Raw genomic sequence first — 55,733 nt, 5'->3', positions numbered from 1 at the left:
TCTCGACCGCAATGTCGGTGACGGTGCGGCCAGGCACATTGTAGAGCACGATCGGCAAATCGCAGGCTGCAACCACCGCCTCGAAATGGCGGAAGATGCCCTCCTGATTGGGGCGGTTGTAATATGGCGGCACCATCAGCGCGGCATCCGCGCCCGCCGCCTTGGCCGCCTTGATATTGTGGATCGCGACGCGCGTGTCGTTGGAGCCCGCCCCCGCGATCACCGGCACGCGTCCCCTGGTCTGATCGGCGCAGATTCCGACGATATGAAAATGCTCCTCCGCGCTCAGCGTCGCGGCCTCGCCGGTGGTGCCGCACGGAACAATCGCAGTCGAACCTTCGCTGATCTGCCACTCAACCAAGTCACGATACGCCGACTCATCAAACGCACCGTCGGTGGAAAACGGCGTGACGAGCGCCGGGATCGATCCCGAAAACATGCTAAAATTGCTCCTGAGAGACGGAATTCCGTCGTATTTCTTGATTTGTCGCGCGACAAATACGGAGGAAAAGCATATTCTGTCCACATGATTGCTTCGCTCCTTAAATCAGCCCTGTTGCTGGCAGGGGTTTCCACCATCGCGGTGGCGGCGGGCGACGCGCAGGATCCGCTTGGCTGGGGCCGGGCAACACAGGTGCTGACCGGCACCACCGCGAACAACGCCGCGCTCGCCGCGTCGATCGCCGAGTGGAAGGCACTTCAGCAGCCGGGCGGTTACAACTTCGAACGCTATGCCCGTTTTCTGCTCGCCCATCCCGGTTGGCCTGGTGAAATGGGCCTGCGCCGCGCGGCGGAGCGATCGCTCGATCTGGGCGGCTGGTCGCCCTCCACCGTCGTCTCGTTTTTCCACCGTTTCCCAGCGTTGACGGGTTCGGGCCGGACACGCTTTACCGAGGCGCTGGCGGCTACCGGGTTGCGGGATGAAGCCAATGCCGCCGCGCGCGCCGCCTGGGTTGCGGGATCGCTCTCCACCGCCGATGAAACGCGGATCATCACCGCTTTCTCCAACGCACTCACCCCGTCCGATCATAATGCGCGGATGGACATGCTGCTGTGGCAGGGCGCACTTGCCGCGGCGCAACGGCAAATGCCGCTGGTCAGTCCCTCTTGGCAGCCGGTGTTCGCCGCCCGCCTTGCCTTCCGCACCAACGCCCCCGATGCGGCAGAGCGTGCGGCGGCGACGCAACAATATGGCGCGGGCGATCCCGGTTGGCTGGCGGATCGCGCCAATTGGTTGCGCAACACCGGTGCCTCCGCCAGCGCGCGCGCCTTGCTGGCACAACGCCCGGCGCTGGCAATAACGCCGGCCAGCGCGGAACAATGGTTCGAGGTGCTGCTCACCAACGCCAAGGCAGCCGCCGCCGATGGTCAGGCGACGCTTGCGTATGACATCGCGCGCAAGGTCAGCGATGCCTATCCTGCGGCCACCGACATCAGCACGCGCCCCTATGGCGAGCGCGATGCCTATACCAGCCTCACCTGGCTCGCCGGGCAGACCGCGCTGAAGCAACTCGCCCGCCCCGCCGATGCCGTTCCGTTATTCCTGCTCTACGCCAGCGCATCGCGCACGCCGACGACGCAATCCAAGGGCCTGTATTGGGCCGGACGCGCAGCAGAGGCAGCCGGGCACCGTGACGAGGCCAATGGCTATTATGCGCGCGCGGCGGGCTTTCGTGACCTGTTCTACGGCCAATTGGCGAGCGAACGCATCGGCCAGCCGCTCAATCCGCCGGGCGACCCGATGCTCCGCCCAGTCGAGCCGGACGTCCGCGCGGCGTTCTACGCACGCGAGACGGTGCGCGCCGCGCAATATCTCGGCACGACGGCGGCGTGGGTCGATCAGACCGCCTTCGTCCGCCAAATCGCGATCGACGCCAAGAGCGATAGCGATCATGTCCTCTCCACCGAATTGTCGCGCACGCTTGGCCGCCCCGATCTCGGCGTGATGGTGGGGCGCAGCGCCCTGCAAAACGGCCTGAGCGAATATTCCACCGTCGGCTTCCCCAATGTCCGCGTGCCGGTGGCGAGCCAGGATGACTGGACAATGATCCACGCGATCGCGCGCCAGGAAAGCCAGTTCGACCGTGCCGCGATCAGCCATGCCGGCGCGCGCGGCCTGATGCAGTTGATGCCGGGCACCGCGCGCGACACCGCGACCAAGCTCGGGCTCAGCTACGATCCGTCGGCGCTGACCACCGATACCGATTACAACATCATGGTCGGATCGAGCTATTTCCGGCACATTTACGGGATTTACGGCAGCTACCCGCTCGCCGTCGCCGCCTATAATGCCGGTCCCGGCAACGTGAACAAATGGCTGCGCGCCAATGGTGATCCGCGCCAGCCCGGTGTGGACATGGTCGACTGGATTGAAGCGATCCCGATCTACGAAACCAAGAATTACGTGCAGCGCGTGCTCGAAAATGCCGTGGTCTATGATTTGATGAACCCAAGCCGGTCGCGCTCGTCCGGTGCGAACCGCATCAGTTGGTATCTTGGGAAGAGCAGCCCGGGCTGAGACGGGCCATCTGGGGGATGACAGCGCACCGGCAGATGTGGTGTAGCATTCGCGATGGACGATCGCCCCAATTACATGACCCCGGCGGGCTATGCCGCACTGAGTGCCGAATATCAGCACTTGCTCGGCGAGGAGCGCCCCAAGCTGGTCGATGTCATCTCCTGGGCGGCGGGCAATGGCGACCGCTCGGAGAATGGCGACTATATCTACGGTCGCAAACGCCTGCGCGAGATCGATCGACGGCTGGGGTTTCTCGCACGGCGGATGAAGGCGGCAAAGGTGATCGATCCCGCGGCGCAGCCTGACCGGGGGCGCGTATGGTTCGGGGCGACAGTGACGATCGCTGACCCTGAAGACTTTAGCGACACCGCCGAGCGCACGCTGACGCTGGTTGGGGACGACGAGACCGACGCCGCCGCCGGGCGGATCGGCTGGAACGCGCCGATCGCGCGGGCGCTACGCGGGGCCGCAATCGGCGACGTGCGCCGCGTTACACTCCCGGCAGGCGAGCGCCATTATGAGGTGCTCGCGATCTCCTATCCGTGAAGAAGCGCCAACACGCGACGGGAACTGCAGGATTTACGACGGATTCGTGACGAACCACGATGACTTCGCGCACTTGGTGCTACAGCACAGGGATCGCGCGCAAGGCGATGCGCCGAGTAAAAGGTTGATGACAATGGCAGTGGTGCAGCGGGTGTTCGTCACCGGCAAGGTTCAAAATACGGGATTTCGCGACTGGGCGGTGCGCCGCGCGCAGGAATTTGGCGTGACCGGGTGGGTGCGCAATTTGAAGGACGGGCGGATCGAGATGCTCGTCGCAGGCGAGGATGACGCCGTCACGGCAATGACCGAAGCATGCCGACAAGGGCCTCCCCTCGCACGGGTCGATCATCTGGAAGCCAATGCCGATGGCGAGCGCGTCCCCAAGGGGTTCACCAAGCGGTTCACGGCGTAAGCAGCAGGCGGAACGGCGTGGTCCTGCCACGCCGTTCCGCCTGGCGCTTATCGCGTCAGTTTCTTGTAGGCGAGCCGCGTCGGGCGGTCCGCCGCGTCGCCCAGGCGGCGACGCTTGTCTTCCTCATAGCTCTCGAAATTGCCCTCGAACCACTCGACATGGCTATCGCCTTCGAACGCGAGGATGTGCGTGGCGAGGCGATCGAGGAAGAAGCGATCGTGGCTGATGACCACGGCGCAACCCGCGAAGGATTCCAGCGCCTCTTCCAGTGCGCGCAGCGTCTCGACGTCAAGATCGTTGGTCGGTTCGTCGAGCAGCAGGACGTTGCCGCCCTCCTTGAGCATCTTGGCGAGGTGAACGCGGTTGCGCTCACCGCCCGAAAGCTGGCCGACCTTCTTCTGCTGGTCCTGCCCCTTGAAGTTGAACGCCCCGACATAGGCGCGCGTGCCGAGCTCCTGCTTGCCGAAGCGGAAAATCTCGAGCTTGTCGGAGATTTCCTCCCAGACATTGTTGTTCGGGTCGAGATCATCGCGCGACTGATCGACATAGCCGAGCTTCACCGTCTGGCCGATTTCGATCGTGCCTTCGTCGGGGGTTTCCTGGCCGGTGATGAGCTTGAACAGCGTCGACTTGCCCGCACCGTTCGGCCCGATGACGCCGACGATGCCGCCCGGCGGCAGCGTGAAATCGAGATTTTCGAATAGCAATTTGTCGCCATAGGATTTGGTCAGGCCCTTGGCCTCGATCACCTTGCCGCCGAGGCGTTCGGGCAACTGGATCAGGATCTGCGCCTTGCCGACCGCGCGGTTTTCCTGCTTCTCCATCAGCTCGTCAAACGCACGGATACGCGCCTTGGACTTGGTCTGGCGTGCCTTGGGGGTCTGCCGCATCCACGCCAGCTCGTCGGCAATCGCCTTGGCCTTGCCCTGCTCCTCGCGCTCTTCCTGCTCGAGCCGCTTCACCTTCTTTTCAAGATAGCCCGAATAGTTGGATTCATAGGTGTAATACCGCCCGCGATCGAGCTCGAGCACCCAGTTGACGACATTGTCGAGGAAGTAGCGATCGTGGGTGACGAGGATGACGTTGCCAACATAGTCGCGCAGGTAATTTTCGAGCCAGGCGACACTTTCCGCGTCGAGATGGTTGGTCGGTTCGTCGAGCAGCAGGATATTGGGCTTTTCGAGCAGCAGCTTGCACAGCGCGACGCGACGCTTCTCACCACCCGACAGGTTGGTGACGGCGCTGTCGCCTGGCGGGCAGCGCAAGGCTTCCATCGCGATTTCAAGCTGGTTGTCGAGGCTCCAGCCATCGGCGGCGTCGATCTTTTCCTGCAGCTCGCCCATTTCGCCGAGCAGTGCATCATAATCGCAATCCTCGGGCGGATCGCCCATGATCGCGACGATTTCGTTATAGCGTTCGACCATCTGCGCGATCGGCCCGGCGCCCATCTTGACGTTTTCGAGCACGGTCTTGGTCGGGTCGAGCTGCGGCTCCTGCGGCAGATAGCCAACCTTGATGCCATCAGCCGCCCACGCTTCGCCCGTGAAATCAGGGTCAATGCCGCCCATGATCTTCATCAGCGTCGACTTGCCCGACCCGTTCGGCCCAATGATCGCGATCTTGGCGTCGGGCAGGAACTGCAGGTGGATGTTGTTGAGCACCGGCTTGGCGGCACCGGGGAAGGTCTTGGTCAGGCCCTTCATTACATAGCTGTACTGCACGGCCATCGGCTGCGGGCTCCGGGATCGAGAAGGATGGATTTGAGTGGCGGCAGATAGCGACCGCCAACGCGCTTGGCAACGCGCCGACGATATGGTTGCGCTCCGTTGCGAAGACATCCCCATCGCTAGGAGGACGTCATCGGGAGCACAACGGACAGGAACGCGGTGGTTGGGTTCCGATTTCGATTGCCGAACGCGATTCCCGTTGCAACCGCGCCACGTCCTGGTCTTATTCTGCTGGAGACCGACCTTCCGCCCAACGCCGTGCGGCAACGATGCTCGGCACCTTTAACATCAACCTTTTGCCAATGAATCGGAACCGCCCTTGATCACGCTTCGCACCCTCGCCCCTGCCACGATGCTTCTCGCCACCACCACGCTGGCCACGCCCGCATTGGCGCAGCGTACCGCGCCGCCGGCAGTCGTGGTCGCACCGGCGGTAACGACACTGCGCGAGGCGGCGCTGAAGGACGATGTCGCGTATGACATCGTATCGGGCCTCACCACCGAGGTTGGCCCGCGCCCGGATGGCTCTCCTGCCGAGGAGCGCGCGCGGCAATGGGCGGTGGTGAAACTGAAGGCGCTGGGTTTCAAGAATGTGCGGATCGAACCGTATGAACTCCAGAACGTATGGGTGCGCGGTGTCGAGACGGCAGAGGTGGTCGGTCCCTTTGCCCAGCCGCTACGCCTGACCGCGCTCGGCAATTCGGGCGCCACCCCGGCGGAGGGGCTGACCTTGCCCGTCGCCTATTTCGCCAGCTTCAACGATTTGCTGCTCGCCCCTGCGGGCAGCCTCACGGGTAAAATAGCCTTCGTCTCCAACGCGATGCAGCCGACCCAGGACGGATCGAGCTATGGCAGCCAGGGCCTTGCCCGCTTCGTCGGGCCGAATGTGGCGGCAAGCAAGGGCGCAAGCGCGATCGTGATCCGCTCGATCGGTACCGATCATGGCCGCGGTCCACACGCCGGCACCACCAATTTCGCACCCGGTGTAACGCCGATTCCCGCCGCCGCGCTATCGGTTGCGGACGCCGAGAACCTCGAGCGCATCCTCAAGCTCGACAAGCAGGTGAAGCTGCACCTCACGCTGACACCAACGGTGGTGCCCAGCCGCATGTCGGGCAATGTCGTCGCCGAGGTGCCGGGCACCGACCCTGCGGCGGGCACGATCCTGATTGGCGGGCATCTCGACAGTTGGGATCTCGGCACCGGAGCGATCGACGATGGCGCGGGCATTGCGATTACGGCGGCGGCGGCCAAGCATTTGCTGGATGCAGGCAAGCATCGCCGGACGATCCGCGTCGTGTGGTTTGGTGATGAAGAAACCGGCGGTTTCGGCGGCATCGCCTATGCCAAGGCGCATGCCGGGGAAACCCATGCGCTCGCCTCCGAATCCGATTTCGGGGCGGATCGCGTGTGGCGGTTCGAAACCAATTTGCCGGAGAGCGCCAAGGCGGTTGGTGATCGCCTCGCGGTTGCGCTTGCCCCGCTCGGCATCGTGCGCGGCACCGCTGTGGGCGGCGAAGGAACCGATGTCGGCCCGACGCTCAAGACCGGGGTTCCGGCGGTCGACCTCAACCAGTCAGGGCTGCGCTATTTCGATTATCATCATACGCCCGAAGACACGCTCGACCGCATTGACCCTGAGCAACTGCGCCAAAACGTCGCGGCATGGACAACGATGTTGGCAATCGTCGCGGACGCCCCAGAAGCGATGGGCCCAGTCGTGCCACGAAAGTAACGCACGCTCGTCCCGCCGCAAATGTGGCCGAAACACGGCAATTATAACCACTTATGGCGGATTTAAGATTGACGCACCACAATGGGACGTTATGCCACCAACCTTCGCGACGGCGTTGGGCCGTTTGCAAAACTGCTGATGTGCTTGGGAGCAATTGCATGAAGAAGATCGCCCTTGTTCTCGTAGCCGTCGGCGCCCTTTCGCTTGGTGCGTGCCACAAAAACCCCGAAGCAGCCGCCATTGAGAACAACGCCGAAGTCGCCACCGACGCCATCGACAACAATGCTTCGATCCTTGACGACATTGCGTCGAACACTTCGAACACGGCGGCTGCCGACATGATGGCAAACTCGGCTGACGCGCTGCACGACCAGGCGGACAATGTCCGCGACGCGGGCGCAGCCAAGGCCGACAACGTCACCAAGTAAGACTCTCGGGCACTCTCGCCCAAGTCTGACAAAATGGGCGCGTCCTTGACGGGAGGCTCCCATTTTCGTTGGGTGTCAACCGCCGCGCTGGGCGATGAAAAGGTCGAGCGCGTAGAGCCGCAACGCAATGTCGCGCCGATAGGATATGCCAGGCGGAGACAAGGCCAGCGCCCGCGCCCAATAGCCGCGCGCGACCCGGAAATTGCCCGCCTCGATATAAGCCAAACCTTCAAAGAAGGGCGGTGCGGGATGATCGGGCGCGAGGCGGGTTGCCTGAGCAAAGGCCAGCTTGGCGGCGGGAAACACCGTCCCGTCATGCTGGGCGAGCGCGGTGCCCAACCCGACCCACAAGGTCAGGCTGCGCGGATAATGGTTCACGCCCATCATGACGACCTGTGTACCGCTATCGCGGCTACCACGCCGCATCAGCGCGTCCGACGCGATCAGATAGGCCCCATCCCCCGAAAAGCGCCCGAGCAGCGCCCCGCGCAAATCCACCATTGCCGGATCGACCGCAACGATCGCAGCTTCTGCCTTGGCCGGGCTACCCGCCAGCGTCGGCTGCCCCTGCGACGCATAGCCGGCCCCGCCCAACACCAGCACCGGCGCAGCAAGCCCCCATAAGCGCGGCGAAACGCCAACACGCCACAGGACGAGCGCAACCGATCCTCCGATCAGCGCGAGCGCAATCCAGCCGTTCATCGCAATCCCATCGGGCTTGTCATCGCTCCTCTTTACGGCATTTTCCACCGGCGTCGACGCGCAACCCCGTCCGCGCCCGCGCGTTGCCCCCAAACACCGCAAGGAATGCCGCTCGTGAAACAGTTGATCGCCTTCGACCTCGACGGGACGCTCGCCGAGAGCAAGCAGAAGATTGGAGACGAGATGGCGGCGCTGCTCGACCAATTGCTCGCGCGCGTGTCGGTCGCGGTCATCTCAGGCGGGGACTGGCCGCAATTCGAGAAACAGGTGGTCGCCGCCTTGCCCGCCGCTGCGGCGATCGCGCATCTGTTCATCATGCCGACCACGGGCACCAAGCTGTATCGCTTCACCGAAGGCGCCTGGGCCCCGGTCTATGCCGAAATCTTCGCGCCTGCCGAGCGTGACCATATCCTCGCCGCGCTGACCGAGGCGACCCAGGAAGCCGGCTTTGCCGACGAGAAAATCTGGGGTGATCGCGTCGAGGATCGCGGCAGCCAGATCACCTTTTCCGGGCTGGGGCAGGAAGCTCCGCTCGACGCGAAGAAAGCCTGGGACCCCGATTTCGCCAAGCGCAAGGCGATGCAGGCGCTGTTGCGCAAGGCCCTGCCCGATCTCTCGGTCAATATCGGTGGCGCAACGTCGCTCGACATCACCCATGCGGGAATCGACAAGGCTTATGCGATGCGGCGGCTCGCCGAGCATTCAGGCATCACAACCACAGACATGCTGTTCTTCGGCGACGCAATCTACCCCGGCGGCAATGACGATGCGGTGCGTGCGGCGGGCATGGACACGATTGCGGTACGCGATGTCGCCGAGACAGCGACCGCCGTACGCGCGATGATCGCCTGCCTGCCCGAGCGTTAACTGCGGTAGATCAGGCTCGACCGATCAGCCGCCGCGCGATGCTGTCCGCCACGTCGGCGGCGGGCGCGCCGGTGCGATCGCTTTCGTCCCACACTTCGATCAGGCGATCGGGGATGCGGGCGATGCGGGCGTTCACCTCGGCTTGGTCGCCCTGCCCGAGATATTCCAGGCCGACATTGATGATGCCGCCCGCGTTGATGACGTAATCGGGTGCATAAAGGATACCGCGCGCCTGCAGCGCAGCGCCCTCGGCCTTGGTCGCCAATTGGTTGTTCGCACCACCCGCCACAACCGTGGTCTGCAACGCCGCAATCGATTCGGGCGTCAGGATCGCACCCAGCGCATTAGGGCTGACGATGTCGGCCTTGATGCCGAGAATCGCGTCTGCCGCGACCGTCTCGGCACCGAGTTCTTCGGCCAGCGCCTTCGCACGCTCGGCATTGACGTCCGCCAGCGTCAGCCGTGCGCCATCCCTGGCGAGCAAACGCGCGAGACCGCCGCCGACGCTGCCGACGCCCTGAACCGCGACATGCACGTCCTTCATCGCGTCCGCGCCAAGACCACGCTTGGCGGCGGCCTTGACGCCGAGATAGACCCCCATCGCGGTATAGGGTCCGGGATCACCGCCCGCGCTGCCCGCCGCAACCGGCAGGCCGGACACGTGCTTGGTCATCGTCGCGATCGTCTTCATGCTCGCTTCGGACATGCCGACGTCTTCCGCGGTGACATAGCGCCCGCCGAGCGACTCGACCACGCGACCGAATACCTCAAGCTGCGCCTGGCTGATCGAATCACCGGGCTTGGCCGCGAGCACGACGCCCTTGCCCCCGCCCATCGGCAAGCCCGCCATCGCGTTCTTGAAGCTCATGCCGCGCGACAGGCGCAGCGCGTCGGTGATCGCGCCGTCGCTGTCGGCATAATGCCAGAAGCGCACGCCCCCCGCCGCCGGGCCGAGCTTGGTCGAGTGAATCGCAATGACCGCACGAAGCCCCGAGGCCGGATCGGTGAAGAGGTGAACGCCCTCATGATCGTCGAAATCGGGAAAGCCCCAGCCGCTGGTCACGCTAGAATTCCTGGCTGATTGAAGAAGTGGGGCGACCGACGGGACTTGAACCCGCAACATCCGGCATCACAAGCCGACGCTCTAACCAATTGAACTACGATCGCCGCAGAGCAAGCGCCCCTAGCGGGCGGCAGGGGCCAGCGTCAAGAATGCACGCTCAAAATTTCCCCTCAACCGCGAGAAGATATCCGTTGGGCATCCGTTGAAACCCGCCACGTTCCAGATTTTGCGCAGCGGCAGCGTCGCTTGGTTTCACCAGAAACTCGGCGCGAAAACGCCCCGAATCCCACAACCGCACCGTCATCTGCTCGGTTCCCGCCTGGCTGACCAACGGCAAGAGCAATGCCCCGGCCTCGCACCGCGCCGCTCCAGTGAGGCCCTGGCCCAGCGTAATTCCGCCAATGTCGCCGCCAAGCGTAGCCTTGACCCGGCCCTCGGCACGATCGCAATGGCCATCGACGAAGCGCACGCTGACCGCGTCAAGATCGACCCCGCTGATCGGCAGAGGTGCGAAGGCATCGCCAACCGGCAAAGTGCCTGTCATGTCGTCAATCCCGATGCTGTGGCGTGAAACGCTGATTGCGCCCTGTAGTGCGCGCGTAGCCCCCGTCATATGCCCGACAATGTCGAGTCGCGCACGGCCGACGAACAACGGCCAGGGTGAAAGGCCTGCATCGACATCGCCCAGCGCGATGCTGCCCAATTGCGCCTCGTGCAGCGACCCGGACCAGATGGTGCCAGTCGCCGCGCGTGCGGCGAAGCCAGTCCGGTCAAGATCGAGCCACCCCAGCACCAGCCGCATCGGCAACAAAGCGATCAACGCCAGCACGAACACCGCGCCGAACATGGCGACCGGGCCGGTTTTGAGCCGAAAGCGAATCATTGCATATTCTTCACTGGCCCTGCGCCTTCAGGGTCATCTGGACGGCGACGGTACGATCGCCATTGTCGGTCATACCCAATCGATCGACCAAAATGCCCGAGGCTTCAAGGTCGGCAACCCAACCTGTCAACGCGCCGGGCCGCGCGGAGGCGATCGTGATTTGCACACGGTCCGCGCCTTGCGGCGTAACATTGGCCAGCGCAAAGCCCGCATCGTTGGCGCGCGTCCGCACCAGCGATTCAAGCGGAGCGGCGAGCGGCGCCGCGCGCTCCGTCTGCGCGGCTTTGACGGCGTCGACGCGTGCCTGGGTTTCACCCAGACGGATCACCGCATCCGCGTGGCGCGCCTTGGCCGATGCCAGCGCATCCCCCAGCGGCACCACCAGGAAATAGCCGAGCGCCAAGATCACAAAGACACCACCCGCCAGCAGGATATATTGCTCCCGTTGCGAACGCGCACGATACCATTGCAGCAGGCGCTCGGTCATCGCGGTTTCACCATGATATCCCCCGTCACGCGCCCGCCGACCGACTCGAACTGCCCCATCGGTGTGGCGCCGAGCCCACTCGCCTCGATCCGGCGCTGCAGGTCGAGGATCTGCCCTTCATTCTGGACACCGAGGGTCACGCGCATCGCGCCGTTCGGATCGAAGGATAGAGTGCGGATTTCGGCACCGGGCGTCGCGCGCATCGCCGCAAACACCGCAGCGGCAGTGCGACTGAAGCCGAGTCCCCCGCCCCGCAAGCGCTCCAGCCGCGCGCTGAGCTGGCGATCCGCATCATTCACCGCCTCACCACGCGCAAGGCCGCTGCGCGCAAGCCGATCGGCACGGCGTTCGAGATCGTCGGCGGCGAGCGAATAGGTCAGCAGTTGCACGCACGTGATGAGCAAGCTCACCGCCACCACTGCCCCTGCCAGCCAGCCGAGCCGCCGGATCAATGCCCAATCGACCGCCGTCGCCACCACTTTCGCGAACGGCCCTTGCCGCAAGTTGAGCACAGGCGTGTGAACCGCCGCAACGATCGCCACCTCCACCCGGTCGCGCGGCAAGGTCTCGGGCGTGACGCCACCCGTGATGAGATCGGTCAGCCCGGCCTCATCGGCAAAACCGCTGGTCGGCCCGCGCACCACGCCCGCCCCGCCCAGATCAGCGCGGACATAACCCGTCTCGGGTCGCGGCAACAGCAACGGCGCGGGCAGCAATACATCGGGATCGATGCCATGTTCCGCGAGTAAATGGAGCCAGTCGCGCATCTGGGTCGCAGCCACGACGGCGATCGGCCGTTCGACCAGCGCATCCTCACGGCCCACCGCAACATGGGCTTCGCCGATCGGGGTTGCGCTGGCATCAGCCGCAAGCAGCCGCGCCGCCGCCACCGCCTGCGCGAACGAACGATCGGGCAGTTCGGCCCAATGCAGCGTTACCGAATCGGCTGGCACCACCGCGACCAATCGCTCCTCGCTGTCCGCAGCCAATACGGGCAGCCCCTCGCCCCGGCCCGCCACGCCATCGCCCGCAACCCGCAGCCAGCGCCACGCACTGCCATGCGTCGGAAGAAAGAGGACGAGCGTATCGGTCATGGTCGCTCACCCCATTGCCGCGATACCAGCCGCGCGGGAAGAGCCGTTGCGTCGATCAGCCCGCTTTGTTCCAAGCGAGTGCCGCCCAGCGCGACATCCACCCGCAGCGCAAACCATGTCGTCTTGACGTCGGTCTGCCCCGCACCGCTCTCACCCGCCCCACCAGCAAGCGCCGCTTGCGACCAGAAGGCACCCGCATTGGCGAATCCTTTTGGCGGGCGCTGCAACAGCGCCTGACGCACCGCTTCGACCGACAAAGTCTGGCCGAGCATTGCGATCAACGGTGCTTGCTCGGGCAGCACTGTGTTGACGTTGATTTTTGAGGGGGTGGCAACGGGCAGCGTGCAAATCCACGGTCGAAGCCGGTCATAATCGAGGCGTGTCACGCCCGCGACCGCGCGCAATTCACTGGGATCGCTCATCAACGTGTTGGCGGTGCGATATGCAAGCTTGCCGCCGCCATAGGCATTGTCCTCGGCACCACCGTCGAGCGGGCTATTGTCGCTGTCGATCCAGTCCGCCGCCGCCGCCGCCATCGCATCGGGCGAGCGCGCGGTGGGATCGACGAGCGCAATCAGGCGCGCAAACTGCGTGCGCGCCGGGGTATAAGCGGCATAGACGCCCGGCGACACTTCAACGGCAAGGCTGTTGAGATTGAAGCAATTGCCGCCATCGGTGACGGTCGCGGTGGCGGCGCCGTTGGGAATCGGCAGCGCGAACGGCTGGCCACTCCAGCCGCCCTCCAGCGTCACCTTGTCCGGGCTTTTCGACAAAAGATCGCTGATCTTGAACACCGCCAGCGTTTCCGCCGCGAACGAAAAGGCGCGCGCCTGGTCGAGCGCTACCGCATTCCCGCCCAACCGCGTCGCCAACCGCAGTTTCTCGAGCGCGACCCCGGCCAATACCGCAATCACCGCCACCAGCAGCAGCACCGTCAGCAGCGCCGCACCGCGCTCGGATGGAGGGGCCTCAGCGCGCATCGGGCAACCGCTTGCCATATCCCGCGCCGACAACGAACAATTCGCGCGTCTCGACGCCCGGATCACGCACGATCCTGAGTTCCAGTGCGTCGGGCAGCGGGTTCTGGTCATTGCTGACCCAGCGGTCGCTCCACGCACCCTTCAGGCGATAGCGCAGCGCGACCGTGCGGATGTGCGACAGGAGCGGCGTCGGCGGCAGCGGCGTCGCCCCGTCGAGCATCGCATACGCGACGCGAACGAGTGCGCCATCGTCGATGCGATATTCAACCTTCTGTTCGGACGGACGCGGCGCGCCATCAAGGTTGCTCCAGCCGCCACGTACCACGCGCAGCAGCACCGCGCCATTGGTGCCCGATTCGCCGATAAACGCCGGCAGCATCTCGCCTCCCTCGCCGCGCGTCGGGCGCACCACCGCCTGGGCGAGGTCTGCGGTCAGGATCGAGGACAAGCGATTGCGTGCCGACACCGCTTCCAGCTTCGCCCCGGTCAGCCCCTGCGCCCGCACCGAGAAGGACAGCAAAGCCACCCCCGCCGCCGCCAGCAGACCGAAAATCAACAGCGAGATCATCACCTCTATCAGGGTGAAGCCGTGTTCGGCGCGTCCGCTCATGGCTTGGTCGCCCCGTCGCGCACCATCGTGATATGTCCGGTGCTGCGACCAGCCGGATCGAGCACGGTCACGTCGATACGCAATATGCGGGCGTCACCGGTCGGTTCCACCACGCGCGTCCACGCCCAATCACGCCCGCCATTCGCCTCGGTGCCGGTGGCCGTACCGATGGTGGGCGGGCGGGCATCGGTCATCGCCTCGATCGCAATGTTGCGCGCCACCATTTGCGCCATCAGCGTGGTATCGAGCGTCGCCGCGCCGCGGATCGTCGCGCCCTCCAGCCGGATCAGGGCGAGCGCGGCCAGGCTGAACACGGCGAGCGCGACCATCATCTCGATCAGCGTGAAGCCGCGCGTTGCGGCGCGCACCCTAGCCACCGATCCGCACCGAACCGTCGGCCCCGACATGCACCACCACACTCTCTCGCGCGCGCGTGAGCGTCACGTCGAGTGGGCGATCGGCGATACCGGTCGAATCGAACAGGATACGGTCGCGCGGTGTCGCGCCACTTGGCACCGCACGCGTGCCGCTGCTCCAACGCGTCACCCGCAGCGGCTTTTCCGCCATCGCCACCCATGCGCCGTCCAGACGTTCGTCAAAACCATAGCCGCCCTCGGACACCCACACGCTGATCGGCCGCGTGCCGACCACGGCAAGATCATGCGCCGCACGCGTCCGCGCCGCGAAGCGCGCAGCTTCGTCGGTCAGCCGCCCGCGTGGATCGGGCAACGCCAGCACGACAACGGCGCTGGCGAGGCCGATAATCGCGATCACGATCATCAGCTCGATCAGCGTGAAGCCGCGCTCGCGCGTGTTATTGCCAGCTACCGATATCGGCATTGGCCCCCTCGCCGCCTTCTTTGCGGTCCGCGCCCAGCGTCCACACATCGGCCTCGCCATGCGTGCCGGGCGAGGCATAAAGATACGGCTTGCCCCACGGGTCGAGTGGCAATTTCTTGATATAGCCGCCACGCTGATATTTCGACGCGTCGGCGTCGGCGGGGGGTGAGACCAGCGCCTGCAAACCATCGGTGGTCGAGGGATAGACATCATTTTGTAGTTTGTAGAGATCGAGCGCGCCTTCGATCTGCGCGATATCGGCCTTGGCCTTGGTGATCTTGCCCCGATCCCCCAGCGGCAGCACATTGTAGGTCACGATCGCGGCGAGCAAGCCGAGGATGACGACAACCACCATCAGCTCGATCAGCGTAAAGCCTTGTTCGCTCGGGCGAACACGGCGGCGGGTGCGGGGAACAGACATTTCAGACCTCATTGTCCGGCAAGCGTGTTGAGTTGCAGGATCGGCAGCAGGATCGATAGCACGATCGTCGCGACAATGCCCCCCATTACGACGATGATGAGCGGTTCGAGCAGTGACAGCGCGGTGGTGGTGAAGCGATCGAATTCGCGCTCCAGATAGTCTGCCGCGCGTTCGAGCATGTCGTCGAGTTGCCCCGCCGCCTCGCCCGATGCCGCCAGATAGGTCAGCAAGGGCGGGAACACACCGGTGCGCCGCATCGCCGCCGACAGGCTGCCGCCACCCCGGATCGATTCGATAATGTCGTCGGACGCGCGTTTGAGGCGGAGGTTGTGGATCGTGCCACCGGTCAGCGTCAGCCCTTCGAGCAGCGGCAAGCGGCTCGCCACCATCGTCGCCAGCGTGCGCGCCATCCGCGCGGCGTGGAGATCGCGTAGCAACCGACCGAGCAAGGGGAGCTTCAGGAGCCACGTATCGAAGGCGAGTTTCGCGCGCGGGTCTTTCAGCACCCGCCAAACGCCAACGCCAATCAGCACGGCTCCCGTCAGCAGCGCCCACCAATAGCCGACCAGGAAGGCCGACAGCCCCATCACCGCGCGCGTGAGGAAGGGCAATTGCTGCCCGACCGTGTCGAATTGCTCGACCACTTGCGGGACGACGAACACCATCAGCGCCGTTACCACCGCCATCGCCACCACCGCCAGCACCATAGGGTAAGCCAGCGTAGTGATAATCTTGCCGTTAATCTCGGCTTGCCGCTCCAGCAGCAGCGACAGGCGTTCGAGAATGATCGGCAGCGCGCCCGACGTCTCGCCCGCAGATACCATCGCGCGGTACAGCGCGGGGAAGCTCCTGGCCTCGCGCGCCATCGCCTCGTGTAGCCGCCGCCCTTCGACCACACCGGCATGGACCGATTCGACGATCGCACGGACATGGTCCTGCTCGGTCTGGCGCGCGATCGTGCGCAGCGATTCTTCGAGCGGCGACACGCGGTTGAGCGTGGCGAGCTGGCGCGTGAACAGCGTCAATTGCTTGGTGCTCATCCGGCGGCGGCCAAGGCGCAGGTCAGCCAGCAGCGGCTTGCCCTTGGCCGGGCGGCCCGAACCCGGCTCGACCTTGACGACATACAGCCGCCGCCGATCGAGCAACACGCGCGCATCATCGATCGACGGCGCCGCGATATGCCCGCGCGCCTCGCGCCCCTTGGTGTCGATCGCGAGATAATCGAAATCAGGCATGGAAGGTTCTCCCCTCCCTGGAAGGGAGAGGGTGAAAGTCAGCCGCGCCTTCTCCCCTCCCTGGAAGGGAGGGGCCGGGGGTGGGTTGGCCTAGGGAGGGGACAGCCGCAGCCACGGGCCGACCCACCCCTAGCCCCTCCCTTCCAGGGAGGGGAGAAGGGAACAACTCACTCACTCACCACCATCGGCGCTTCCGCATCGGCCATGTCGCGCCGCGACACCCGCACAGCTTCCTCCGCCGTGGTCACCCCGTCGCGCACCAATTGCCGCGCCGCGCTCCCAAGCGTCGGCGCATGGAGGAAAGCGTGGCGCGCAATCAGCGCTTCATCGCCGCCATCGTTGATGAGACGGCGCACGGTCTCATCAACGCGAACGGCCTCATACACGCCCACGCGCCCCTTGAAGCCGCTGCCCTGGCACTGCTCGCAGCCGACCGCTTCATAGACGATCGTGCCGGGTTCAAAGCCGAGCAACGCCGCCACCGGCCCCTCCGCCGCGACCGGGCGGCGGCAGTGCTCGCATAAACGGCGCACCAGCCGCTGCGCAATCACCGCACGCAGCGTCGATGCCAGCAGGAACGGCTCGACCTTCATGTCGCGCATCCGCGTAATCGCACCGACCGCATCATTAGTGTGGACGGTCGACAGCACGAGATGCCCGGTGAGCGAGGCCTGCACCGCGATTTCGGCGGTCTCGCGGTCACGGATTTCGCCGACCATCACCACATCGGGGTCCTGCCGCAGAATCGCGCGCAGGCCTGCCGCAAAGGTCAGCCCGACCTTGGGGTTGACCTGCGTCTGCCCGACGCCTTCCATCGCATATTCGACCGGGTCCTCGACCGTCAGGATGTTGCGGCTGCCATCGTTGAGCAGTCGCATCGATGCGTACAACGTCGTCGTCTTGCCCGATCCCGTCGGCCCGGTGACGAGGATGATGCCGTTGGGCTCGGTCACCGCATCCTTCAGCAATTGATGGATGGCGGGCGTCATGCCCAGCGCATCGAGCGTGATTCCGGCATTTTCCTTATCCAGAATACGCAGCACCACGCGCTCGCCCGCGCGGCTCGGCAAGGTCGATACGCGCACGTCGAGCAACTTGCCGCCCAGCGTCAGCCCGATGCGCCCGTCCTGCGGCACGCGCCGTTCGGCAATGTCGAGCCGCGCCATCACCTTGATACGGCTGACCACCACCGGCGCGACATGCGGCGGCATCCGCAGCGTTTCGCGCAACACCCCGTCGATCCGCATCCGCACCACCAACCCGGTTTCATAGGGCTCGACATGAATGTCGGACACGCCGTTGCGCGCGGCATCGGCGATGATGCCGTTGATGAGGCGGATCGCGGGGGCATCGTCGGCGGTGTCGAGCAAATCGTCGGCTGTCGGCAGATGGTCGGCCAGCATGTCGAGCTCATCGCCCAGCCCCAGCGCGCCCGCCGCCATCGCCGCCGCTTGCCCGTCCATCGCATAGACTTCGGAGAGCAGCCGGTCGAACTCGCTCGCCGTGACCGCCGTCACCTGGAAAGGCCGGGCGAGATGGCGGCGCAGCTCGATCAAAGCCTTGGGGTCGGCACCCTCGCGCATCGCGACGGTGCATTGCCCTTCATGGTTAGGCGCGACCACCACCCCGAAGCGACGCGCAAAGGCGTAGGGGACGCTCACTTGCGGCAAGGCATCAAAATCTCCCCTCCCGCTTGCGGGAGGGGTTGGGGGAGGGCTGTCGCTGGACAAGGCGGCGGCGAGACTGCCCTCCCCTAGCCCCTCCCGCAAGCGGGAGGGGAAAGTTCCAGGATCACCGTCCGTCCCCATCACCGCCCCCGCTTGGTGTGGATCACCGTGCTCGAACTGCGCTGCACCGGCACCGCGATGCGTGGGTCTTCGATATTGCCGGGAACGGGCGCACTCGGAATCGGTGGCGCCGCCCCCAGATAATCGCGCACCAATTGGTCGATCGACGGCTCGTCATTGGGCGCGGCGAGGCCCTGTTGCAGGCGCAGATAGCCGTAACGCTGCTCGGTCAGGCGGCGACTGTCTTCGGCGGTGCGCAGGATCGTCGGGCGGATGAAGATCATCAAATTGGTCTTGGTCCGCGATTTCGCCTTGGAGCGGAACAGATTGCCCAGCCCCGGAAGATCACCCAGCAGCGGAATTTTCTGGATCGTCCGCCGCTCATTGTCGTCGAGCAAGCCGCTGATGACGGCGATGTCGCCATCATCGACGGTCCGCACCGTCTCGACTTCGCGCTTGTTGAGGATCAGGTCGCTATTGTCGCTCGACACCGGCCCCGCGATTGAACTCACCCCCAGCCGCAGATTGAGTTTCACCGTGCCCGAGGAATTGACCTGCGGGCGTACCGTCAGTTCGATCCCGACATTTTCGCGCTGCGTGGTGCGGAAGGTGTTGTTGAAATTGTTCGACAGCGCCTGCCCCGTGGTGATCGGGATTTCCTGGCCGACCAGGCTGTGCGCCTCCTGATTGTCGAGCATCACCAGATGCGGGACTTGCAACAGGTTGGAGGTGGTGTCGCTCTTCAGGGCGTTGATGATCGATCCGAACACCGTATCGCCGATCTTGCCCGCCCAGCCGCCAAACCCGCCGCTCGCCCCCAAAATCGAGCTGATCGCCGATTGCCCGAGCGAATCGCTGGCGCTGCTGTTGGTGCTGGTGGTCACGGTGGTGCCGTTGACCACCGTTGTCGTGGTATTGAGCTGACGCGCGCCAATCGCCCCGGCGATGGTCAGCAGGCTGGGCGCGGTGTTCTGGAAGCTGGAGGCGGCGAACACGCCGCCCTTGATGTTGGCGATGGCGAATTGCGCGCCAAGTTGGCTGGCGGTCTGGTCCGAAACCTCGGCGACGATCGCCTCGACCAGCACTTGCTCGCGCCGCGTGTCGAGTTGGTGGACTACATCGGCCAATTGGCGCTGCACTTCGGCTGGCGCGGCGATGACGATCGCGTTCGCGCCGACGAAGCGCGTGACGACCGCCGCCGTCCGGCCGGCCGAACTGATCGCCGCTTGCCCGGTGGCAGTGCCACCGCCTGTGGGGACATCCTGTTGGACGGCAGGTGCGGTGGCCTGGCGCGCGTTCACCTGAAACCCGCTGCCGTTGCTGCCATTCGATTGGCCATTATTGCCGCCAAAGGTCGAGGCGGAAAGCTGCTGGTTCGAGATCGGCGACGGGGCCTGACCCACAAGCTGCTGGAGCACCGGCAAAAGCTGCTCGGCATCGGCATTTTCAAGGAAAATGACCTTGATTTCGGTGCCGTTCTTGGCGCGCCGATCCAGATCCTCCGCCACCGCGGCGAGCCGCGCGACCGATGCCGCATCACCGCGGATCGCAACCGAATTGGAACTGGCCACCGCCACCACGCTCGCGCCGGAGCCGGTTGCGGTGCCACCGGCCCCCGCGCCCTGCCCGGTCAAGGCCTGCAGCGCCGTCGCGATTTCGCGGGCGCCGGCATTCTTCAAAGCGACGATCCGCGTCGCGGCAGTGTCGGTATCGATTTGGCGCAGCACCTCGCGCACGCGCCGGACATTGTCGGCGAAATCGACAATCACCAGGCTATTGCCGCCGCGATTGGCGGTGACCGAGCCCTGCGGCGAAATCAACCCGCGCACGGTATCGACCGCCGCCGCAGCGTCGATCGACCGAAGCCGGACGATTTCGGTAACATAGCTGTTGCTCGCCGCGCCGCGTGCGCCGACGCGGCTCGGCTGCGAGGCGGCGCTATCGGTTGGCTGAATGCGAAACGCACCGTTGCTGGTCGGCACCGCGACGAGGCCATTGGCGCGCAGCGTCGAGAGGAAAATCTCGAAAAATTGCGACTTGCTCACCGGATGATCGGTAACCACGGTCACCTTCCCCGCCACGCGCGCATCGATGATGAAAGTACGCCCGGTCACGCGCGCGGCATCGGCGATGAAGGCGCGAATGTCGGCATCGCGCACATTCATCGTGGTCTGCGCGGCGGCGGTGCCGGCAAGCGCAAGCGCCAGCAAAGGTGCCAGAGTAAGTGTCTTCATTGCCCCGCAATCGTGATGACGAGTGGAATTGTGTCGCTGCCGCGTTCGACCGCGACGGAAAGCAGTCCGCCCTTGGCATATTGCGCGGCCAGCCGCTCGATGTCGCCGGGACCAGCGACCGGTTTGCCGCCAATCTGCGTCACGACATCGCCATCCCGCAGGCCTGCCGCGCGAAAGCCCGCCCCGCTCCCCTGCGGCCTAACCGTCAGCCCCGTCACGCGCCCTTTATCGATCCGCGGAATAAGGCCGACGTCCGAACGGAGCTGTGCAAAAGTAAGGCCCTGGCTGCCCGGCGGTATCGGCGACCGACCGTCTCCACCGCCGACGAGCGGCGCTGCCGCTGGTGCAGGCGCGACAATAGCGGGTTGGTCGGGCTGGACGAGAAACAAATCTTCGGAAGCACCGCCGCGATCGATCGTCACATGGTCGAACGCCACTGCCTTAAGCCGCACGCCGGGCAGGATTTCCTGCCCTACCCCCACGCTCTGCTGGACGCCGTCTGGCCCCGCGACGATCGCCGAGCCACCACCCTGCGCCGCATCGATCCGTGTGCCGTACAAGGTGAGTTGCAGGCTCGTCACCACCGCCGGGCCAGGCGCATCGCCGCCACTGATACGAAAGAAGGGATCGAACCCCTGCAGCAGCGCCTGCGGCGAACCCGCCACGCTGCCCCGTTCCGGGTGCCACATGCCCACCGCATCAACCGGCGTCACCAATGCCAACACCAGACGCGCGCCCTGAACCGCGAGCAGCGCGATCAGCACCAGCTCCAGCCCGCTATAAACCTTCGTCACGGGTACGCGTCGCAGAAGGCCCCGCGCTCGCGCATCCAACACCAACCGCATCTGGCATTCATCCTCAATCGCGCCTCTGCCCGTATCGGGGTGTTACAGGCACCGGGCGACGCTGTGAACCTCGCACGATCGGCGGGGCTGGAAAAGCCGATCGGGCTTTGGCAAAGACAAGTCGATGACGTTGCACGCACATTTCGGATCGGGCAATCCAGCAGACGCCATGATCGAGCATGTCATGGCACAAGCCGGGGTGCAACGCGTACCCAGCAGCAAACTCACCCTGTTCCAGCGTCGCAACTTCCTCGATGCGGCGACCTGTGCCGCGCTGTGCGACCATGTCGATGCCACGCGCCGCCCTTCGACCATCTCCGATTCCAACGGTGACCCCACCTTCCGCACCAGCGAAACCGGCGATCTCAATCCGTTTGATCCGCTCGTAATCGATCTCAACGCACGTATCGCGGCCTTTACCGGGCTCGACCCGGCGCATGGCGAACCGATTCAGGGGCAGCGTTACGCCGTGGGGCAGGAATTCAAGGCCCATACCGACTATTTCGAGCCCGATGGGATCGACTATCATCGCTATTGCGGGATTGCGGGCAACCGCACCTGGACGGTGATGATCTATCTCAACGAGCCTGGCGCGGGAGGCGCAACGCGCTTCAAGGCGATCGACAAGATCATCCAGCCCGAGACGGGAAAGCTGCTGGCGTGGAACAATCGTATGCCCGATGGCAGGCTCAATCCGGCGACACTGCACCACGGGATGAAAGTCCGCGCAGGCACCAAATATGTCATCACCAAATGGTTTCGGGAACTGCCCTGGCGCTGACGCCCGAGGGCACCCCGACATGAAACGACCCGCCGGTCGCGATCGACCGACGGGCCCTGGAAATGGTGGGCGCGGCAGGGATTGAACCTGCGACCCCACCCGTGTGAAGGGTGTGCTCTACCACTGAGCTACGCGCCCGTTGCCGTCCTGCATCGTCGATGTGGGAGGGCGAAACGGATGAGGGCGGCGTTACCGCCGCCCCGTCACCTGTCCCATAAAACGAGCGGGCGCCGCTTGTCCAGCGGCAGCACACACGTTTTCGGGAGATTAGATCAATTGACCGAATCCTTCAGGCCCTTGCCGGCCTTGAACTTCGGCTGCGACGACGCCTTGATCGTCATCGGTTCGCCGGTGCGCGGGTTGCGACCGGTCGAGGCCTTGCGCTTGCTGACCGAGAAGGTGCCGAACCCGACGAGGCGCACTTCGTCGCCCTTTTTCAGCGCTGCCGAGACCGCGTCGAACACCGCCTCGACCGCTTTGCTTGCATCACCCTTGGTCAGACCCGACGTGTCGGCCACCGTCGCGATCAATTCCTGTTTGTTCATCGCCACCAAACCCCCGATACAAAATGGAAAATATACCCAGGCAAAAAGCCGGTTGCGCACTAAGACGGCTAGCGCCGGGGCTGTCAAAACAAAAAGCGACGGCCCCGGCCTAAAATCGGCGGAAATGCGGCATTTCGGGTAATCGATCCGATCAATGATGCAATTCACCGCCAATCGGCGCGACGCCGGCAGGCGGCTGTGCGGCAAGGTCGTCAGCCTCGGTCCAGTCGATCGCGGTGAGCGGTCCGGTCAGCGCCAGCCGCAGCACTTCATCGACATGCGCCACCGGGATGATCTTCAAACCATCCAGGATATTGGCCGGAATCTCCGCCAAATCCTTCTCATTCTCGTGCGGGATGAGCACGGTGGTGATTCCGCCGCGCAGCGCCGCGAGCAGCTTTTCCTTCAAGCCGCCGATCGGCAGCACGCGGCCACGCAGCGTCACCTCGCCCGTCATGGCGATATCGCGGCGCACCGGAACGCCAGTGAGCGTCGAGACGATTGCCGTTACGATGCCAATGCCCGCCGACGGACCATCCTTGGGCACAGCACCCTCGGGCAGATGGATGTGGATATCCTTGCGCGCGAAGATGCTCGGCTTGATTCCGTAAGAGGGCGAGCGTGCCTTGATGAAGCTGAACGCCGTCTCGATCGATTCCTTCATCACATCGCCGAGCTTGCCGGTGATCTTCGCCGCACCGCGCCCGGGCACAGTGACGCTTTCGATCGTCAGCAATTCGCCGCCGACCTCGGTCCAGGCGAGGCCCGTAACAGCGCCGATCTGGTTTTCTTCCTCGCCCAGCCCGTGGCGATATTTCTTCACGCCCGCAAAGTCCGAGAGATTGTCCGGTGTCACCGTAACGCTCTCAGCCTTGCCCTCGAGGATGCGCCGTAGTGCCTTGCGCGCGAGCTTGGCGATCTCGCGCTCCAGCGTGCGAACGCCGGCTTCGCGGGTATAGAACTGAATGAGCGCGCGCAGACCTTCGGTGGTGAGCGTGAACTCGCCCTCTTTCAACCCATGCGCCTCGATCTGCTTGGCGATCAGATGCCGCTCGGCGATCTCGACCTTCTCATCCTCGGTATAGCCCTCGAGCCGGATGATCTCCATGCGATCGAGCAGCGGCTGCGGCAGGTTGAGCGTGTTCGCGGTGGTCACGAACATCACATCCGAGAGATCGACGTCGATTTCGAGATAATGATCGTTGAACTTCGCATTCTGTTCGGGATCGAGCACTTCGAGCAGTGCCGAGGCCGGATCACCGCGAAAATCCTGGCCGAGCTTGTCGATCTCATCGAGCAGGAACAACGGGTTGCTGGTGCCGGCCTTTTTGAGGTTCGTCACGATCTTGCCGGGCAGCGAACCGATATAGGTGCGGCGATGGCCGCGAATCTCGGCCTCATCGCGCACGCCGCCCAGCGATTGGCGGATAAATTCGCGCCCCGTCGCCTTGGCGATCGACTTGCCCAGGCTGGTCTTGCCGACGCCGGGCGGGCCGACGAGGCACAGGATCGGGCCTTTCAGCTTGTTGGTGCGCGCCTGCACCGCGAGATATTCGATGATGCGGTCCTTGACCTTCTCCAGCGCATAATGGTCCTCGTCGAGCACCGCTTGCGCCGCCGAAATGTCCTTGCGGATCTTGGACTTCTTGCCCCACGGCAGGCCGAGCAACACGTCGAGATAATTGCGCACGACGGTCGCCTCGGCCGACATCGGCGCCATCGTCTTGAGTTTCTTCAGCTCCGCCGTCGCCTTGGTGCGGGCTTCCTTGGACAGTTTCAGCGTCGCGATCTTGTTGGTCAGCTCGGCGATTTCATCGCCTTCGCCTTCGTCACCCTCATTACCCAGCTCACGCTGGATCGCCTTCAACTGCTCGTTGAGATAGTATTCGCGCTGCGTCTTTTCCATCTGGCGCTTGACGCGGCTTTTGATCTTTTTTTCGACCTGCAGCACGCCGAGTTCGCCCTCCATGAAGGCGAACACCATCTCGAGTCGCTTGGCCGGATCGCGTTCGATCAGCAACGCTTGCTTGTCGGCCACCTTGACCTGAATGTTGGCGGCAACGGCGTCGGCGAGCTTGCTCGCATCCTCGATCTCGCCGAGCTGAACTGCGGTTTCGGCGGGCAGCTTGCGGTTGAGCTTTGCGTAGCTCTCAAACTGCTCGACCACCGAGCGCATCAGTGCCGCCATCTCGGTGCTGGCTGCCTCGAGCGCCTCTTCACCGTCATCGCCCGCAAGCTTTTCGACTTCGGCGGCGAGATAACCCTCGGTCTGCACCAGCCCGGTCAACGCCGCGCGTTGCTTGCCCTCGACCAGCACGCGCACCGTGCCATCGGGCAGCTTCAGCAATTGCAGGACGACTGCGGTCACCCCGATTTCGTACAAATCGTCGCGGTCGGGATCATCCTCGCTCGGGTCGAGCTGCGCGATGAGGAAAATCTCCTTGTCGGCAGCCATCGCCGCCTCCAGAGCCGCGACCGACTTGTCGCGACCAACGAACAACGGCACGATCATGTTGGGAAACACGACGATGTCGCGCAGCGGCAACACCGGGTAAGCGTGGGTGGGCGACGAGGACTTGGACGGGGTGAAAGAAGCTTTGGTCATGGATACTCCGGGGTCGCGTCAACGACGCGGGCTTAGTTCCTTATATGGGGGGAGTTGCCGTTGCATCAATCGCCGAACGATTTTGGGTGGGGCGATCGCTTTTTCCGCGTTCCCGGCCTGCGCGCACGTGCCGCTCGACCCCGTCGAGCGCGCGCTGACGGCGGCCGGCGGACAGGCGCAATTGGCGCGCGTGCGGGTGGTAGCCTGGAGCGGTGTCGCCCGCGTCCTGATCGGTCGCACACCCGTTGACTTGATGGTCGAAACCCGCATCGAGCCCTTTTCCCGCGCCCGCATCGACACTTGGCTGCCAAGCGAAGGACGCAGCACCACGCAAACCGTGATGATCGAGCGCGACAGCGCGTTTCTGGTCCATAATGGTGCACAAACATCGTTGCCACGGCCGCAGGCGCTGTTCGAACGGCATCGGCTGGCGGTCTATGCCTATTTGTTGCTCGCCCCCGCATCGGTTTCGGCGACCGGACGCCACCGCCTGAGCGCCATTCGCGACGGCTTCCCCGCGATTACGCTGACGCTCGGCCCCGATGATCGGATCGCCTCCGCCGATTATGCGATCGTTGCCTCGGACGCGCGGGGCGCGCTGGTGCGGCAGCATCTGTCCTTTGCCGGATCGGTTTCCGCGCAAGGCATCCACTTCCCGCGCACCACCTCCATTTTCCAAAATGGCCGGTTGGAGCTGCGCATGACCATCACCGATTTTTCCGTAGAGCTAGACCCTTCATGATCGCTTCCAGACTCGCGCTTGCCCTTGGCTGCCTGATGCTGACCGGTGCCGCCACCCTGCCCAAAAAAGGCGAGCCCGCGATCACCGCGCAGACGGCACGCTCGGGCGGGGTGATCGATCCCGATCAGGCCAAATTGGGTTTCGATGCCGCCGACCTTTCCTTCGAGGTTCTGCCCGAGACCGAGACGCTACGCGGTGTCGCGACGCTCAGTTTCACCGCCAAGGCCCCGCTTGACCGCCTCGCCATCGACCTCGATCGCAACTTGCCGGTCGATGCCATTGCCATCGACGGCACGGCGCTGGCACCCGACGCCTGGAGCAACCCCGAAGGGCGGCTCGTCATCACGCTGCCGCATCGCATCGCCAAGGGAGCCCGTGTCGGCGCGCGCATCAGCTATGGCGGGCAGCCGCATGTCGCGGTCAAGGCGCCGTGGGACAGCGGCATGGTGTGGACGACCACGCCCGGCGGCGCGCCGTGGTTCGCCACCACAGCGGAGGGCTATGGCTGCGACCTGTTCTGGCCATGCCTCGATTTCCCGAGCGGGGAGCCGGGCGTCGTCACGCTGCACATCACCGTGCCCAAGGGGTTAAAGGCTCCCTCCAATGGCAAATTGCTGGGGGTGGACACGCTGCCCGACGGGCGCACCGTGTGGAACTGGCGGATCAAGCACCCCAATACCTATGGCATCGCGCTCAACGTCGGGCCGTATGAGCAGATTTCGGGGGTCTATAAGAGCCGTTACGGCAACAGCATCCCGATGTTCTACTGGTTCCTGCCGGGCGAGGAGGCCAAGGCGCGCGCGCTGTTTGCCGAATTTGCCCCGACGCTCGATTTCTTCGAAAGCGAGGTCGGCCCCTACCCGTTTGGCGACGAGAAGGTCGGCGTGGTCGAGACCCCGCATAAGGGCATGGAGCACCAGACGATCAACGCCTACGGCAACGAGTATGCCAAGGCGCCCGAAGGGTTTGACTGGCTGTTCCAGCACGAATTCGCCCATGAATATTTCGGCAATCAACTGACGGCGGCCAATTGGGATGATTACTGGCTGCACGAGGGCTATGGCACGTACATGCAGCCGCTTTACGGTCGCTGGCGCGAGGGTGAGGCGCGGTACGCGACGATGCTGGCGGACGAGCGCGGCAAGATCGCCAACCTCCACCCCATCACTTCGGGCAAGGTACGCACCGAGGAAGAGGTGTATGAGGTCGACAAAGGCGGGCCGGGCCAGGACATCTATTACAAGGGCGCGTGGATGCTCCACACGCTGCGTAACCTGATCGGCGACCGCGCGTTTCGCGATGTCACGCGGCTGGCGGTGTACGGGCGGATCGATCCACGGCCGGGCAATTTCACCCCGCGTTACGGCTCGACGGCGGAATATGAACGCTTCGTGCGGCGCGTGACCGGCAAGGATTATGGCTGGTTCTTCGACGTCTATCTGCGCCAGGCGGCGCTGCCCGAACTGATCGAAACGCGCAGCGCAACGCGCCTTGCACTGCGCTGGCAGGCGCCCGGCGGGCGGGTGTTCCCAATGCCGGTCGAGGTGCAGATCGACGGCCGGATCGTGACGCTGCCTATGGCGGGGGGCGTGGGCAGCCTGCCCGTGCCGAAACGCGCGCATGTCGTGATCGACCCCAATGCCCGGCTGCTGCGGCGCTCGGTCGCGATCGAGCAATTTCAGGCATGGCGCGATGCCCAGACGCGGCGGCTGCGCGCCGCCAATTGACGGGTGCGTGTTATTTATATAATACAGCCATACTCTGGAGACTGCGATGCGATTTTTGACCGATCCTGTTGGACTTCCCGGCTTGATCGCGCTCGGTGTCGGGATTGGCGTTTTCCTGGTGGCGCTGCTCCGCGCCCGCGCACGTGGCGTAAAAAGCCCGAAGAGTCCCGATGCACGTCGCAGCAATGCCTCGATCTGGGGGATCGTGCTGCAGGGAATTGGGATCGGTATCGTCGGATTTGGTCCGATCCGGGTCGATCTCGATCCCGCCTCCGCCACGGCGCTGATCGAGGGCGCGATCGTGCTGGTGCTGATGCTCGGGGCGGTGTGGCTGTTCGATTCGTCATCCCGCGCAATGGGCCGCAATTGGGCGCTCGTTGCACGCACCCGCGATGACGGCACTTTGGTGCAATCGGGTCCGTTCGCGGTTATCCGCAACCCAATTTACGTGGCGATGGCGCTGTTCACGCTGGCAATGGCGATCGCCTATGGCCACACGCTCAACCTGATCGCGGGAGCGCCACTGTTCGCGCTCGGCACCTGGATGCGCGTGCGCCATGAGGAAGCGGTGCTGCGCGCGACCTTCCCCGATTACGATGGCTATGCCGCGCGCGTGAAGCGCTTCGTACCGGGCGTGTTCTGACGCGGCTTAGCCGGGTATGGCGGGCACGGCCCCCTGCACCTGCGGCGTGACCGGAACGAGCTCATAGATATCGAGCAACGCGCCCTGCCCCGCCCGCGTCAGCACCAATCGCCAGCGAAACGGCGCGACGCGCTCGACCACGCCCGCCACATCCTGTTTGGGGTCCACGCTGTACGGTGGCGCGCTGTTCGCCCGCGCCGGTCGGAAAGTGCCGAGGAACACTTGCCGCTTGTCGGTATCCGGGAACAGCCAACCGCCCGGCAGGATCGTCCCGCTCTGCTTGGTGAAGGACAGGTTGTGCGTCGTGCCATCGACATTGCAGAAATCGGGTTTGAAGGTGTCGAGACCGTGCGCCCCTCCCAGGCGCACCAGCCGACAATAATAGGGACCGGGCGGGAGTGCGGGGAGTTCCAGTGCAGCTCCGGGCTGGACCAGCGGCCCTTCGGCATTGAGCTTCGCCTTCAACCGTTGCGGCACGCTCGCCCGCGCGCGCTCCCATGTCGCCGGCAGGGCCTCGAGCAGAGTTCGATCGCCCGGAGTGATCGAACCCGCCCAACCCGGCGCCGTCGCGACCTTGCCGATCGCCGCGCGCGGCCGCGCGGTTCCCGCCATACACCCTGAAAGCAGCGCGCCGACCGCCATCAAGGGCGCGAGAGCAAGAAGCGTCGATGCGAAACGCATGGCGGTCGTTCTCCAGATTTTCGATGCGTGATGGGCGCTGCTGCGCGTTAACAATTGGTAAAGGCGAAAGGTTAACGGATCGTAAACGACGCCGACGGGGACAGGTTCCTTGGGCGCGCTTACCCGCGCACCATCGATCAGAAGCGCGGGCCACCGCGCGGCACCTGCCACGCCTCTGTCATCGTAAACCCCAACCCTGCGTAAAACCCCAAATTCCGCTCATTGGCGGTTTCGAGATAGATCGGCAGGCCGTCACCGGCGATGCGATCGAGACCCGCCTGCACGATCGCGCGACCGACGCCCTTGCCCTGCACCGCCGGATCGCATCCGGCCACGTGCAGATACCACAGCTTGCCCGAGGGAAAATGTGCGTCGATCGCGTTGGAGACTGTCAATGCGCGCCCGACCGCACCGCCCAACGCACGCCACAACGGCCAGGCCTGCATCACCATATCAAGCGGCGAGGTTTTGCCATGTCCCGGCGCGCGCCACAGTGTCGCCGCCGCACAGTCCCCCGCGATCAGACGCAAACCGGAATAGGCATCCGCATCGAACAGCAGCGCGAAAAGCCGGGGTAACCGACAAGCGCGCTCGGCGGGATCGGGGAAAATATACGCCATCGCCGGATCATCGGCGAAGGCACGGGCCAGCATCGCCGCGATCCTTCCCCGATCGGCGTCGTCAGCGACACCGATCGGAGTGGAGCGCGGCGCCGGGGTCACGCAGCCCCGGCCCCGGTCTTTTCTTTCTTGGCATAGACGCGGATCGGTTCCTTGCGGCCGTCGATCACGTCCTTGTCGATCATCACTTCATCGACCCCGTCCATGCCGGGCAGATCGAACATCGTGTCGAGCAAGATGCCCTCAAGGATCGAGCGCAGCCCACGCGCGCCGGTCTTGCGCTCGATCGCCTTCTTGGCGACTTGCACCAGCGCATCATCGGTAAAGCCGAGCTTGACCGCCTCCATGTCGAACAGCTTCTGATATTGTTTGACGAGCGCGTTCTTCGGCTCGGTCAGGATGGTGACGAGCGCGGGCACATCGAGATCCTCGAGCGTCGCGATCACCGGCAAGCGACCGACGAATTCTGGGATCAAGCCGAACTTCAGCAAATCCTCGGGCTCGACCGACTTGAGCGTTTCACCCGTGCGGCGTTCCTCAGGGGACGCGACATAGGCCCCGAAGCCGATCGACTTGCCCTGCAGACGATCGCCGATGATCTTCTCGAGGCCGCTAAACGCACCGCCGCAGATGAACAGGATATTGGTCGTGTCGACCTGCAGGAACTCCTGCTGCGGATGCTTGCGGCCACCCTGCGGCGGGACGCTGGCGGTGGTGCCTTCCATCAGCTTGAGCAGCGCCTGTTGCACGCCCTCGCCCGACACGTCGCGCGTGATCGACGGGTTCTCGGCCTTGCGGCTGATCTTGTCGATTTCGTCGATATACACGATCCCGCGCTGCGCGCGCTCGACATTATAGTCGGACGCCTGGAGCAGCTTGAGGATGATGTTCTCGACATCCTCACCGACATAACCCGCCTCGGTCAGCGTCGTCGCATCGGCCATCGTAAAGGGCACGTCGAGAATGCGCGCGAGCGTCTGCGCCAGCAACGTCTTGCCGCAGCCGGTCGGGCCGACGAGCAGGATGTTGGACTTGGCGAGCTCGACATCGGCCCCCTTCTGGCCGTGGTTGAGGCGCTTGTAATGGTTGTGCACCGCCACCGAGAGCACGCGCTTGGCGCGCTTCTGCCCGATCACATAATCATCAAGCACGTCGCAGATTTCCTGCGGCGTGGGGACGCCACCATCCTTCTTGGAGACCAAGGCCGACTTGGTTTCCTCGCGGATGATGTCGTTGCACAATTCGACGCATTCATCGCAGATGAATACGGTTGGGCCCGCAATCAGCTTGCGCACCTCATGCTGCGACTTCCCGCAGAAGGAGCAATAAAGCGTGCTCTTCGAGTCGCCGCCGCTGAGCTTTGTCATTCAAACCATCCTTGGCGCCACCAGCGGGCGCACATATGCGGGGTGCCTATCCTAGACTGACCCCGCGCAATCCGACAATCACCAAAATTGCCGTATAAATACGGTAGCGGGACGCCTTTCGAAGCCCCGCCACCTAAAAACCACTTCAAGCCGAAGTCAAAGCAGGCGGCGTGCTCGAATCATCGGGCAGCGCCGGACGCTTGTCGAACACCTGGTCAACCAGACCAAAGTCCTTGGCCTCATGCGCCTCGAGGAAGGTGTCACGGTCCATCGCCCGCTCAATCTCTTCGATCGGCTTGCCAGTGTACTGCGCATAAAGCGAGTTCATCCGGTTCTTGATGCGCTGGATTTCCTTGGCCTGAATCTGGATATCCGATGCCATGCCCTGCGCCCCGCCCGAAGGCTGATGAATCATGATGCGCGCGTTGGTCAGCGCAACCCGCATCCCCGGCTCACCGGCGGCGAGCAGGAAGCTGCCCATCGACGCCGCCTGACCGATGCAGACCGTGCCGACGCGCGGGCGGATGTACTGCATCGTGTCATGGATCGCCATGCCCGCCGTGACGACCCCGCCCGGCGAGTTGATGTACATGAAGATGTCCTTCTTCGGATTTTCCGATTCGAGGAACAGGAGCTGCGCGGTGATGACCGCCGCCATATGATCCTCAACGCCGCCCGTTACGAAGATGATCCGCTCGCGCAACAGACGCGAATAGATGTCGAACGAGCGTTCGCCGCGGTTCGATTGCTCCACCACGATCGGCACAAGGCCATCTTGAATGGGAGCCAGAAAGTCGCCGGTGTCGAACGGATTGCGCATGATGAGCCTTTTAGTCCTTATGCCCCGAGAAGAACGGAAATTCGTACCGCATACATCGGCGCTGGCGGAAACGAGTTCAAGCCCCGCCTGCCATAGCACCTTGGTCGATACGGCGATCGTCACCGCCGGGTGCGCGGTGCGCCAGATACGCCAGCCGCCGCACCTCACGCCGACCACGCACCACCGTATCGAGAATCAGCCCGGTAAACACGTTCAGCGCCGCGAGAATCGTCAGCCCGGTCGCCATCACCGCCGTCGGCAAACGCGGCACGAGATGGGTGTGCATATAGGTAATGACCAAGGGGATGCCGAACGCCAAAGCGGCGGCGAACAGCAGGCCCGCAATCACACCGAAGAACAAGAGCGGCCGCTCGATCCGGTACAGCGTCACGATCGTGCGCGCGATGCGGAAGCCATCGCGATAGGTGCTGAGCTTCGACACCGATCCTTCGGGCCGCGCGAAATAGGGTGTTTCGATCTCGCCCACCGGCATCTTGAGTTCGAGCGCATGGACGCTGATCTCGGTTTCGATCTCGAAACCCGACGACAACACCGGAAAACTCTTCACGAATCGCCGGGAAAACACACGGTAGCCCGAGAAAATATCGGTGAAGCTGCGCCCGAACAATTGTGCCAATAGCCCGGTCATCGCCTTGTTGCCCAGCACATGGCCCCGGCGATAGGCGGCGGTGACCTCGGTCACGCGACTGCCGACCACCATGTCGAGCTGCTCGTCAAGCAGGCGCTGTACCAACGCAGGCGCGACGGTCGCGTCATAGGTCGCGTCGCCATCGGCCATCACATAGATATCGGCATCGACATCGGCGAACATGCGGCGGACGACGTTGCCCTTGCCCTGCATCCGCTCGGTCCGCACGATCGCACCCGCGGCGCGCGCCACCGCAACGGTGTCGTCGGAGCTGTTGTTATCGTAGACGTAAATCGTCGCATCCGGCAGCGCGGCACGGAACCCGGCCACCGTCTGCGCGATGGCGGCACTCTCGTTATAACAGGGCAGCAGGATGGCGATGCGCGTGGTCATGGCTCTGCCATAGGGGTGAATGGTGATCGGTTCGACCCCCTTTGTAACAGGGGAGCCACCGGAAGCGTTGGTAATGTCTTCCCACCCGTCTTGCCGAACGCTTCCCCCCGAAACGACATCACCCCCGAGGCAAGCCCCGGGGGTGACGACGTGCAGATGCGAAAGGACGCTTATTCTGCCGTATCGGTAGCAGCAGCCTTCTTCTTGGCGGGAGCCTTCTTGGCAGGCGCCGGAGCCGCTTCGGCTTCACCTTCGTTGGCGGCGGGCTCAGCCGCAACAGACTTCTTGGCGGGGGCCTTCTTGGTCGCGGCCTTCTTCACCGGCTCGGCTTCAACCAGCGCATCACCAGCGGCGGCAGGTTCGATGTCGGCGGCTTCCATTTCCTGCGCGTCGTCGGTCGAAGCCTTGGCTTTCTTCGACGCGGCCTTCTTGGCGGCCTTGGGCTTGTGGTTTTCGTGATCGTGGCTGTGCGTGCCGGTCGAGAAACCTTCTTCGCTCTCGATTGCCGCTTCCAGCTCTTCGCGCGTCACTTCGCGATCGCTGACTTCGGCCTTTTCGAACAGGAAGTCGACGACCTTGTCTTCGTACAGCGGCGCGCGAAGCTGTGCTGCCGCCATCGGCTCCTGTTGGATGTATTGCAGGAAGCGCTTGCGGTCCTCAGGGCCGTATTGCTGCGCAGCCTGCGCGATCAGCCGGTTCATTTCCTGCTGGCTGACTTCGACGCCATTGGCCTGGCCGATTTCGCTCAGCAACAGGCCCAGGCGAACGCGGCGCTCGGCGATCTTGCGGTAATCGTCGCGCTCGGATTCCATCTCGGCGAGCGCGGCTGCCGGGTCTTCCTCATGCGTCGCTTCGTGCTGGAGCTGCTGCCAAATCTGGTCGAATTCGGCTTCGACCATCGACGGCGGCACTTCGAAATCATGGCCTTCGGCGAGCTGGTCGAGCAGCTTGCGCTTCATGTGGGTGCGCGTCAGGCCGTTCAGCTCCTGCTCGATCTGACCCTTGAGCAGACCGGTGAGCTGCTCAAGGCTCTGCAGGCCGAGCGAGGTGGCGAGTTCGTCGTCAATCTTGGTCTCGCCCGCGGTCTTCACGGTCTTGACCGTCAGATCAAAGGTCGCGGCCTTGCCTGCGAGTTCCTTGGCCTGATAATCCTCGGGGAAGCTCACGTTGATCTGACGCTCGTCACCGGCCTTCACGCCGACAACCTGCTCCTCAAAACCGGGGATCAGGCGACCCGAACCGATTTCGACCGACATGTCCTCGCCAGTGCCGCCCTCGAACGCAACGCCGTCGACCTTGCCGACGAAATCGAGCACGACGAGATCGCCGGTCTTGGCGTCATACGCCGCATCGGCCTCTTCCCAGCGCTTCTGCTGGTCGGCGAACTTCTGGAGCTGCTCCTGCACGACGGCGTCGTCGGCGGGAACGGTCAGGCGCTCGAGCTTCAGATTGTCGATCGCGGGGGTCGGCACGTCGGGGAGCACTTCCAGCTCGACCTTCACATCGGCATCCTTGCCGAGTTCATAGCCGTCATCGAGGCTGACCGAGGGCTGCAGCGCGGGGCGCAACTTGTGCTCGGCGATCAACTCCTGGATGCCCTGCTGGATCGAGGTGTTGAGCGCATCCTGCATCAGCGCCTCGCCGTGCATCTTGCGCACGAGGTTCGCGGGAACCTTGCCGGGGCGGAAGCCGGGCATCCGCACCGTTGGCGCAACGCGCTTCAGTTCGGCGTCCACGCGCGAATCGATGTCCTTCGCGGTGATCTTCAGCGTGTAGGCGCGCTTCAGCCCCTCGTTCAACGTCTCGACAGTTTGCATACTCAAGTCGTGCCTTTTACAGGAATTTCTGATGGCTACCGCCCGTTTGCCACGGGCGGCCTGGTGCGGGCGAAGGGACTCGAACCCCCACATCTTGCGATGGCAGGACCTAAACCTGCTGCGTCTACCAGTTCCGCCACGCCCGCATGGGACACCGCCGGTGTGGGGCGCGTCTATACCAGCCCTATGGCCGGGGGCAAGCGCGCAAACAGACTGGCTTTATATTGCGCAACCGCCGACGATGCTCGCGCGTTGTTCAACATCGAGGAGAATCATCATGGCCACCACGCCCCCAACCGAATTGCCGCCCTTCCCGAGCGAACCCGGCCAGCCCGACCCGGTGCCAACCGAATTGCCAAGCCCGACCCCCGACGTGGACTTCCCCGCTCCCGACGCAACGCCGGGCGACGAACCGTTCCAGCCGACCGATACCGGCCTGACGGGGGATTTTGGGTGAGCGACGAGATCAACAAGGGCCCGCTCGACGATCCCCGCGACAACACCGATCCGCGTAGCGACCTCCAGCAGAAAGTCGAAGCCCGCAAGGACGCAGTCGAGTGCGGCGAAGGCGGCAAGGAACCCGATGCGTTCACCTCCGCCGGAATGCCTGACGGCGTTGGCGGAACAGGCGGTGTGGTGAAGAATCAGGGGGATGACGGGCAGTAAGTCTCGCTATCCGACGAGGGAAGCGAAGACTCTTGCCCTTTGTCAGCGTTACCTCACGGTAACGGGACCGACAGCATCCGGTGCGGGGACGACGGAAAAGTCGTAAACTCTGGACCTCCCGCTTTCGCCTGAGAAGATGAACGCGTATTCGCCTGGAAGCATATCGTTGTTAGCGCTTACTTTGAAAATCCCATCGCCAACCTCCGTCGCGGAAAAGGCCGCAGTGTCCTTTTCATTGACGCCCTTCCGTAAATTGATCGAGAAGTATGCCGACATTCGACCTACCTCGATCTCGCGAGCATTCCCCTTCTTTTTAAACCGGACCAAGCTGAATTCGCTAGGCGACTGTGCCGCAATGGAACGGTCAACCCCAAAATCGCTGACGTTACGATCGGCCGCATCAAAGTAGAAATAAAATGTGGGATTCTTCGACGACGCAATATTTCTACTCTCAGCCTGAGGAAGCACGAGAAGGTTCTTCAAGGGAAACAAAATACTACCGTTCCCGGTCGTGCGGTTTCCGCTGCTGACAACAGGCCGGATAAGGGACAGTTGGGCAGGCTTCACCCAATCTACAGCCAAATATATACCCGGTGCATGTTTAACCATTGGATCAGACGAATTGATCTCCCCACCTTGCGCACGGGTGGAGGCAACGCATCGACTTACCATAGCCGTTATGATACCATCCGTAACACCCGCGCGTTTCAGGGCGATTAATCCATCGGTTGAAACGTCATAAGCACAAGGAAGGCTATTCACCTTAGCGATGATGGCAGCTTCGCCAAGGCCAGCCTTCCCTAACGTTACCACACTGTTATTGTCAAAAACCTGCGCAGAGGCGGCCTGTGTTACGCTAAGCGCCATAAGTATAGCGAATTTCCGTAACATGCACCTCTCCCCTATATAGACGTATCTTCATCTATCCGCGGAAAGTATTCTTTTCAACACCTCATTCACCACGCCCGGATTGGCCTTGCCGCCCATCGCCTTCATCGTCTGGCCGACGAAGAAGCCGAACAATTTGTCCTTGCCGCCGCGATACTCGGCGACCTTGTCGGCGTTGGCGGCCATCACGTCGGCGATGACGCGTTCGATTTCGCCGGTGTCGCTGGTCTGCTTCAGGCCATGTTCTTCAACCACGGCGGCGGCGCCCTGCCCGGTTTCGAGCATGATCTCGAACACCTGCTTGGCGAGCGTGCTCGACAGCGTGCCATCGCCGATCAGGCCGAGCAGTTCCGCCGCCTGCGCCGGGCTGACCGGCGCGTTTTCAATGTCCTTGCCGGTGCGGTTGAGCGCGCCGAACAGCTCCGATGTCGTCCAATTGGCCGCCGCGACCGGCGCCGCGCCGCAATCGAGCAGCGCATCGAACCAGCGCGCCGCCTCGACCTCCGCCGTCAGCACCGCCGCCGCATAAGGCGTGATGCCAAGCGCTTCGAAACGACGGCGCTTGGTGTCGGGTAGTTCGGGCAGCGACGCGCGGCATTCGGCGAGGAACACCTCGTCGAGTTCAAGCGGCAGCAGGTCAGGATCGGGGAAGTAGCGGTAATCGTGCGCATCTTCCTTCGACCGCATCGAGCGCGTTTCGTTACGGTCAGGGTCGTACAGCCGCGTTTCCTGGACGATGCGCCCGCCATCCTCCAGCACCTCGACCTGGCGGCGCGCTTCCTGCTCGACCACCGCCATCACGAAGCGCACCGAATTGACGTTCTTGGTCTCGGTGCGCGTGCCCAGCGGCTCGCCTGCCTTACGCACGCTGACATTGACGTCCGCGCGCATCGAGCCTTCTTCCATATTGCCGTCGCACGACCCAACATAGCGCAGGATCGATCTGAGCTTGCGCAGATAAGCCCCTGCTTCGGCAGGAGACGTCATGTCGGGCTTGGACACGATTTCCATCAGCGCGACGCCCGAGCGGTTGAGATCGACATAAGAGCGCGTCGGGTGCTGATCGTGCATCAACTTGCCGGCATCCTGCTCGACATGGATGCGCTCGACGCCGATGCGCTTGCCGTGCGCATCAGGGTTCTTGTCGTCCAGGCTGATGTCGATCGCGCCCTCGCCCACCAACGGGTGGTAAAGCTGGCTGATCTGGTAGCCCTGCGGCAAATCGGCATAGAAATAGTTCTTGCGGTCGAACCGCGACCATGTGTTGATCTGCGCCTCGATCGCCATGCCGGTGCGCACCGCCTGGCGGATGCATTCGCGGTTGGGCACGGGCAGCATCCCCGGCATCGCGGCATCGACCAGCGACACTTGCGTGTTGGGCTCCGCGCCAAACGCGGTCGCCGCGCCCGAGAAGAGCTTGGCATTGGTGGTGATCTGCGCATGGACTTCGAGGCCGACCACGACCTCCCAGTCGCCGGTTTCGCCGCGGATGGTGTAGGGGGATTCGGTCATGCGTCGGTCTCGGGTGTGATAAGGGTCAGGTCTGGGAAATAACGGCGATACGGGCGAGGGTCACGCGTTAACAAGTGTGCGCCAAGCGCTTCGGCCTCGCCGCCAATCAGGAAATCGGCAAGCAGCTTCTCGCGCCCGCCCCCTGCAGCCCGATAGGCACGGTGCGCCTGCCCGGCGTGGTACGCTCCAGCCACGCTCAACGGCAAGAGCGGAATGCCGAACGCCGAGCACAGCTCTCGCAACTCCACAAGCGTACCCCCGCGTGAGGCAAGCTCTCCAACGGTGACGGCAGTCGTCCCGACCGGCCCCGCGAGGCGCGCCAGCGCAACCGCGCGCATCGACCACGGCTCCCACGCCGGATCGCGATCGCGCAGATCGATCAACACGTTCGTATCAACAAGAATCACGAGAGGAAGGGATCGTCGCCACGGATTTCCTGCATGATCTCATCGGTCGACCGGTTCTCGCGAAGGTGCGCGAAGCGATCGGATGCCGCGCGCATCTCGGCAATCAGGCGCTGCACCTCCGCCTCGCGATCCAGCTTCGGCTTGCGAATCACGGCTTCGTCTCCACCCCGCCAATCGATCTCGACCGGCTCATTCGGCTTAAGCCCGAGCGCGTCGCGAACATCCTTGGGGATGGTGACTTGGCCTTTGACCGTCAGATTGCTGAGCTTGCTCATGGTACGGTATTACCATTTTGGCGTAATACCGTCCACCGTGCTCCGTGAATTTCTACGTAGGACGATGACGCAACCAATCTACCACCAACGCTCCGCCCGCGCGGTGAAGCCTGCGCGTTGCTCGATCGCGAGGCCAGCGTTCAGCACACTCTGCTCATCCAGTGCCTTGCCGATGATCTGAAGCCCGAGCGGTAGCCCCTGCCCGTCCAGCCCGCCCGGCACGCTCATCGCCGGGAGCCCAGCGAGCGAAGACGGCACGGTGAACACGTCGTTCAAATACATCGCGATCGGGTCGGCCGACTTTTCGCCCAGCGCAAACGCGGCGGAAGGTGCAGTCGGGGTCAGCAGTACATCGCATTTGGCCCAGGCCTGTTCGAAATCGCGCGCGATCAGTGTGCGGACCTTCGATGCCTGTGTGAAGTAGGCGTCGTAAAAGCCTGCGGACAGCACATAAGTGCCGATCATGATGCGGCGCTTCACTTCATCGCCGAAACCGGCAGCGCGGGTCGCGGCATACATATCCTGCAAGCCTGCCCCCTCGGGCAAATCGCGCAGGCCATAGCGCACGCCGTCATAGCGAGCGAGGTTGGACGAGGCTTCGGCGGGCGCGATGATGTAATACGCCGGCAGCGCATATTTGGTGTGCGGCAGCGAAACTTCGACGATCTCCGCGCCCGCATCCTTCAGCCATTCGATCCCCTGCTGCCACAGCGCCTCGATCTCGGGCGGCATCGCGTCGACGCGATATTCCTTGGGAATTCCGACGCGCTTACCCTTGAGATCGCCTGACAATCCAGCTTCCCAAGCGGGCACCGGCAAATCGAGCGAGGTCGCGTCCTTGGCATCGAACCCGGCCATCGCCTCGAGCATGATCGCGCAGTCGCGCACGTCGCGCGCCATTGGTCCTGCCTGATCGAGCGAGGAAGCGAAAGCGATCGTGCCCCAACGCGAGCAGCGGCCATAGGTCGGCTTGATGCCCGAAATGCCGGTAAAGGCGGCGGGCTGGCGGATCGATCCGCCGGTATCGGTGCCGGTCGCCGCCGGGCACAGCCGCGCCGCGATCGCCGAGGACGACCCGCCCGAAGACCCACCGGGCGCAAGCGGCGCGGTATCGCCATTGTTGCGGCGCCACGGCGAGATGACGTTGCCGAAGGCGCTGGTCTCGTTCGACGATCCCATTGCGAACTGGTCGAGGTTCAGCTTGCCCAGCATCCCCGCGCCCGCGCTCCACAGATTGGCCGAGACCGTCGATTCATAGGGCGGGGTGAACCCCTCCAATATGCGGCTGGCGGCGGTGGTCGGCACGCCGTTGGTGCAGAACAAATCCTTCATGCCGATCGGCACGCCCGCCAGCGGCCTCAACGTTTCGCCAGCGGCGCGCGCGGCATCGGCGGCGTCGGCAGCGGCCAGCGCATGATCGGGGGTTTCGACGAGGAAGGCGTTGAGCGCCGTGGCGGCGGACACATTGGCGATGAAGCCCTCGGCCACTTCGCGCGCGGAAAAGCTGCCGTCGCGCACGCCATCACGGATGGCGGCAACGCCGAGATCGGTAAGGTCGGTCATTTCATCATCCCTTCCCGTTCCCCCGCGAAAGCGGGGGCACAGGGCAACGCGCGCAGCGTCTCTGTTTTCTGGATCCCCGCTGATGCGGGGATGATCGAAGGCTGTCGTGCCGACATCATTCGATCACCTTGGGCACGGTGAAGAAACCGTGTTCGGCCTGGGGCGCATTGACGAGCACGGCGTCACGAATGCCGCCGCCGGTCAGCGGATCGGCATTCACGACATCGTCGCGCAGGCGCAGATGGTTGGGGATGACCGCAGTCATCGGCTGGACGCCGGTGCAATCCACCTCGCCCAATTGCTCGATCCATCCCATGATGTTGTCGAGCTCGGGCGCGATGCGCGCGGCGTCTTCCTCGGTAATGGCGATACGGGCAAGACTCGCGATCTTGCGGACGGTGGCGATGTCGACTGGCATGGATCGCGGCTAGCAGAGCGCCCAAGCCTTGCGCAACCTATTCGAACGGATCGCCGACGGGAACGCCCCCGACAAAGACCCGGCGCGCGGGCACCGAACGGATCTCCACCTTGCCCGCCACGTCCCCGGCTTTCAGCGCGGCGCGCTCGGCGGGCGTGAGCGGGGCTCGCGTGTTTTCATCGACACGCTCCCATGTATCGCCCGCCCGTTGGTAGCGCGAGCCGCCGCAGCCTGATCGCAGCCCCCGGACAACCGGAACACCGCGCACGCCTTTTTCTTCGGGATCGCGCGCCAGATCGTCGATGCAGCTTTGCGACAATGACACCGCCTCGCTGGCGCCGGGAGTGTACAACACAGTGCAGCGATCCTGCCGCCCCGTCCCGCATCCCTGCCAATCGGTGAGCTTGGCCCGCAAGGCGAGCGGCACGGGCACCGTCACCGGCAACACGCGCAACCGCTTCACCAGCAGATCAGCGTCGGTCTGCGTGCGGTCGATCGCCGCGACGTCCCAGCGATTGGTCTTGCCAGACACCTCCTTGGCGCGCGCCGCGACCACGAGGTTCTTCGATCCCGCCAGCCGCTTCAGCGCCGCTTTGCCGGGATCACCGAAATCGAACGCCAGCGCCGCCCAGTCGAACTTCTCAGGGGCGGTCTTGCCCGATTCGAGTCGCGCGACCTGATCGGCGGTCGACAGCGCATTGAAACTCAGCAGCGGCGTCGCCAGCACCAGCCCAACCCCCGCGACGACAAAGGCCAGACGCAAATTGCTCGGCCGCACCCACGAACCCCAGCGCATCCGCCCGCGCGCCAGCGCGACGAGGTAAACGACGCCATAAGCGGTGGCAAAGGCGACGAACACCACCGCCCACAACCGATCGGGCGTCAGGCCATATTGATCGATCCGCAGCCCCGTCGCGATCGCCGCGATTACCGCCAGCGGCAATACTGCGAGCGCCAGCACCATCGCGCCGACCCGCAGCACCGGATTGCGCAATTCCTCCTGCTCGCCATTGCCGATCACCGCATTGGCGAAGATCAGCGCGCCGATCACGCAGCTCAGCAGGATCGGCGTGGTCGATTTGGTCGCCTCCCACAGCGCGTTCAGCCCGGTGAACGGCAAGGCGACGAGAAACACCAGCAGCCCCAGCCCAAGCACCGGTGCCAGCACCGCCAGCACCGATGTCACCACGCGCTGCAACAGCCGCAGCACACCGTCGCGTTCGCGCAGCAGCCCCAGCGCCGCGCCGAAGCTCGCGCCGAACAGCACAGCGACGAACCAATTATGCTGCAACAGATCGCGCAGGAAATGCAGCCCGATCAGCTCGAACAGCGCCGACAGCAACCACGCCAGCGCGAACACGATCCCCGTGAACAGCCAGCACGCGCACCACAAGACGACGTTGGTCCAGGCATGTCCGTGGACATCGGCATAAGGGAATCGCCACGCCGCCTCGTCGCGCGCGGTCTGGAACAGCGGCACGGCGATCGCGATCGACAGAAACAGGCTGGCGCTGTGCCAATCCCGCCACATCCCCCAGCCGCCGCCATTCCAGTAGAACACCAGCCCGGCAACCGCGCCGACCACCACACCGAACACCACCGCCCAATGCGCCCGCCGCCACTCCAGCGCGAATCCGAAGGTCACCGCACCCGTGCCGATGGCCGTCGTCAGCGCGATTCGCCAGTTTTCTGGGTCGACCGACGGAAAGCGGACCGGGCGACCGACATCAAGCAATTGCTGCACCGCCAGCGCGGCCAGCGCGGCCAGCGCCCCGACGATCGCCAAGATCAGCGGACGCAACCGCCATCCCGCATCCATTTCGAAATCGGTCGATTCGGTCATCTGGCTGCTCCCCGCTTCCGGACACGACCGGACGCCAACGCCAAGGCGATTGCAAGCGTCGTCATCCTGCTGCACGGAAATCGCATGACCAGTGCATCGCTCCTCCAGAAAGGTTGACCCCGCGCGTGGCACGTAAGTTCCTTTATGCCTTTGCGGTTCTGATCGTGCTCGTGATCGCGGGCGGCTTTGCTTATGCGATCTGGGGCGTCGATCTCATCAAACTGGCGATGGTGCCGCGCGCCGCCTTCGTCGCGCTGCCGCCCGAACCCGCCGCTGCTTATGGGCGCGCCGATATGTGGCTCGCGCGGCCTGACAAGTCCGGCAACCCCGCCTTATGGACTCCGGTCGGCTATACCCCGAGCAAGGACAGCAAGGCAGCGGTATTCTTCCTCCACCCGACATCCTACCTCAACCGCGCGCGCTGGAATGCGCCGCTCGACGATGCCGAGGCCAATGCCCGCGCGGAACTGTTCCTGCGCGCGCAGGCAAGCGTGTTCAACGAAGTCGGCGATGTGTGGGCACCACGCTATCGCCAGGCGACCTTCGGTGCGTTCCTGACGACGCAGGCCGCCGCCAACCAGGCGCTGAACCTCGCTTATGGCGACGTTGCCACCGCCTTCGACGCCTTCCTCGCGCAGGCCGGAGATCGCCCGATCATCCTCGCCGGGCACAGCCAGGGTGCCCTGCATCTACTGCGGCTGTTGCGCGAGAAGGTCGCGGGCAAGCCGCTCGCCCGGCGCATCGTCGCGGCCTACCTCATCGGCTGGCCGGTCTCGCGCACCGTCGACGTGCCGACGCTCGGCCTGCCCGAATGCCGCACCGCCGATCAGGCCGGGTGCCTGCTGTCGTGGCAAAGCTTCGCCGAACCCGCCGATCCCGCGCTGATCCTCGACGCTTATGCCGCCAGCACCGGCACCGACGGCAAGCCGCGCCGCGGCACGCCGATGATCTGCACCAACCCGCTGACCGGCACGCCCGATGCCGCCGCCACCGCCGACGCCAATCTCGGCACGCTGTTCCCCGCCCCCGATCTCGCCAGCGCGACGATCGAACCCAAGCGCGTCCCCGCCCGCTGCGACGCGCGCGGCCTGTTGCTGATCGGCACCCCGCCCGCGCTCGGCGGCTATGTGCTGCCCGGCAACAATTACCACGTCTATGACTACAGCCTGTTCTGGGCGAACGTGCGGGCGGACGCGGCACGGCGGCTGGCGGCGTTCGACAAGCAATGATGCCGCCCCCCCGCCCCGTTCGCCGTGAGCCCGTCGAAGGGCCCGTCTCCGCAAGCGGGTCGGTCGCGTTTGGAGAGCTGTGCTTCGACGCGCTCCGCACGAACGGAAAGTGCGCATGATCACCACCGACCGCACAGAATTCCGCGCCGCCCTCCCCACCGGTGGCCGCCTGATCGGCCTCGATGTCGGCACCAAGACCATCGGCTCCGCTTTGTGCGACGCCGGGTGGAGCTTCGCCTCCCCCGCCCTGCTCATCCGTCGCACCAAGTTCCAGAAGGACAAAATCGCGCTCGCCGAGCTGATCGCGGCGCAGCAGGTAAAGGGCATCGTCATCGGCCTGCCGCTCAACCTCTCCGACGGCAGCGAAAGCCCGCGCAGCCAATCAAGCCGCGCGTTTGCCCGCAACATGGCGGATTTGGGACTGCCGATCTTCCTGCAGGACGAACGCTGGTCGACCGTCGCGGTGACACGCACGCTGATCGAACAGGACGCCAGCCGCGCCAAGCGTGCCGAACTGGTCGACAAGATGGCAGCCGCCTATATTTTGCAGGGCGCGATCGACGCGCTGGTGGCGGTTTAGCGGTTGTCCGCCCCCGGCCAGGATACGCGCGGGAACAAATCGTGCTCCTCGCGCAGGATGCGCCGCCGCAGCGCCTGCAATATCTCGCGCGTCGCGGTACGAAACCCCGCCCACTCGTTCTGAATGCGCTCGATCGGCCAGGCCGCGTGATATGAAGCAAAGGCCTCCGCCATCGCCGCCACATCCACCAGCAGTGGCTCCGCCAGTGGCGCCGTCTTCCGGTTCGCCAGCAACATGGGATAAAGCAGCCGGTCCTCCATCGCGAGATGCTTGGTCAGCACCCGATTGAGCCGCCAGCGCAACCCCGACAACGCATCGCTCGGGCCATCAGCCTCGATCTCGGCGAGAATCTGTTTCGCTATCGCGCAGAGCTCCTCATGCTCCTCCGCTAGAACCGCACGTCCGATCAATACGCCCCCCCCCCCGCTCCACACCCACATTGATGTTGCACCTGCGTAACGCACCTATCCTAATGGAATGTTATCAAAAATTGCGTTTTACACGGCGGATCGTCAGGCCTGCCTTGCCACCGCGCGCGCGCGCCGCTACCCGACGCTCTCGATGCAACCTTCCGATCACAGACCCGCCTCGCTCATCCCCGGGCGTGCCGTGTTCCCGCACCGGCACCTGACCGGAATCGAGGGTTTGCAACCGCATGAAATCGTGTTTCTGCTCGACGAGGCCAATGGCTGGGTCGCCGCCAATCGCACCCGCGCGATCAGCGACAAGCGACTCGGCGGACTGACGCAGATCAACGCTTTTTTCGAGAATTCGACCCGCACGCTGCTGTCGTTCGAAATCGCCGGAAAGCGGCTCGGGGCCGATGTCGTCAACATGCACGCGGCGCAAAGCTCGGTGAAGAAAGGCGAAACGCTGATCGACACCGCGATGACGCTGAACGCGATGCGCGCCGACGTGATCGTCATCCGCCACATGTCCTCGGGCGCGGTGCGGCTGATCGCGGGCAAGGTCGATTGCCCGGTGCTCAATGCTGGCGACGGGCAGCACGAACATCCGACGCAAGCGCTGCTCGATGCGCTGACAATCCGGCGGCGGCGCGGGTCGATCGCGGGGCAGCGCGTGGTGATTTGCGGCGACGTGCTGCACAGCCGCGTTGCGCGCTCGAACATCCTCGCGCTGACCGCGCTCGCCGCCGACGTGCGTGTGTGCGCCCCGACCACGCTGATGCCCGCCGCAATCGAGCGAATGGGTGTCACGCCCTTTACCGATTTCGACGAAGCGCTCGAGGGGGCCGATGTCGTGATGATGCTGCGCTTGCAGAATGAGCGGATGAATGGCGGCTTCGTGCCGTCCAACCGCGAATATCATTTGCGCTATGGCCTCACCGAAAAGCGCCTCGCGCGCGCCAAGCCCGATGCGCTGGTAATGCACCCCGGCCCGATGAACCGTGGCGTCGAAATCGATTCGGTCGTGGCCGATCACGCGCGCTCGGCGATTACCGAGCAGGTCGAAATGGGGGTGGCGGTGCGCATGGCCTGTCTCGATGTGTTGACGCGGCGGTCGCGCGGCGTGGCGGGTTGGGCATGAGCCGGACGCTGGCCCTGCTCAACGCGACGCTCGTCTGCCCGGTGGCGGGCGTGTCGGCGGGCGGCGTGCTGATCGAGAGCGATACGATCGTTGCGACCGGCCTCATCGACGTGCCAGAGGGCGTCGAGACGATCGATTGCGGCGGCCAGGTGCTCGCCCCCGCGATCATCGATCTCGGCGTGTTCGCGATCGACCTGCCCGCCTTTCATGCTGGTGGCATCGTGCGCGTCGGGTTGATGCCCGATCAGTCGCCCGTGCTCGACGACCCCGGCATCGTGCAGCGCGCCGCGCTGATCGGGCGGCCGGGCCTGTGGATTCACCCGATCGCGGCGGCAACGCGCGGGCTCGCGGGCACCGACCTCGCCGAAATGGCAATCAACCGTGACGCTGGCGCGCGCGCGGTCGGCACCGGTGCCGGCTGGATCGCGGATTCGGGCGTGATGCGCAAAGTGCTGGCTTATGCTGGCGATCTCGGGTTGACCGTCATCACCCATGCCGAAGATGGCGGGGTGACGGCGGGCACCGTGGCGACCGCAGGCGAGACCGCGACGCGCATGGGCCTGCCCGCCGCCCCCGCCATTGCCGAGCCGCTCGCCATCGCGCGAGACCTGATGCTGGCCGAGGAAACCGGCGCTGCACTGCACATTCGCCAAGTCACCACCGCCGCCGGGTTCGATCTGGTCCGTGCGGCCAAACGGCGCGGCGTGCGGGTCACCTGCGGCATTACGCCTGCCCATTTCATGCTGTCCGATATCGCGATGACCGATTTCCGCACCTTCGCGCACTTGTCGCCGCCCTTGCGGTCGGAAAGCGACCGGCAAGCGGCGCTGGCGGCGCTGGCCGATGGCACGATCGACGTGCTGTGTTCGGGCCACGATCCGCATGGCCCCGAGGAAAAGCGCCTGCCCTTCGCCGATTCGGCCTCGGGCATGGCGGGTGCGGAAACGCTGCTTGCTCTGGGGCTGGGGTTGGTGCGCGACGAGACGATCACGATGGAACGGCTGTTCGCGCTGCTCGCCGCCAATCCCGCGCGCGTGATGGGGGTTGCGGCGGGAACGCTGTCAGCCGGTGCGCCCGCCGACCTGCTGCTGCTCGACCCGCACGCTCCCTGGCAAGTCGATGGCAGCCGCTTGCACGCCAAGGCCGGCAACACGCCGTTCGACGGCTTGCCGGTTCAGGGCAAGGTGCTGCGGCTGTTCAAGGGCGGAAGCACCCTCGCGCTTCCGGCCTGATGCTCAGCGCGCTTATGCTCAGCGCGAGGCCAGTTCGCGCCCCTTGGCCCACATCGCAACCTGATCCCCCGCGCCCGCACGGACGAAGCAGGTGCCACCGTGGGCACGGTAACCCTGGCACATTGCCACGGCATCGCCGCGTGCGAAGCCGCCCACCGACAGGCGATAGAAGCTCCGGCCTGCTGCAGTGACGCTCATGCCCTGCGGCGTGTGCCCGGCAAAGGCGGCATAGCGGCGTGAGGCGCGGCCCCACGCATCGTGCGCCACGCCTGCGGTGTCATACGCACCGAGCTGAACGAAATAGCTGCCCTTCGCGGTGGCACGCGGCGCCGCCGCAACCGCGACCGCCGCGCGCGACACGGCTGCGCCCCGCTTGGCCCGCACATCGGCAACCGCCACCGGCAAGGGCTGGACGACTTCCTTGCGCTCGGCAAAGACGACCCCGGCGATGCTCGGCCCGACCATCGGTTTGGCTTCCGGCTCGGCCGCAGCCACGGCAAGCGGTGCCGGTGTTACAGCGGGCGCAGCCTCGGCCTTGCCCGGCATGTAGGTATCGATTGGCGCGGCTGCGGCCAAGGCCGTTGTCGCGGGGGCCGTCGTCGCGGGCCGTGAATTGTTCAGCGCCAGCGCCGTCGGCAGGCCGGGATCGACCACGGGCGTCACGCCAAGCAGCGCCGCGACTTGATCCGACGCCGAAGTGGGGCGCGAAAAGGTCGACCATTGCAGGATGCGTTTGGCGACGTCGGCGGGGGCGATATCCATCGCCACCACGGTCTGCGCTTCGCGCCACCGCCCGGCAAGCGCCAGGCTGAGCGCGAAATTCTGGCGGATTTTGGCATCGGCATCGGGCGCACGTGCCGCCGGCCCCAGCACTTCGACCGCCGTGACCGGATCGCCCGCCAGCGCCATCGCCAGGCCGCGATCACTGACCGGAATCGTTACCGCATGGGCATCCAGCGTCGTGCGCGCGCCGGCCCAATCGCCCGTCGCAATCTGTGCCAGCGCGAGGTTCAGCGCGACCTTGCCATTGCCGTCATCGAGCGACAGCACGTCCGCGAACACGTCGCGCGCCGAAGCGAAGCGCCCACCTTTGAGATAGCTTTGCCCGAGCAACAGGCGATAAGCCGCGACCTGCGGCTGATCGCCCACCGCCGCCTCGGCATGACGAATCGCAACGTCGAATTTACCATGTGAGAGCGCGGCTTGCGCCGCAGCCGCTTCCACGCGACCGTGCTTTTCCGCCCGCGACTGTTCGCGCGCGCTTGCGGCGGCGATGGTCGAGGTGGCGACGGCGGCAAGCGTGCCCCCCGCCAGGCAAAGCGCAAGCCCCAGCGTCAGGGGGCCGAAAGTGATGGCGGACCGGGTCTTCATCGTATCTCCCCCTCAGGGATGGCTAACGCTGAGCCCGCGTCGGAAGCTGGCGCACCAACTGGTCGACTTCGGGCAGGGATTGCAGGAACTGGTCGAGCGCTTCGGTCACCAGCGTTTGCGCGGACGCATTGTGCAGTGCGCTGGCGAGCCGCAACCGGAGGTGCCGGTCCTCATCGAGCCGCAGCGTGAAGGCCGATTTGGGGCGGCGCTTGCCGTGCTTCTTCTTGGTTTCGCGTTCGATCCGGCTGGCGGTGGCAACCGATACGGGCTTCATCACGATCGGACGCGCGGCTTCGACCGGCGCGGACGCGGCGAACTCCTCGCGCAGCACTTCGCGCTGGACCAGAACCGGGGGAACCGGGGGAACCGGGGCCACCTCCACCATCGGCGCATGATGATCGCCCATGTCGTTCCAGCCGAGATCGTCCTGTGCGCCCGGCATCGCGCCGAACCCGCCAAAGCCCTGCGGGCGCATCGCGGGCTTGGCCTGCCCTTTGCGCGCGAGCAGCGTCGAGGAGAGCGACGCGAGCGGCTTTTGCTGACCGAACATGCTCATTTCAGCTCACCACCCGGCGGCCGAAACCACCCGCTGCCGGACGTTGCGCCCCGAAACCGTTGGCGACGTTGGGCGCTGCAAACACAGTGCGCCGGAAATTCTTTTCGAGCCGGTCCGAGATATAGGTCCACAAGTCGCGGATTTCCTGCGCCGACTTGCCATTGCCATCCACTTCCATAACCGTGCGCCCGTCGATCATCGACGCCGCGAAATCGGTGCGATGGTGGATCGTGATCGGCGCGACGGTGCCGTGCTGTGACAGCGCGACCGCCGCTTCGGAGGTGATCCGCGCCTTGGGCGTTGCGCCATTCACGACGAACAATAACGGTTTACCTGCGCGTTCGCACAGATCGACCGTGGCCCCGACCGCGCGCAGATCGTGCGGGCTCGGGCGCGTGGGGATGACGATCAGCTCGGCCACCGCGATCACGCTCTGGATCGCCATCGTGATGGCGGGCGGCGTGTCGATCATCGCCAACCGGAAACCCTGCTGGCGCAGCACTTCCAGATCGGCCGCCAGCCGCGCGACCGTGGTCTGCGCGAAGGCGGGATATTCGCTTTGCCGTTCATTCCACCAATCGGACAGCGACCCTTGCGGATCGATGTCGATCAGCACGACCGGACCTGCCCCGGAAAGCTGGGCCTGAACGGCAAGATGCCCGGACAAGGTGGTCTTGCCCGATCCGCCTTTTTGAGATGCCATCGCGAGGACGCGCATGAGCCCCTTTCACTCCCGCTATTCGAGAGCCATGCCTGCCATGCCATCCCTCAAGGAACGGTTAACGGTTGGGGGACTGCTCCCCCTTTAGGATGAGTGCATGTAACAAAATCTTTGCCATGATGCGGCTACAAGGCATGATCGGTTGAAGAAACACGGGACGGAACCACTTTTATGCGCAATGCGCTGATCCTTGGCGTGGCCGGGCTCTTGCTAACGGTCGGTGCGGCTGCGGTGCCTGCCGTCGCGGATGTGCGCGATGGCGTCGATGCCTGGAGCCGCGGCGACTATAGAAAGGCGGTCGATGAGTGGCGCCCTGCGGCGATTGCGGGGGATGCCGATGCGCAATTCAACCTGGGGCAAGCCTATTCGCTCGGGCGCGGCGTGCCCGTCGACATTCCGATCGCCGAAAGCTGGTTCCGCAAGGCAGCGATGCAGGGCCATATCGAGGCCGAGGCGAAATATGGCCTGGTGCTGTTCGACCAGAAAAAGCGCGCCGAGGCGCTGCCCTGGCTCGAAAAGGCGGTGAAGCGGGGCGAACCGCGCGCCGAGCTGGTTTTGGGGACGATGCTGTTCAATGGCGACAATGTCGCGAAGGACTGGCCACGCGCTTATGCGCTGCTGGTGCGCTCCGCCGCCGCGAGCACGCCGGGCGCTTCCGAAGTGCAGGCGCAAATGGATACGCTGATCCCGACCGCCCAGCGCCAGCAAGGGCTGGTGCTGGCGCGGCAATATGAGGCCGAGGCACAACGCCCGCAGCTTCCGCCCGAAATTTCCGGACGCGGGACCAGCACGGCGATGCAGGGAACCGACTTGCCGCCGTCGCAATATGACCCGAACGTCGGCAACCGGCCCCAAATCGTTTCACTTGCGCCCTCGCCTCCCTCCACCCCGGCGAAGCCGCGCGCGGCGCCCCGCGCCGCTGCGATGGCCGATACGCCCCCTGCCCCGGCGGTTGGCCACGGTGGCTGGCACGTTCAGCTCGGGGCCTTTGGCGATCCTGGCAATGCGCGCAAATTGTGGGGCCAGGTCGGCGGACGTTTTGCCGGGGCCAGCGTCAGCTACGTCAAGGGCGGTGCGCTGACGCGCGTGCTGGTCGGGCCCTACCCCTCCCGCGCGGCGGCGGCGGCGGCGTGCGGCGCGGTGCGCCCCTGCGTGCCGGTCAACCAATAACGCGTTACGCGCCGACCCACTCTGCGCGCGGAATGCCCTGCGCATAGAGCAAGGCCGAAAGGTCGCCCTGGTCGATCCGCGCGTCGGCCGCTGCTGCCACGACGGGCTTAGCGTGATACGCCACGCCCAGCCCGGCGGCGCGGATCATCGCGAGATCGTTCGCACCATCGCCCACCGCCAGCGTCGCCTCGGGCGGCAGGTTCAGCTCGGCGGTTGCGGCGAGCAGCGTCTGCAATTTGGTGTCGGAGCCGATGATCGGTTTGGTCACCGTGCCCGACAAGACTCCGCCCGCAATCTCCAGCCGGTTGGCAATGGCGCGGTGGAAACCGATCTGCGCCGCCACCGGCTCTGCAAAACGGGTAAATCCGCCCGAAACGAGGATCGCGGTCGCGCCGCGCGCGCGCATCGTGCCGATCAAGGCGACGGCCCCCGGCATGATTGTCACCCGTTCGGCCAGGCAACGCTCGATCACCGCCTCATCCAGCCCCGCCAACAAAGCGACCCGCGCATCGAGCGCCCCTTCAAAATCGAGTTCGCCGCGCATCGCCGCTTCGGTAATCGCCGCGATTTGCGGCTTGATCCCGGCATAATCGGCGAGTTCGTCGATGCACTCGACGGTAATCATCGTCGAATCCATGTCGGCGACGAGCAGCTTTTTCTCACGTCCGTCCGCCTGCTGCACCACGACGTCGATGCCGGGAAACACGCCCTCCAGCGCGGTGCGCGCGGCATCCGATGCGAGGCCAAAGGCGATGTCCGCCGCCTTGCCGGGCTCGATCCAGCCCTGTGCGACAGGCGAACAGCCAGCCGCCTCCAGCCGATCCATCGCCGCGGAAATTTCACCCGCAGCCAGACTATCCGATGCTATCAGCGTTGCAATGAACACACGTCACCTCCCGAGGCTCGCGCTCATCGCAGGGCCGACCGCAAGCGGCAAGTCCGCTCTCGCGGTTGCGGTTGCCGAACGCCACGACGGCATCGTTATCAATGCGGATTCGGCGCAGGTGTACCGCGATTTGCGCGTGTTGACCGCGCGCCCGACCGTAGAAGACGAAGCGCGCGTGCCGCACCGGCTGTTCGGCCATGTCGATGGTGCGGACGGGTATTCGGCGGCGCGCTGGGCGGCGGAGGCCGCGCGCGAAATCGACGCCGCGCACGCTGCGGGCAAGCTGCCGGTGCTGGTTGGCGGCACCGGCCTGTATCTGCGAACCTTGCTGGACGGCATCGCGCCCGTGCCGGAGATCGACCCGCAAATCCGCGCGGCGGTTCGCGCGCTGCCGGTGGTGGAGGCCCATGCCGCGCTGGCTCTGCTCGACCCGCCCGCCGCCGCGCGGCTCGCGCCCGCCGACACCACCCGCGTCGCCCGCGCGCTGGAAGTGGTACGCTCAACCGGCAAACCGCTGGCGGACTGGCAGGCGGCGCGCAGCGGCGGAATCGGCGGGCGCGTGGCGCTCGCCGCGCTCGTGCTGCTGCCCGACCGCGACTGGCTGATGGCGCGCTGCGATGCCCGCGCGGCGGCGATGTTTGCTGGGGGCGCCCGCGCCGAAGTGGCGGCATTGCGCGACCGCACCGACATCCCCCCCACCGCGCCGATCCGCTGCGCAATCGGCGTGCCCGAAATGCTGGCCGTTCTGGCCGGAGAAATGACCGAAGATCAGGCGCTTGATCTCACCCGTATCGCCACACGCCAATATGCCAAGCGGCAATATACCTGGTTCCGCAACCAACCCCCGTCGAGTTGGAGGCATAGCAACGCGTTAGAAACAATCGAACTATCTTTCGAAATAGATAGATTATTACACAATAAGTGATTGACACGCACATTTCGTGCAACTAGCAGCGCCGCTCCAACGCTGCTAAAGCCGCAGCGTCGAAGGAGACGAGACGTGACCGAGAAAAGCGGAGCAGACATCCTGATCGAGGCGCTGGGCGATCTCGGCGTGGAGGTTGTGTTCGGCTATCCCGGTGGTGCCGTCCTGCCGATTTACGACGCGCTGTTCCGCCACAATGCCGCGGGCGGTCGCATCAAGCATATTCTGGTGCGCCATGAACAAGCCGCGACTCATGCCGCCGAGGGCTATGCCCGCTCGACCGGCAAGCCCGGCGTCGTGCTCGTCACCTCCGGCCCCGGCGCGACCAATGCCGTCACCGGCATCACCGATGCGCTGATGGATTCGATTCCGATGGTGGTCATCACCGGTCAGGTGCCGACCGCGCTGATCGGCACTGACGCGTTTCAGGAGGCCGACACCGTCGGCATCACGCGCCACTGCACCAAGCATAATTATCTGGTGAAGGACCCGGCCAAGCTCGGCGCGACGATCCATGAGGCATTTTACATCGCCACCTCGGGTCGCCCTGGCCCGGTCGTGATCGATATCCCCAAGGACGTGCAAGTCGCCACCGCGCGCTACACCAAGCCCGGTCCGATCCGCCACAAGACCTATCGCCCGCAAGTGAAGGCCGATCAGGCGAGCATCGAGGCGGCGATGGACATGCTCGCCGCCGCCGAGCGCCCGATCCTCTATACCGGCGGCGGCATCATCAATGCCGGGCCGGCGGCGAGCCAATTGCTGTGCGAACTGGCGCGGATCAGCGGTGCGCCGGTCACCTCGACGCTGATGGGTCTCGGAGCCTATCCGGCAAGCGGCCCGCAATGGCTCGGGATGCTGGGAATGCACGGCACCTACGAAGCCAATCTGGCGATGAACAAGGCCGATTTGATCCTGTGTCTCGGTGCGCGCTTCGACGATCGCGTGACCGGGCGACTCGATGCGTTCAGCCCCTATTCGCGCAAGATCCATGTCGACATCGATCGCTCGTCGATCAACAAGAATGTCCGCGTCGATTTGCCAATCGTCGCCGATGTCGGCCATGCGCTGGAAGACATGGTGCGCGTGTTCAAGGCCCGCCGCCATCCCAAGCCCGATCTTGCCGAATGGTGGCGGATGATCGCGGGCTGGCGCGCGGTGAAAAGCCTCGATTTCGCCGAGACCGGTGCCGAAATCATGCCGCAACGCGCGATCCGCGCTTTGTGGGAGGCGACGCACAAGCGCGGGCCCATCATCACCACCGAAGTCGGCCAGCACCAGATGTGGGCCGCCCAGCATTTCGGCTTCGAAGCGCCGAACAAATGGCTGACGAGCGGCGGCCTCGGCACGATGGGCTATGGCCTGCCTGCCGCGATCGGCGCGCAGCTCGGCAATCCCAAGGCTTTGGTCATCGACATTGCCGGCGAAGCCTCGATCCAGATGAACATCCAGGAGCTGGCGACGGCGATGCAATATCGCCTGCCGGTCAAGATTTTCATCCTCAACAACGAATATATGGGCATGGTCCGCCAGTGGCAGGAACTGACCTATTCGAGCCGCTATGCCGAAAGCTATTCGGACACATTGCCCGATTTCGTGAAGCTGGCCGAGGCCTATGGCTGGAAAGGCATCCGCATCGAAGGCGTGGATCAACTCAACGACGGCATCGCCGCGATGCTCGATCATGACGGGCCGGTGCTGGTCGATTGCCGCGTGGCAAAGCTCACCAACTGCTTCCCGATGATCCCCTCGGGCGCAGCCCATACCGACATGCTGCTCGCATCGAGCGAAGTGTCGGGCGAAATGGACGACGAAGCGAAGGCGCTGGTCTAATGCACATCACCGAAGAAAAAACGCAGCGGCACACGCTGGCCGTGATGGTCGATAACGAGCCGGGCATTCTCGCCCGCATCGCCGGGCTGTTCACCGCGCGCGGTTACAATATCGAGAGCCTGACCGTGTCGGACGTCACCGCCGATCAGGCGGTCAGCCGCATCACCATCGTCACCTCGGCCAGCCCGCATGTGATGGAGCAGATCATGGCGCAGCTCGACCGGCTGGTGCCGGTGCATTCGGTGACCGATCTCACCGCGCTCGGGCCGCATGTCGAGCGCGAACTGGCCTTGCTCAAGGTCGCGGGACTCGGCGAACACCGGATCGAGGCACTGCGTCTGGCCGACGTGTTTCGCGCGCGGGTGGTCGACACCACCATCAACAGCTTCGTGTTCGAACTGACGGGCGGTCGCGAGAAGATCGACGGCTTCATCGCGCTGATGCGGCAAGTCGGGCTGTGCGAAGTCGCGCGCACCGGCATCGTCGCCATCGCCCGAGGGGACAAGGCGATCTGAGCCTACAAAAAGAACGTCATCCCCGCGCAGGCGGGGATCCATAATCACGAGCGTCTGCGGGTATGGATTCCCGCCTGCGCGGGAATGACGAAAGAGGAATGACAATGCGCGTTTATTATGATGCCGATGCCGATCTGAACCTCATCACCGACAAGAAGATCGCCATCGTCGGTTATGGCAGCCAGGGCCACGCCCATGCCCAGAACCTGCGCGATTCGGGCGTCAAGGAGATCGCCATCGCGCTGCGCGCCGGTTCGGCGACCGCCAAGAAAGCAACCGAGGCCGGCTTCAAGGTGATGACCAATGCCGAAGCCGCCGCCTGGGCCGACATCACCATGATCCTCGCGCCCGACGAGCATCAGGCCGCGATCTATGCCGACGATCTCCACCCAAACCTGAAGCAGGGCGCGACGATTGCGTTTGCGCATGGCCTCAACGTGCATTTCGGGCTGATCGAGCCGCGCGCCGATCTCGACGTCATCATGATCGCGCCCAAGGGCCCAGGCCACACCGTGCGCAGTGAGTATGTGAAGGGCGGCGGCGTTCCCTGCCTGATCGCGATCCATCAGGACAAGAGCGGCAACGCGCATGACATCGGCCTGGCCTATGCCTCGGGTGTCGGCGGCGGTCGCTCGGGCATTATCGAGACCAATTTCAAGGAAGAGTGCGAAACCGATCTGTTCGGCGAGCAGGCCGTGCTGTGCGGCGGCATCACCCACCTGATCCAGGCCGGGTTCGAGACGCTGGTCGAGGCCGGTTACGCCCCGGAAATGGCCTATTTCGAGTGCCTG

At 64.6% G+C, this 55,733-nt stretch carries 57 protein-coding genes and 3 tRNA genes (2 of these 60 only partly in view); 21 read left to right on the top strand and 39 right to left on the bottom strand.

Annotated elements, in window-relative coordinates:
* Positions 1-439: the start of a 4-hydroxy-tetrahydrodipicolinate synthase gene (gene dapA / locus WC704_RS03105; protein WP_372888505.1), read on the bottom strand. The gene continues 443 nt to the left of window position 1, outside the view; 439 of the gene's 882 nt are visible here — the first part of the coding sequence; its start codon is at positions 437-439; the stop codon falls past the left edge of the window.
* 87 nt (positions 440-526) lie between these two features.
* Here dapA and WC704_RS03100 point away from each other — a divergent pair, with 87 nt between their 5' ends.
* Genes WC704_RS03100 through WC704_RS03090 form a run of 3 tightly spaced genes read left to right on the top strand, consistent with a single transcriptional unit; the run spans position 527 to position 3,476 of the window.
* Positions 527-2,518, top strand: coding sequence for a lytic transglycosylase domain-containing protein (locus WC704_RS03100; RefSeq protein ID WP_372888504.1), 1,992 nt, complete (start codon positions 527-529; stop codon positions 2,516-2,518).
* A 54-nt stretch (positions 2,519-2,572) separates the two neighbouring features.
* A complete protein-coding gene (locus WC704_RS03095) occupies positions 2,573-3,064 on the top strand; it encodes a GreA/GreB family elongation factor (protein WP_372888503.1) in 492 nt (163 codons plus the stop codon).
* A gap of 46 nt (positions 3,065-3,110) precedes the next feature.
* Positions 3,111-3,476: an acylphosphatase gene (locus WC704_RS03090; protein WP_372888502.1), complete on the top strand. Its 366-nt coding sequence runs from the start codon at positions 3,111-3,113 to the stop codon at positions 3,474-3,476.
* A gap of 47 nt (positions 3,477-3,523) precedes the next feature.
* On the opposite strand, the gene ettA is transcribed toward WC704_RS03090, so the two are convergent.
* Positions 3,524-5,203: an energy-dependent translational throttle protein EttA gene (gene ettA / locus WC704_RS03085; RefSeq protein ID WP_372888501.1), complete on the bottom strand. Its 1,680-nt coding sequence runs from the start codon at positions 5,201-5,203 to the stop codon at positions 3,524-3,526.
* A 322-nt stretch (positions 5,204-5,525) separates the two neighbouring features.
* On the opposite strand from ettA, the gene WC704_RS03080 reads away from it, so the two are divergent.
* Positions 5,526-6,938, top strand: a complete 1,413-nt coding sequence (locus WC704_RS03080; protein WP_372888721.1) for a M20/M25/M40 family metallo-hydrolase — start codon at positions 5,526-5,528, stop codon at positions 6,936-6,938.
* Between the two features lie 158 nt (positions 6,939-7,096).
* A complete protein-coding gene (locus tag WC704_RS03075; RefSeq protein WP_372888500.1) occupies positions 7,097-7,366 on the top strand; it encodes a hypothetical protein in 270 nt (89 codons plus the stop codon).
* Positions 7,367-7,441: 75 nt separating this feature from the next.
* Here WC704_RS03075 and WC704_RS03070 read toward each other — a convergent pair whose 3' ends face one another.
* Complete coding sequence (locus tag WC704_RS03070) at positions 7,442-8,068, bottom strand: tetratricopeptide repeat protein (RefSeq protein ID WP_372888499.1); 627 nt, start codon at positions 8,066-8,068, stop codon at positions 7,442-7,444.
* A gap of 114 nt (positions 8,069-8,182) precedes the next feature.
* On the opposite strand from WC704_RS03070, the gene WC704_RS03065 reads away from it, so the two are divergent.
* Positions 8,183-8,935, top strand: a complete 753-nt coding sequence (locus tag WC704_RS03065; RefSeq protein WP_372888498.1) for an HAD-IIB family hydrolase — start codon at positions 8,183-8,185, stop codon at positions 8,933-8,935.
* A gap of 10 nt (positions 8,936-8,945) precedes the next feature.
* Here WC704_RS03065 and WC704_RS03060 read toward each other — a convergent pair whose 3' ends face one another.
* From WC704_RS03060 to WC704_RS02995, 14 genes are all read right to left on the bottom strand, one after another.
* A complete protein-coding gene (locus tag WC704_RS03060; RefSeq protein ID WP_372888497.1) occupies positions 8,946-9,998 on the bottom strand; it encodes a Glu/Leu/Phe/Val dehydrogenase dimerization domain-containing protein in 1,053 nt (350 codons plus the stop codon).
* Between the two features lie 27 nt (positions 9,999-10,025).
* Positions 10,026-10,102, bottom strand: a tRNA-His gene (locus tag WC704_RS03055).
* A 53-nt stretch (positions 10,103-10,155) separates the two neighbouring features.
* A complete protein-coding gene (locus tag WC704_RS03050) occupies positions 10,156-10,881 on the bottom strand; it encodes a type II secretion system protein N (RefSeq protein ID WP_372888496.1) in 726 nt (241 codons plus the stop codon).
* 10 nt (positions 10,882-10,891) lie between these two features.
* On the bottom strand, positions 10,892-11,368 hold the full coding sequence (gspM, locus tag WC704_RS03045; RefSeq protein ID WP_372888495.1) for a type II secretion system protein GspM: 477 nt from the start codon (positions 11,366-11,368) through the stop codon (positions 10,892-10,894).
* Positions 11,365-12,462, bottom strand: a complete 1,098-nt coding sequence (gene gspL / locus WC704_RS03040) for a type II secretion system protein GspL (RefSeq protein WP_372888494.1) — start codon at positions 12,460-12,462, stop codon at positions 11,365-11,367. Before gspL ends, gspM begins: the two co-directional genes overlap by 4 nt.
* Positions 12,459-13,442, bottom strand: coding sequence for a type II secretion system minor pseudopilin GspK (gspK, locus tag WC704_RS03035; protein WP_372888493.1), 984 nt, complete (start codon positions 13,440-13,442; stop codon positions 12,459-12,461). Before gspK ends, gspL begins: the two co-directional genes overlap by 4 nt.
* Positions 13,432-14,052: a type II secretion system minor pseudopilin GspJ gene (gspJ, locus tag WC704_RS03030; protein WP_372888492.1), complete on the bottom strand. Its 621-nt coding sequence runs from the start codon at positions 14,050-14,052 to the stop codon at positions 13,432-13,434. The genes gspK and gspJ overlap by 11 nt, the downstream gene beginning before the upstream one ends.
* A complete protein-coding gene (gspI, locus tag WC704_RS03025) occupies positions 14,049-14,459 on the bottom strand; it encodes a type II secretion system minor pseudopilin GspI (RefSeq protein WP_372888491.1) in 411 nt (136 codons plus the stop codon). Before gspI ends, gspJ begins: the two co-directional genes overlap by 4 nt.
* Positions 14,422-14,892: a GspH/FimT family pseudopilin gene (locus WC704_RS03020; RefSeq protein WP_372888490.1), complete on the bottom strand. Its 471-nt coding sequence runs from the start codon at positions 14,890-14,892 to the stop codon at positions 14,422-14,424. The genes gspI and WC704_RS03020 overlap by 38 nt, the downstream gene beginning before the upstream one ends.
* Complete coding sequence (gene gspG, locus WC704_RS03015; protein ID WP_372888489.1) at positions 14,867-15,313, bottom strand: type II secretion system major pseudopilin GspG; 447 nt, start codon at positions 15,311-15,313, stop codon at positions 14,867-14,869. The genes WC704_RS03020 and gspG overlap by 26 nt, the downstream gene beginning before the upstream one ends.
* Before the next feature lie 8 nt (positions 15,314-15,321).
* Entirely contained in the window at positions 15,322-16,548 is a 1,227-nt protein-coding gene (gspF, locus tag WC704_RS03010) for a type II secretion system inner membrane protein GspF (RefSeq protein ID WP_372888488.1), read from the bottom strand.
* A gap of 167 nt (positions 16,549-16,715) precedes the next feature.
* The gene (gspE, locus tag WC704_RS03005; RefSeq protein WP_372888487.1) at positions 16,716-18,218 is read right to left on the bottom strand and encodes a type II secretion system ATPase GspE; all 1,503 of its coding nucleotides are present in this window, start codon (positions 18,216-18,218) and stop codon (positions 16,716-16,718) included.
* Between the two features lie 137 nt (positions 18,219-18,355).
* Entirely contained in the window at positions 18,356-20,569 is a 2,214-nt protein-coding gene (gene gspD, locus WC704_RS03000) for a type II secretion system secretin GspD (protein WP_372888486.1), read from the bottom strand.
* Positions 20,566-21,414 carry a type II secretion system protein N gene (locus WC704_RS02995; protein WP_372888485.1) on the bottom strand — a complete coding sequence of 283 codons (849 nt, stop codon included), beginning with the start codon at positions 21,412-21,414 and terminating at the stop codon, positions 20,566-20,568. The genes gspD and WC704_RS02995 overlap by 4 nt, the downstream gene beginning before the upstream one ends.
* 124 nt (positions 21,415-21,538) lie before the next feature.
* Between WC704_RS02995 and WC704_RS02990 the strand changes: the two genes are divergently transcribed.
* Positions 21,539-22,195, top strand: coding sequence for a prolyl hydroxylase family protein (locus WC704_RS02990; RefSeq protein WP_372888484.1), 657 nt, complete (start codon positions 21,539-21,541; stop codon positions 22,193-22,195).
* Positions 22,196-22,258: 63 nt separating this feature from the next.
* On the opposite strand, the gene WC704_RS02985 is transcribed toward WC704_RS02990, so the two are convergent.
* From WC704_RS02985 to lon, 3 genes are all read right to left on the bottom strand, one after another.
* A tRNA-Val gene (locus WC704_RS02985) sits at positions 22,259-22,333 on the bottom strand.
* Positions 22,334-22,467: 134 nt separating this feature from the next.
* Positions 22,468-22,740, bottom strand: coding sequence for an HU family DNA-binding protein (locus WC704_RS02980; RefSeq protein ID WP_010186832.1), 273 nt, complete (start codon positions 22,738-22,740; stop codon positions 22,468-22,470).
* A gap of 151 nt (positions 22,741-22,891) precedes the next feature.
* Positions 22,892-25,345, bottom strand: a complete 2,454-nt coding sequence (gene lon / locus WC704_RS02975) for an endopeptidase La (protein ID WP_372888483.1) — start codon at positions 25,343-25,345, stop codon at positions 22,892-22,894.
* A gap of 127 nt (positions 25,346-25,472) precedes the next feature.
* Here lon and WC704_RS02970 point away from each other — a divergent pair, with 127 nt between their 5' ends.
* The 3 genes from WC704_RS02970 to WC704_RS02960 are packed head-to-tail and all read left to right on the top strand — an operon-like array spanning position 25,473 to position 28,457.
* Positions 25,473-26,087 (top strand): hypothetical protein, encoded by a 615-nt coding sequence (locus tag WC704_RS02970; RefSeq protein ID WP_372888482.1) that lies wholly within the window; start codon positions 25,473-25,475, stop codon positions 26,085-26,087.
* Positions 26,084-27,814 (top strand): M1 family metallopeptidase, encoded by a 1,731-nt coding sequence (locus WC704_RS02965; RefSeq protein WP_372888481.1) that lies wholly within the window; start codon positions 26,084-26,086, stop codon positions 27,812-27,814. The genes WC704_RS02970 and WC704_RS02965 overlap by 4 nt, the downstream gene beginning before the upstream one ends.
* Positions 27,815-27,860: 46 nt before the next feature.
* Positions 27,861-28,457, top strand: coding sequence for an isoprenylcysteine carboxylmethyltransferase family protein (locus WC704_RS02960; RefSeq protein ID WP_372888480.1), 597 nt, complete (start codon positions 27,861-27,863; stop codon positions 28,455-28,457).
* A gap of 6 nt (positions 28,458-28,463) precedes the next feature.
* Here the strand turns inward: WC704_RS02960 and WC704_RS02955 are convergent, their stop codons facing one another.
* The 7 genes from WC704_RS02955 to WC704_RS02925 all read right to left on the bottom strand — a co-directional run bounded on the left by WC704_RS02955 (position 28,464) and on the right by WC704_RS02925 (position 34,950).
* A complete protein-coding gene (locus WC704_RS02955; protein ID WP_372888479.1) occupies positions 28,464-29,138 on the bottom strand; it encodes a DUF4893 domain-containing protein in 675 nt (224 codons plus the stop codon).
* 137 nt (positions 29,139-29,275) lie between these two features.
* Positions 29,276-29,791 carry a GNAT family N-acetyltransferase gene (locus tag WC704_RS02950; protein ID WP_372888478.1) on the bottom strand — a complete coding sequence of 172 codons (516 nt, stop codon included), beginning with the start codon at positions 29,789-29,791 and terminating at the stop codon, positions 29,276-29,278.
* A gap of 65 nt (positions 29,792-29,856) precedes the next feature.
* Complete coding sequence (gene clpX, locus WC704_RS02945; RefSeq protein WP_372888477.1) at positions 29,857-31,125, bottom strand: ATP-dependent Clp protease ATP-binding subunit ClpX; 1,269 nt, start codon at positions 31,123-31,125, stop codon at positions 29,857-29,859.
* 145 nt (positions 31,126-31,270) lie between these two features.
* Positions 31,271-31,945, bottom strand: coding sequence for an ATP-dependent Clp protease proteolytic subunit (locus WC704_RS02940; protein ID WP_010403211.1), 675 nt, complete (start codon positions 31,943-31,945; stop codon positions 31,271-31,273).
* 76 nt (positions 31,946-32,021) lie between these two features.
* On the bottom strand, positions 32,022-32,987 hold the full coding sequence (locus WC704_RS02935; RefSeq protein WP_372888476.1) for a glycosyltransferase family 2 protein: 966 nt from the start codon (positions 32,985-32,987) through the stop codon (positions 32,022-32,024).
* A 170-nt stretch (positions 32,988-33,157) separates the two neighbouring features.
* Positions 33,158-34,804, bottom strand: coding sequence for a trigger factor (gene tig / locus WC704_RS02930; protein ID WP_372888720.1), 1,647 nt, complete (start codon positions 34,802-34,804; stop codon positions 33,158-33,160).
* Between the two features lie 61 nt (positions 34,805-34,865).
* A tRNA-Leu gene (locus tag WC704_RS02925) sits at positions 34,866-34,950 on the bottom strand.
* A gap of 131 nt (positions 34,951-35,081) precedes the next feature.
* Between WC704_RS02925 and WC704_RS02920 the strand changes: the two genes are divergently transcribed.
* Together WC704_RS02920 and WC704_RS02915 are read left to right on the top strand one after the other, a co-directional pair.
* On the top strand, positions 35,082-35,261 hold the full coding sequence (locus WC704_RS02920) for a hypothetical protein (RefSeq protein WP_372888475.1): 180 nt from the start codon (positions 35,082-35,084) through the stop codon (positions 35,259-35,261).
* Positions 35,258-35,470 carry a hypothetical protein gene (locus WC704_RS02915; protein WP_372888474.1) on the top strand — a complete coding sequence of 71 codons (213 nt, stop codon included), beginning with the start codon at positions 35,258-35,260 and terminating at the stop codon, positions 35,468-35,470. Before WC704_RS02920 ends, WC704_RS02915 begins: the two co-directional genes overlap by 4 nt.
* Before the next feature lie 48 nt (positions 35,471-35,518).
* On the opposite strand, the gene WC704_RS02910 is transcribed toward WC704_RS02915, so the two are convergent.
* The 7 genes from WC704_RS02910 to WC704_RS02880 form a co-directional block, all read right to left on the bottom strand.
* Positions 35,519-36,361, bottom strand: a complete 843-nt coding sequence (locus tag WC704_RS02910; RefSeq protein WP_372888473.1) for a hypothetical protein — start codon at positions 36,359-36,361, stop codon at positions 35,519-35,521.
* Between the two features lie 27 nt (positions 36,362-36,388).
* On the bottom strand, positions 36,389-37,870 hold the full coding sequence (gene gatB, locus WC704_RS02905) for an Asp-tRNA(Asn)/Glu-tRNA(Gln) amidotransferase subunit GatB (protein WP_372888472.1): 1,482 nt from the start codon (positions 37,868-37,870) through the stop codon (positions 36,389-36,391).
* Positions 37,867-38,277: a type II toxin-antitoxin system VapC family toxin gene (locus WC704_RS02900; protein WP_372888471.1), complete on the bottom strand. Its 411-nt coding sequence runs from the start codon at positions 38,275-38,277 to the stop codon at positions 37,867-37,869. The genes gatB and WC704_RS02900 overlap by 4 nt, the downstream gene beginning before the upstream one ends.
* Entirely contained in the window at positions 38,274-38,552 is a 279-nt protein-coding gene (locus WC704_RS02895; RefSeq protein WP_372888470.1) for an AbrB/MazE/SpoVT family DNA-binding domain-containing protein, read from the bottom strand. The genes WC704_RS02900 and WC704_RS02895 overlap by 4 nt, the downstream gene beginning before the upstream one ends.
* A gap of 78 nt (positions 38,553-38,630) precedes the next feature.
* Positions 38,631-40,115 carry an Asp-tRNA(Asn)/Glu-tRNA(Gln) amidotransferase subunit GatA gene (gene gatA, locus WC704_RS02890; protein WP_372888469.1) on the bottom strand — a complete coding sequence of 495 codons (1,485 nt, stop codon included), beginning with the start codon at positions 40,113-40,115 and terminating at the stop codon, positions 38,631-38,633.
* A gap of 115 nt (positions 40,116-40,230) precedes the next feature.
* Positions 40,231-40,533: an Asp-tRNA(Asn)/Glu-tRNA(Gln) amidotransferase subunit GatC gene (gatC, locus tag WC704_RS02885; protein ID WP_372888468.1), complete on the bottom strand. Its 303-nt coding sequence runs from the start codon at positions 40,531-40,533 to the stop codon at positions 40,231-40,233.
* A 37-nt stretch (positions 40,534-40,570) separates the two neighbouring features.
* The gene (locus tag WC704_RS02880) at positions 40,571-42,376 is read right to left on the bottom strand and encodes a DUF4153 domain-containing protein (RefSeq protein ID WP_372888467.1); all 1,806 of its coding nucleotides are present in this window, start codon (positions 42,374-42,376) and stop codon (positions 40,571-40,573) included.
* 125 nt (positions 42,377-42,501) lie between these two features.
* Here WC704_RS02880 and WC704_RS02875 point away from each other — a divergent pair, with 125 nt between their 5' ends.
* Entirely contained in the window at positions 42,502-43,605 is a 1,104-nt protein-coding gene (locus WC704_RS02875) for a DUF3089 domain-containing protein (protein WP_372888466.1), read from the top strand.
* Between the two features lie 115 nt (positions 43,606-43,720).
* The gene (gene ruvX / locus WC704_RS02870) at positions 43,721-44,185 is read left to right on the top strand and encodes a Holliday junction resolvase RuvX (protein ID WP_372888465.1); all 465 of its coding nucleotides are present in this window, start codon (positions 43,721-43,723) and stop codon (positions 44,183-44,185) included.
* On the opposite strand, the gene WC704_RS02865 is transcribed toward ruvX, so the two are convergent.
* The gene (locus tag WC704_RS02865) at positions 44,182-44,595 is read right to left on the bottom strand and encodes a hemerythrin domain-containing protein (RefSeq protein ID WP_372888464.1); all 414 of its coding nucleotides are present in this window, start codon (positions 44,593-44,595) and stop codon (positions 44,182-44,184) included. The two genes, ruvX and WC704_RS02865, sit on opposite strands and share 4 nt — an antisense overlap.
* A 151-nt stretch (positions 44,596-44,746) precedes the next feature.
* Between WC704_RS02865 and WC704_RS02860 the strand changes: the two genes are divergently transcribed.
* Positions 44,747-45,733, top strand: coding sequence for an aspartate carbamoyltransferase catalytic subunit (locus WC704_RS02860; protein ID WP_372888463.1), 987 nt, complete (start codon positions 44,747-44,749; stop codon positions 45,731-45,733).
* On the top strand, positions 45,730-46,965 hold the full coding sequence (locus WC704_RS02855; RefSeq protein ID WP_372888462.1) for a dihydroorotase family protein: 1,236 nt from the start codon (positions 45,730-45,732) through the stop codon (positions 46,963-46,965). The genes WC704_RS02860 and WC704_RS02855 overlap by 4 nt, the downstream gene beginning before the upstream one ends.
* A gap of 18 nt (positions 46,966-46,983) precedes the next feature.
* Here the strand turns inward: WC704_RS02855 and WC704_RS02850 are convergent, their stop codons facing one another.
* Genes WC704_RS02850 through WC704_RS02840 form a run of 3 tightly spaced genes read right to left on the bottom strand, consistent with a single transcriptional unit; the run spans position 46,984 to position 49,610 of the window.
* Positions 46,984-48,336, bottom strand: a complete 1,353-nt coding sequence (locus WC704_RS02850) for a tetratricopeptide repeat protein (RefSeq protein ID WP_372888461.1) — start codon at positions 48,334-48,336, stop codon at positions 46,984-46,986.
* Between the two features lie 22 nt (positions 48,337-48,358).
* Entirely contained in the window at positions 48,359-48,892 is a 534-nt protein-coding gene (locus tag WC704_RS02845) for a hypothetical protein (protein ID WP_372888460.1), read from the bottom strand.
* A 1-nt stretch (position 48,893) separates the two neighbouring features.
* The gene (locus WC704_RS02840) at positions 48,894-49,610 is read right to left on the bottom strand and encodes an AAA family ATPase (RefSeq protein ID WP_372888459.1); all 717 of its coding nucleotides are present in this window, start codon (positions 49,608-49,610) and stop codon (positions 48,894-48,896) included.
* Positions 49,611-49,784: 174 nt separating this feature from the next.
* Here WC704_RS02840 and WC704_RS02835 point away from each other — a divergent pair, with 174 nt between their 5' ends.
* Positions 49,785-50,783 carry an SPOR domain-containing protein gene (locus WC704_RS02835; protein WP_372888458.1) on the top strand — a complete coding sequence of 333 codons (999 nt, stop codon included), beginning with the start codon at positions 49,785-49,787 and terminating at the stop codon, positions 50,781-50,783.
* A gap of 4 nt (positions 50,784-50,787) precedes the next feature.
* Here WC704_RS02835 and serB read toward each other — a convergent pair whose 3' ends face one another.
* Positions 50,788-51,669 carry a phosphoserine phosphatase SerB gene (gene serB, locus WC704_RS02830; RefSeq protein WP_372888457.1) on the bottom strand — a complete coding sequence of 294 codons (882 nt, stop codon included), beginning with the start codon at positions 51,667-51,669 and terminating at the stop codon, positions 50,788-50,790.
* Here serB and miaA point away from each other — a divergent pair.
* The 4 genes from miaA to ilvC form a co-directional block, all read left to right on the top strand.
* Entirely contained in the window at positions 51,662-52,594 is a 933-nt protein-coding gene (gene miaA, locus WC704_RS02825; protein WP_372888456.1) for a tRNA (adenosine(37)-N6)-dimethylallyltransferase MiaA, read from the top strand. The two genes, serB and miaA, sit on opposite strands and share 8 nt — an antisense overlap.
* 75 nt (positions 52,595-52,669) lie before the next feature.
* Positions 52,670-54,427, top strand: a complete 1,758-nt coding sequence (locus WC704_RS02820) for an acetolactate synthase 3 large subunit (protein ID WP_372888455.1) — start codon at positions 52,670-52,672, stop codon at positions 54,425-54,427.
* A complete protein-coding gene (gene ilvN / locus WC704_RS02815) occupies positions 54,427-54,942 on the top strand; it encodes an acetolactate synthase small subunit (protein ID WP_372888454.1) in 516 nt (171 codons plus the stop codon). Before WC704_RS02820 ends, ilvN begins: the two co-directional genes overlap by 1 nt.
* Positions 54,943-55,046: 104 nt before the next feature.
* Positions 55,047-55,733, top strand: partial view of a ketol-acid reductoisomerase gene (gene ilvC / locus WC704_RS02810; protein ID WP_372888453.1) — the 5' portion only. 333 nt of this gene lie beyond the right edge of the window; 687 of the gene's 1,020 nt are visible here — the first part of the coding sequence; it begins with the start codon at positions 55,047-55,049; its stop codon lies beyond the right edge, outside the window.

It is taken from the genome of Sphingomonas sp. (genome assembly GCF_041661885.1).
Taxonomy (GTDB): Bacteria; Pseudomonadota; Alphaproteobacteria; order Sphingomonadales; family Sphingomonadaceae; genus Sphingomonas.
This window is presented reverse-complemented; position numbering and strand designations above follow the sequence as displayed.

What these genes read in the sequence shown, in the direction of transcription:
- WC704_RS02860 (WP_372888463.1), top strand. Translation starts at nt 44,747, where the DNA reads ATGCAACCTTCCGATCACAGACCCGCCTCGCTCATCCCCGGGCGTGCC.
- WC704_RS02845 (WP_372888460.1), bottom strand. Translation starts at nt 48,892, where the DNA reads ATGAGCATGTTCGGTCAGCAAAAGCCGCTCGCGTCGCTCTCCTCGACG.
- gatC (WP_372888468.1), bottom strand. Translation starts at nt 40,533, where the DNA reads ATGCCAGTCGACATCGCCACCGTCCGCAAGATCGCGAGTCTTGCCCGT.
- ettA (WP_372888501.1), bottom strand. Translation starts at nt 5,203, where the DNA reads ATGGCCGTGCAGTACAGCTATGTAATGAAGGGCCTGACCAAGACCTTC.
- lon (WP_372888483.1), bottom strand. Translation starts at nt 25,345, where the DNA reads ATGACCAAAGCTTCTTTCACCCCGTCCAAGTCCTCGTCGCCCACCCAC.
- WC704_RS03095 (WP_372888503.1), top strand. Translation starts at nt 2,573, where the DNA reads ATGGACGATCGCCCCAATTACATGACCCCGGCGGGCTATGCCGCACTG.
- WC704_RS03100 (WP_372888504.1), top strand. Translation starts at nt 527, where the DNA reads ATGATTGCTTCGCTCCTTAAATCAGCCCTGTTGCTGGCAGGGGTTTCC.
- WC704_RS02855 (WP_372888462.1), top strand. Translation starts at nt 45,730, where the DNA reads ATGAGCCGGACGCTGGCCCTGCTCAACGCGACGCTCGTCTGCCCGGTG.
- WC704_RS03075 (WP_372888500.1), top strand. Translation starts at nt 7,097, where the DNA reads ATGAAGAAGATCGCCCTTGTTCTCGTAGCCGTCGGCGCCCTTTCGCTT.
- WC704_RS02850 (WP_372888461.1), bottom strand. Translation starts at nt 48,336, where the DNA reads ATGAAGACCCGGTCCGCCATCACTTTCGGCCCCCTGACGCTGGGGCTT.
- WC704_RS02960 (WP_372888480.1), top strand. Translation starts at nt 27,861, where the DNA reads ATGCGATTTTTGACCGATCCTGTTGGACTTCCCGGCTTGATCGCGCTC.
- WC704_RS03070 (WP_372888499.1), bottom strand. Translation starts at nt 8,068, where the DNA reads ATGAACGGCTGGATTGCGCTCGCGCTGATCGGAGGATCGGTTGCGCTC.
- gspJ (WP_372888492.1), bottom strand. Translation starts at nt 14,052, where the DNA reads ATGAGCGGACGCGCCGAACACGGCTTCACCCTGATAGAGGTGATGATC.
- gspL (WP_372888494.1), bottom strand. Translation starts at nt 12,462, where the DNA reads ATGACCGATACGCTCGTCCTCTTTCTTCCGACGCATGGCAGTGCGTGG.
- gspI (WP_372888491.1), bottom strand. Translation starts at nt 14,459, where the DNA reads ATGTCGGGGCCGACGGTTCGGTGCGGATCGGTGGCTAGGGTGCGCGCC.
- gspF (WP_372888488.1), bottom strand. Translation starts at nt 16,548, where the DNA reads ATGCCTGATTTCGATTATCTCGCGATCGACACCAAGGGGCGCGAGGCG.
- miaA (WP_372888456.1), top strand. Translation starts at nt 51,662, where the DNA reads ATGAACACACGTCACCTCCCGAGGCTCGCGCTCATCGCAGGGCCGACC.
- gatB (WP_372888472.1), bottom strand. Translation starts at nt 37,870, where the DNA reads ATGACCGAATCCCCCTACACCATCCGCGGCGAAACCGGCGACTGGGAG.
- WC704_RS02965 (WP_372888481.1), top strand. Translation starts at nt 26,084, where the DNA reads ATGATCGCTTCCAGACTCGCGCTTGCCCTTGGCTGCCTGATGCTGACC.
- ilvN (WP_372888454.1), top strand. Translation starts at nt 54,427, where the DNA reads ATGCACATCACCGAAGAAAAAACGCAGCGGCACACGCTGGCCGTGATG.
- WC704_RS02880 (WP_372888467.1), bottom strand. Translation starts at nt 42,376, where the DNA reads ATGACCGAATCGACCGATTTCGAAATGGATGCGGGATGGCGGTTGCGT.
- WC704_RS02980 (WP_010186832.1), bottom strand. Translation starts at nt 22,740, where the DNA reads ATGAACAAACAGGAATTGATCGCGACGGTGGCCGACACGTCGGGTCTG.
- WC704_RS02990 (WP_372888484.1), top strand. Translation starts at nt 21,539, where the DNA reads ATGACGTTGCACGCACATTTCGGATCGGGCAATCCAGCAGACGCCATG.
- WC704_RS02910 (WP_372888473.1), bottom strand. Translation starts at nt 36,361, where the DNA reads ATGTTACGGAAATTCGCTATACTTATGGCGCTTAGCGTAACACAGGCC.
- tig (WP_372888720.1), bottom strand. Translation starts at nt 34,804, where the DNA reads ATGCAAACTGTCGAGACGTTGAACGAGGGGCTGAAGCGCGCCTACACG.
- ruvX (WP_372888465.1), top strand. Translation starts at nt 43,721, where the DNA reads ATGATCACCACCGACCGCACAGAATTCCGCGCCGCCCTCCCCACCGGT.
- WC704_RS02940 (WP_010403211.1), bottom strand. Translation starts at nt 31,945, where the DNA reads ATGCGCAATCCGTTCGACACCGGCGACTTTCTGGCTCCCATTCAAGAT.
- WC704_RS02835 (WP_372888458.1), top strand. Translation starts at nt 49,785, where the DNA reads ATGCGCAATGCGCTGATCCTTGGCGTGGCCGGGCTCTTGCTAACGGTC.
- gspD (WP_372888486.1), bottom strand. Translation starts at nt 20,569, where the DNA reads ATGAAGACACTTACTCTGGCACCTTTGCTGGCGCTTGCGCTTGCCGGC.
- WC704_RS02995 (WP_372888485.1), bottom strand. Translation starts at nt 21,414, where the DNA reads ATGCGGTTGGTGTTGGATGCGCGAGCGCGGGGCCTTCTGCGACGCGTA.
- WC704_RS02895 (WP_372888470.1), bottom strand. Translation starts at nt 38,552, where the DNA reads ATGAGCAAGCTCAGCAATCTGACGGTCAAAGGCCAAGTCACCATCCCC.
- WC704_RS02935 (WP_372888476.1), bottom strand. Translation starts at nt 32,987, where the DNA reads ATGACCACGCGCATCGCCATCCTGCTGCCCTGTTATAACGAGAGTGCC.
- clpX (WP_372888477.1), bottom strand. Translation starts at nt 31,125, where the DNA reads ATGACAAAGCTCAGCGGCGGCGACTCGAAGAGCACGCTTTATTGCTCC.
- gatA (WP_372888469.1), bottom strand. Translation starts at nt 40,115, where the DNA reads ATGACCGACCTTACCGATCTCGGCGTTGCCGCCATCCGTGATGGCGTG.
- gspG (WP_372888489.1), bottom strand. Translation starts at nt 15,313, where the DNA reads ATGTCTGTTCCCCGCACCCGCCGCCGTGTTCGCCCGAGCGAACAAGGC.
- gspM (WP_372888495.1), bottom strand. Translation starts at nt 11,368, where the DNA reads ATGACCGAGCGCCTGCTGCAATGGTATCGTGCGCGTTCGCAACGGGAG.
- WC704_RS03020 (WP_372888490.1), bottom strand. Translation starts at nt 14,892, where the DNA reads ATGCCGATATCGGTAGCTGGCAATAACACGCGCGAGCGCGGCTTCACG.
- WC704_RS02955 (WP_372888479.1), bottom strand. Translation starts at nt 29,138, where the DNA reads ATGCGTTTCGCATCGACGCTTCTTGCTCTCGCGCCCTTGATGGCGGTC.
- gspK (WP_372888493.1), bottom strand. Translation starts at nt 13,442, where the DNA reads ATGCGCGCTGAGGCCCCTCCATCCGAGCGCGGTGCGGCGCTGCTGACG.
- WC704_RS02950 (WP_372888478.1), bottom strand. Translation starts at nt 29,791, where the DNA reads ATGCTGGCCCGTGCCTTCGCCGATGATCCGGCGATGGCGTATATTTTC.
- WC704_RS02840 (WP_372888459.1), bottom strand. Translation starts at nt 49,610, where the DNA reads ATGCGCGTCCTCGCGATGGCATCTCAAAAAGGCGGATCGGGCAAGACC.
- WC704_RS03050 (WP_372888496.1), bottom strand. Translation starts at nt 10,881, where the DNA reads ATGATTCGCTTTCGGCTCAAAACCGGCCCGGTCGCCATGTTCGGCGCG.
- WC704_RS02920 (WP_372888475.1), top strand. Translation starts at nt 35,082, where the DNA reads ATGGCCACCACGCCCCCAACCGAATTGCCGCCCTTCCCGAGCGAACCC.